Annotated in this window: 57 protein-coding genes, 1 tRNA gene, 1 rRNA gene and 1 riboswitch (1 of these 60 running past the window's edge); of the genes, 14 read left to right on the top strand and 45 right to left on the bottom strand. The window is 37.5% G+C overall.

The genetic code is table 11. The features are described 5' to 3' along the window. The 10 genes from MWJ95_RS23185 to MWJ95_RS23140 form a co-directional block, all read right to left on the bottom strand. Positions 1-203 carry the 5' end (the start) of a DUF58 domain-containing protein gene (locus tag MWJ95_RS23185; protein ID WP_249075902.1) on the bottom strand. The gene continues 979 nt to the left of window position 1, outside the view, so 203 of the gene's 1,182 nt are visible here — the first part of the coding sequence; it begins with the start codon at positions 201-203; its stop codon lies off the left edge, out of view. After that, positions 200-1,144 (bottom strand): AAA family ATPase, encoded by a 945-nt coding sequence (locus MWJ95_RS23180; RefSeq protein WP_249075901.1) that lies wholly within the window; start codon positions 1,142-1,144, stop codon positions 200-202. Before MWJ95_RS23180 ends, MWJ95_RS23185 begins: the two co-directional genes overlap by 4 nt. A gap of 237 nt (positions 1,145-1,381) precedes the next feature. Next, positions 1,382-2,062 (bottom strand): ABC transporter ATP-binding protein, encoded by a 681-nt coding sequence (locus MWJ95_RS23175; protein ID WP_249075900.1) that lies wholly within the window; start codon positions 2,060-2,062, stop codon positions 1,382-1,384. Between the two features lie 62 nt (positions 2,063-2,124). Continuing rightward, complete coding sequence (locus MWJ95_RS23170; protein WP_249075923.1) at positions 2,125-2,937, bottom strand: ABC transporter permease; 813 nt, start codon at positions 2,935-2,937, stop codon at positions 2,125-2,127. Beyond that, positions 2,937-3,389, bottom strand: coding sequence for a nitrous oxide reductase accessory protein NosL (locus MWJ95_RS23165; protein ID WP_249107313.1), 453 nt, complete (start codon positions 3,387-3,389; stop codon positions 2,937-2,939). Before MWJ95_RS23165 ends, MWJ95_RS23170 begins: the two co-directional genes overlap by 1 nt. After that, positions 3,386-4,657 carry a right-handed parallel beta-helix repeat-containing protein gene (locus MWJ95_RS23160; RefSeq protein WP_249075898.1) on the bottom strand — a complete coding sequence of 424 codons (1,272 nt, stop codon included), beginning with the start codon at positions 4,655-4,657 and terminating at the stop codon, positions 3,386-3,388. The genes MWJ95_RS23165 and MWJ95_RS23160 overlap by 4 nt, the downstream gene beginning before the upstream one ends. Positions 4,658-4,717: 60 nt before the next feature. Beyond that, positions 4,718-5,356: a nitrous oxide reductase accessory protein NosL gene (locus MWJ95_RS23155; protein WP_249075897.1), complete on the bottom strand. Its 639-nt coding sequence runs from the start codon at positions 5,354-5,356 to the stop codon at positions 4,718-4,720. 326 nt (positions 5,357-5,682) lie between these two features. Continuing rightward, positions 5,683-6,003: an NAD synthetase gene (locus tag MWJ95_RS23150; RefSeq protein WP_249075896.1), complete on the bottom strand. Its 321-nt coding sequence runs from the start codon at positions 6,001-6,003 to the stop codon at positions 5,683-5,685. A 305-nt stretch (positions 6,004-6,308) separates the two neighbouring features. Continuing rightward, positions 6,309-7,133 (bottom strand): ammonia-dependent NAD(+) synthetase, encoded by an 825-nt coding sequence (gene nadE, locus MWJ95_RS23145; RefSeq protein WP_249075895.1) that lies wholly within the window; start codon positions 7,131-7,133, stop codon positions 6,309-6,311. A 22-nt stretch (positions 7,134-7,155) separates the two neighbouring features. Continuing rightward, positions 7,156-8,616, bottom strand: a complete 1,461-nt coding sequence (locus MWJ95_RS23140) for a nicotinate phosphoribosyltransferase (protein ID WP_249075894.1) — start codon at positions 8,614-8,616, stop codon at positions 7,156-7,158. Between the two features lie 312 nt (positions 8,617-8,928). Between MWJ95_RS23140 and MWJ95_RS23135 the strand changes: the two genes are divergently transcribed. Together MWJ95_RS23135 and MWJ95_RS23130 are read left to right on the top strand one after the other, a co-directional pair. Continuing rightward, complete coding sequence (locus MWJ95_RS23135) at positions 8,929-9,270, top strand: P-II family nitrogen regulator (protein WP_249075893.1); 342 nt, start codon at positions 8,929-8,931, stop codon at positions 9,268-9,270. 11 nt (positions 9,271-9,281) lie between these two features. Then, positions 9,282-10,577: an ammonium transporter gene (locus MWJ95_RS23130; protein ID WP_249107312.1), complete on the top strand. Its 1,296-nt coding sequence runs from the start codon at positions 9,282-9,284 to the stop codon at positions 10,575-10,577. Positions 10,578-10,667: 90 nt separating this feature from the next. Here the strand turns inward: MWJ95_RS23130 and MWJ95_RS23125 are convergent, their stop codons facing one another. Further along, positions 10,668-11,168: a methylated-DNA--[protein]-cysteine S-methyltransferase gene (locus MWJ95_RS23125; protein ID WP_249075891.1), complete on the bottom strand. Its 501-nt coding sequence runs from the start codon at positions 11,166-11,168 to the stop codon at positions 10,668-10,670. Positions 11,169-11,957: 789 nt separating this feature from the next. Between MWJ95_RS23125 and MWJ95_RS23120 the strand changes: the two genes are divergently transcribed. The 3 genes from MWJ95_RS23120 (at position 11,958) to MWJ95_RS23110 (ending at position 14,491) form a co-directional block, all read left to right on the top strand. Further along, on the top strand, positions 11,958-12,689 hold the full coding sequence (locus MWJ95_RS23120) for an ABC transporter ATP-binding protein (RefSeq protein WP_249075890.1): 732 nt from the start codon (positions 11,958-11,960) through the stop codon (positions 12,687-12,689). Further along, positions 12,686-13,438, top strand: coding sequence for an ABC transporter permease (locus MWJ95_RS23115; protein ID WP_249075889.1), 753 nt, complete (start codon positions 12,686-12,688; stop codon positions 13,436-13,438). The genes MWJ95_RS23120 and MWJ95_RS23115 overlap by 4 nt, the downstream gene beginning before the upstream one ends. Before the next feature lie 78 nt (positions 13,439-13,516). Then, positions 13,517-14,491, top strand: a complete 975-nt coding sequence (locus tag MWJ95_RS23110; RefSeq protein WP_249107311.1) for a proline dehydrogenase family protein — start codon at positions 13,517-13,519, stop codon at positions 14,489-14,491. A 486-nt stretch (positions 14,492-14,977) separates the two neighbouring features. Here MWJ95_RS23110 and MWJ95_RS23105 read toward each other — a convergent pair whose 3' ends face one another. From MWJ95_RS23105 to MWJ95_RS23090, 4 genes are all read right to left on the bottom strand, one after another. Next, positions 14,978-15,589 (bottom strand): response regulator transcription factor, encoded by a 612-nt coding sequence (locus MWJ95_RS23105; protein WP_249075887.1) that lies wholly within the window; start codon positions 15,587-15,589, stop codon positions 14,978-14,980. A 16-nt stretch (positions 15,590-15,605) separates the two neighbouring features. After that, on the bottom strand, positions 15,606-16,754 hold the full coding sequence (locus MWJ95_RS23100) for a sensor histidine kinase (RefSeq protein ID WP_481817367.1): 1,149 nt from the start codon (positions 16,752-16,754) through the stop codon (positions 15,606-15,608). A 138-nt stretch (positions 16,755-16,892) separates the two neighbouring features. After that, a complete protein-coding gene (gene desA / locus MWJ95_RS23095; protein ID WP_249107310.1) occupies positions 16,893-17,924 on the bottom strand; it encodes a Delta(5) desaturase DesA in 1,032 nt (343 codons plus the stop codon). Positions 17,925-18,115: 191 nt separating this feature from the next. Further along, positions 18,116-18,319 carry a hypothetical protein gene (locus tag MWJ95_RS23090; protein WP_249107309.1) on the bottom strand — a complete coding sequence of 68 codons (204 nt, stop codon included), beginning with the start codon at positions 18,317-18,319 and terminating at the stop codon, positions 18,116-18,118. Positions 18,320-18,353: 34 nt separating this feature from the next. Between MWJ95_RS23090 and MWJ95_RS23085 the strand changes: the two genes are divergently transcribed. Next, complete coding sequence (locus MWJ95_RS23085; protein ID WP_249107308.1) at positions 18,354-18,647, top strand: hypothetical protein; 294 nt, start codon at positions 18,354-18,356, stop codon at positions 18,645-18,647. Here the strand turns inward: MWJ95_RS23085 and MWJ95_RS23080 are convergent. From MWJ95_RS23080 to MWJ95_RS23050, 7 genes are all read right to left on the bottom strand, one after another. Beyond that, positions 18,627-19,127: a GNAT family N-acetyltransferase gene (locus MWJ95_RS23080; protein WP_249107307.1), complete on the bottom strand. Its 501-nt coding sequence runs from the start codon at positions 19,125-19,127 to the stop codon at positions 18,627-18,629. The genes MWJ95_RS23085 and MWJ95_RS23080 overlap by 21 nt on opposite strands. Positions 19,128-19,186: 59 nt before the next feature. Then, positions 19,187-22,618 (bottom strand): methionine synthase, encoded by a 3,432-nt coding sequence (metH, locus tag MWJ95_RS23075; protein WP_249107306.1) that lies wholly within the window; start codon positions 22,616-22,618, stop codon positions 19,187-19,189. Beyond that, positions 22,611-24,458, bottom strand: a complete 1,848-nt coding sequence (locus MWJ95_RS23070) for a bifunctional homocysteine S-methyltransferase/methylenetetrahydrofolate reductase (protein WP_249075881.1) — start codon at positions 24,456-24,458, stop codon at positions 22,611-22,613. Before MWJ95_RS23070 ends, metH begins: the two co-directional genes overlap by 8 nt. A gap of 88 nt (positions 24,459-24,546) precedes the next feature. Further along, positions 24,547-24,646, bottom strand: a riboswitch (SAM riboswitch). A 116-nt stretch (positions 24,647-24,762) separates the two neighbouring features. Beyond that, positions 24,763-26,151: a protoporphyrinogen oxidase gene (locus MWJ95_RS23065; RefSeq protein ID WP_249107305.1), complete on the bottom strand. Its 1,389-nt coding sequence runs from the start codon at positions 26,149-26,151 to the stop codon at positions 24,763-24,765. 381 nt (positions 26,152-26,532) lie between these two features. After that, positions 26,533-27,822, bottom strand: a complete 1,290-nt coding sequence (locus MWJ95_RS23060; protein ID WP_249107304.1) for a protoglobin domain-containing protein — start codon at positions 27,820-27,822, stop codon at positions 26,533-26,535. Between the two features lie 607 nt (positions 27,823-28,429). Next, positions 28,430-29,716 (bottom strand): SEL1-like repeat protein, encoded by a 1,287-nt coding sequence (locus MWJ95_RS23055; protein WP_249075878.1) that lies wholly within the window; start codon positions 29,714-29,716, stop codon positions 28,430-28,432. A 62-nt stretch (positions 29,717-29,778) separates the two neighbouring features. Then, complete coding sequence (locus MWJ95_RS23050) at positions 29,779-30,792, bottom strand: YdcF family protein (RefSeq protein WP_249075877.1); 1,014 nt, start codon at positions 30,790-30,792, stop codon at positions 29,779-29,781. A 254-nt stretch (positions 30,793-31,046) separates the two neighbouring features. Here MWJ95_RS23050 and MWJ95_RS23045 point away from each other — a divergent pair, with 254 nt between their 5' ends. Further along, positions 31,047-31,523, top strand: coding sequence for a hypothetical protein (locus MWJ95_RS23045; protein WP_249075876.1), 477 nt, complete (start codon positions 31,047-31,049; stop codon positions 31,521-31,523). Continuing rightward, positions 31,511-31,798 carry a DUF2653 family protein gene (locus MWJ95_RS23040; protein WP_249075875.1) on the top strand — a complete coding sequence of 96 codons (288 nt, stop codon included), beginning with the start codon at positions 31,511-31,513 and terminating at the stop codon, positions 31,796-31,798. The genes MWJ95_RS23045 and MWJ95_RS23040 overlap by 13 nt, the downstream gene beginning before the upstream one ends. A 168-nt stretch (positions 31,799-31,966) precedes the next feature. Here MWJ95_RS23040 and MWJ95_RS23035 read toward each other — a convergent pair whose 3' ends face one another. After that, complete coding sequence (locus MWJ95_RS23035) at positions 31,967-33,133, bottom strand: endonuclease Q family protein (protein WP_249075922.1); 1,167 nt, start codon at positions 33,131-33,133, stop codon at positions 31,967-31,969. A gap of 70 nt (positions 33,134-33,203) precedes the next feature. Next, a complete protein-coding gene (locus tag MWJ95_RS23030; protein ID WP_249075874.1) occupies positions 33,204-33,371 on the bottom strand; it encodes a hypothetical protein in 168 nt (55 codons plus the stop codon). A 150-nt stretch (positions 33,372-33,521) separates the two neighbouring features. Between MWJ95_RS23030 and MWJ95_RS23025 the strand changes: the two genes are divergently transcribed. The 4 genes from MWJ95_RS23025 (at position 33,522) to MWJ95_RS23010 (ending at position 35,687) form a co-directional block, all read left to right on the top strand. Then, positions 33,522-34,100 carry a TetR/AcrR family transcriptional regulator gene (locus tag MWJ95_RS23025; RefSeq protein ID WP_249075873.1) on the top strand — a complete coding sequence of 193 codons (579 nt, stop codon included), beginning with the start codon at positions 33,522-33,524 and terminating at the stop codon, positions 34,098-34,100. Between the two features lie 70 nt (positions 34,101-34,170). Next, positions 34,171-34,524 carry a DMT family transporter gene (locus tag MWJ95_RS23020; RefSeq protein WP_249107303.1) on the top strand — a complete coding sequence of 118 codons (354 nt, stop codon included), beginning with the start codon at positions 34,171-34,173 and terminating at the stop codon, positions 34,522-34,524. Then, complete coding sequence (locus tag MWJ95_RS23015; RefSeq protein WP_249075871.1) at positions 34,524-34,838, top strand: DMT family transporter; 315 nt, start codon at positions 34,524-34,526, stop codon at positions 34,836-34,838. Before MWJ95_RS23020 ends, MWJ95_RS23015 begins: the two co-directional genes overlap by 1 nt. Before the next feature lie 252 nt (positions 34,839-35,090). Beyond that, positions 35,091-35,687, top strand: a complete 597-nt coding sequence (locus tag MWJ95_RS23010) for a biotin transporter BioY (RefSeq protein WP_249107302.1) — start codon at positions 35,091-35,093, stop codon at positions 35,685-35,687. 122 nt (positions 35,688-35,809) lie between these two features. On the opposite strand, the gene MWJ95_RS23005 is transcribed toward MWJ95_RS23010, so the two are convergent. The 11 genes from MWJ95_RS23005 to groES all read right to left on the bottom strand — a co-directional run bounded on the left by MWJ95_RS23005 (position 35,810) and on the right by groES (position 47,940). Further along, the gene (locus tag MWJ95_RS23005; protein ID WP_249107301.1) at positions 35,810-36,346 is read right to left on the bottom strand and encodes an NADPH-dependent FMN reductase; all 537 of its coding nucleotides are present in this window, start codon (positions 36,344-36,346) and stop codon (positions 35,810-35,812) included. A 215-nt stretch (positions 36,347-36,561) separates the two neighbouring features. Then, complete coding sequence (locus MWJ95_RS23000; RefSeq protein ID WP_249075868.1) at positions 36,562-37,179, bottom strand: nitroreductase family protein; 618 nt, start codon at positions 37,177-37,179, stop codon at positions 36,562-36,564. A 96-nt stretch (positions 37,180-37,275) separates the two neighbouring features. Then, positions 37,276-38,256 (bottom strand): ring-cleaving dioxygenase, encoded by a 981-nt coding sequence (locus MWJ95_RS22995; RefSeq protein ID WP_249075867.1) that lies wholly within the window; start codon positions 38,254-38,256, stop codon positions 37,276-37,278. A gap of 48 nt (positions 38,257-38,304) precedes the next feature. Beyond that, complete coding sequence (locus MWJ95_RS22990; RefSeq protein ID WP_249075866.1) at positions 38,305-38,739, bottom strand: MarR family winged helix-turn-helix transcriptional regulator; 435 nt, start codon at positions 38,737-38,739, stop codon at positions 38,305-38,307. A 243-nt stretch (positions 38,740-38,982) separates the two neighbouring features. Beyond that, the gene (locus tag MWJ95_RS22985) at positions 38,983-41,208 is read right to left on the bottom strand and encodes a YcdB/YcdC domain-containing protein (protein ID WP_249107300.1); all 2,226 of its coding nucleotides are present in this window, start codon (positions 41,206-41,208) and stop codon (positions 38,983-38,985) included. A 134-nt stretch (positions 41,209-41,342) separates the two neighbouring features. Next, the gene (locus tag MWJ95_RS22980; protein ID WP_481817368.1) at positions 41,343-42,515 is read right to left on the bottom strand and encodes a glycosyl hydrolase family 18 protein; all 1,173 of its coding nucleotides are present in this window, start codon (positions 42,513-42,515) and stop codon (positions 41,343-41,345) included. A 450-nt stretch (positions 42,516-42,965) separates the two neighbouring features. Further along, a complete protein-coding gene (locus tag MWJ95_RS22975; RefSeq protein WP_249107299.1) occupies positions 42,966-43,703 on the bottom strand; it encodes a hypothetical protein in 738 nt (245 codons plus the stop codon). Next, on the bottom strand, positions 43,696-45,033 hold the full coding sequence (locus MWJ95_RS22970) for an AAA family ATPase (protein WP_249107298.1): 1,338 nt from the start codon (positions 45,031-45,033) through the stop codon (positions 43,696-43,698). Before MWJ95_RS22970 ends, MWJ95_RS22975 begins: the two co-directional genes overlap by 8 nt. 228 nt (positions 45,034-45,261) lie before the next feature. Next, positions 45,262-45,612 (bottom strand): hypothetical protein, encoded by a 351-nt coding sequence (locus tag MWJ95_RS22965; protein WP_249107297.1) that lies wholly within the window; start codon positions 45,610-45,612, stop codon positions 45,262-45,264. Between the two features lie 277 nt (positions 45,613-45,889). Further along, on the bottom strand, positions 45,890-47,524 hold the full coding sequence (groL, locus tag MWJ95_RS22960; protein WP_249075861.1) for a chaperonin GroEL: 1,635 nt from the start codon (positions 47,522-47,524) through the stop codon (positions 45,890-45,892). A 131-nt stretch (positions 47,525-47,655) separates the two neighbouring features. After that, complete coding sequence (gene groES / locus MWJ95_RS22955; RefSeq protein ID WP_249075860.1) at positions 47,656-47,940, bottom strand: co-chaperone GroES; 285 nt, start codon at positions 47,938-47,940, stop codon at positions 47,656-47,658. Positions 47,941-48,114: 174 nt separating this feature from the next. Here groES and MWJ95_RS22950 point away from each other — a divergent pair, with 174 nt between their 5' ends. Beyond that, positions 48,115-48,879, top strand: coding sequence for a CPBP family intramembrane glutamic endopeptidase (locus MWJ95_RS22950; protein ID WP_249075859.1), 765 nt, complete (start codon positions 48,115-48,117; stop codon positions 48,877-48,879). 89 nt (positions 48,880-48,968) lie between these two features. On the opposite strand, the gene tatC is transcribed toward MWJ95_RS22950, so the two are convergent. The 3 genes from tatC to MWJ95_RS22935 all read right to left on the bottom strand — a co-directional run bounded on the left by tatC (position 48,969) and on the right by MWJ95_RS22935 (position 50,797). Continuing rightward, the gene (tatC, locus tag MWJ95_RS22945; RefSeq protein ID WP_249075858.1) at positions 48,969-49,793 is read right to left on the bottom strand and encodes a twin-arginine translocase subunit TatC; all 825 of its coding nucleotides are present in this window, start codon (positions 49,791-49,793) and stop codon (positions 48,969-48,971) included. Between the two features lie 20 nt (positions 49,794-49,813). Then, positions 49,814-50,008, bottom strand: coding sequence for a twin-arginine translocase TatA/TatE family subunit (locus MWJ95_RS22940; RefSeq protein WP_249075857.1), 195 nt, complete (start codon positions 50,006-50,008; stop codon positions 49,814-49,816). 153 nt (positions 50,009-50,161) lie between these two features. Beyond that, positions 50,162-50,797, bottom strand: a complete 636-nt coding sequence (locus MWJ95_RS22935; protein ID WP_132364235.1) for a redox-sensing transcriptional repressor Rex — start codon at positions 50,795-50,797, stop codon at positions 50,162-50,164. 217 nt (positions 50,798-51,014) lie between these two features. On the opposite strand from MWJ95_RS22935, the gene MWJ95_RS22930 reads away from it, so the two are divergent. Beyond that, complete coding sequence (locus tag MWJ95_RS22930; protein ID WP_249075920.1) at positions 51,015-52,958, top strand: ABC transporter ATP-binding protein; 1,944 nt, start codon at positions 51,015-51,017, stop codon at positions 52,956-52,958. 460 nt (positions 52,959-53,418) lie between these two features. Here MWJ95_RS22930 and tsaD read toward each other — a convergent pair whose 3' ends face one another. The 7 genes from tsaD to rrf all read right to left on the bottom strand — a co-directional run bounded on the left by tsaD (position 53,419) and on the right by rrf (position 57,663). Then, positions 53,419-54,438, bottom strand: a complete 1,020-nt coding sequence (gene tsaD / locus MWJ95_RS22925; RefSeq protein ID WP_249075856.1) for a tRNA (adenosine(37)-N6)-threonylcarbamoyltransferase complex transferase subunit TsaD — start codon at positions 54,436-54,438, stop codon at positions 53,419-53,421. Next, complete coding sequence (rimI, locus tag MWJ95_RS22920) at positions 54,435-54,887, bottom strand: ribosomal protein S18-alanine N-acetyltransferase (protein ID WP_249075855.1); 453 nt, start codon at positions 54,885-54,887, stop codon at positions 54,435-54,437. The genes tsaD and rimI overlap by 4 nt, the downstream gene beginning before the upstream one ends. Further along, complete coding sequence (tsaB, locus tag MWJ95_RS22915) at positions 54,880-55,587, bottom strand: tRNA (adenosine(37)-N6)-threonylcarbamoyltransferase complex dimerization subunit type 1 TsaB (RefSeq protein WP_249075854.1); 708 nt, start codon at positions 55,585-55,587, stop codon at positions 54,880-54,882. The genes rimI and tsaB overlap by 8 nt, the downstream gene beginning before the upstream one ends. Continuing rightward, positions 55,584-56,033, bottom strand: coding sequence for a tRNA (adenosine(37)-N6)-threonylcarbamoyltransferase complex ATPase subunit type 1 TsaE (gene tsaE, locus MWJ95_RS22910; protein ID WP_249075919.1), 450 nt, complete (start codon positions 56,031-56,033; stop codon positions 55,584-55,586). The genes tsaB and tsaE overlap by 4 nt, the downstream gene beginning before the upstream one ends. Positions 56,034-56,358: 325 nt before the next feature. After that, a complete protein-coding gene (locus MWJ95_RS22905) occupies positions 56,359-56,694 on the bottom strand; it encodes a hypothetical protein (RefSeq protein WP_249075853.1) in 336 nt (111 codons plus the stop codon). Positions 56,695-57,136: 442 nt separating this feature from the next. Then, positions 57,137-57,212: transfer RNA gene (locus MWJ95_RS22900), tRNA-Asp, on the bottom strand. Between the two features lie 335 nt (positions 57,213-57,547). After that, positions 57,548-57,663: ribosomal RNA gene (gene rrf, locus MWJ95_RS22895) — 5S ribosomal RNA — on the bottom strand. Positions 57,664-57,671 lie beyond the last annotated feature (8 nt).

The raw sequence follows: 57,671 nt of genomic DNA, 5'->3' as shown, positions 1-57,671 counted from the left end.
TCAATTTTGCGCTCCACTAGCAAAATTTCTTCTTTCACCAATAAGAAAATAAATGCATATAACAAAAAAGGACTAACCGTAAAAAACACAAACCAGCTGACAAACCCACCTTGGAACATGGCATAACAAAACGTTATGATCATTAACAAAGATACTAATAAGAAATGCTTACTTTTCTCTATTAAAGCTTGCCATTTCTTCATTGCTCTGCAAACCTCTTTGTCGGCACAGGTGTTTTCGCAATAATGCGCTCAATAATTTCCTCTGCTGTTACGTTATCATAACGAGCATCTGGTTTTAATACTAAACGATGGCTAAAAACAAAAGGCACTAAATATTGAACATCATCAGGAGTTACATAACTACGTCCTTTCAAAAATGCATAAGCTTGTGAAGCTTTCATTAACGCAATCGTTGCGCGAGGACTTACACCTAAATATACATAGCTATTTTCCCTTGTTTGAGTCGCTAGTTCGACCATATAGTTTTTAACGGAATCTTCAACATACACACCCTGTACAAGTTCCTGCAATTCATTTAATTGTGCAACCGTTAACACCGCTTCGATTTTTTCAATCGGTTTCCCATGTTCAGCACGACGAAGAATTTCCACTTCTTGGCCTCTCGAAGGATAGCCCATCTTTATTTTCAGTAAGAAACGATCTAGCTGCGCTTCTGGTAACGGATAAGTTCCCTCATGCTCAATAGGATTTTGTGTGGCCATAACGAAAAATGGTTGACTGATGGTTACGGTTTTACCATCAATAGTAACCGATGCTTCCTCCATCCCCTCCAGTAAAGCAGATTGTGTTTTTGGAGAGGTACGGTTAATTTCATCAGCTAAAATTACATCCCCCATGATCGGACCAGGTCGAAACTCAAATTCCAACGTTTTTGGATTATAGATAGATACCCCTACAACATCTGATGGTAATAAATCAGGTGTAAACTGAATCCTTTTAAACTGTGCATCAAAGGATTTTGCAAGCGCTCGCACCATCATTGTTTTACCGACACCAGGTACGTCCTCAAGCAAGACATGCCCTCTTGCCAGCAAGGCGACTATGCTAAGCTCTGCAACCTCTCTTTTGCCTATCATTACTTTTTCTATATTTTCTAACACATCTTGTATTTGTGAATTCATCAATCAAAAACCTCCTATTTCATTTTCATAAATTGTTCGAATTGTATGTTAACTTATTTTTAGAATAACGAAATATGTTTAGTAACACAATTATATGAAACATTCCTTCATCGCTTCATCTCTTTAGTTCGAGCACTTAGTGAGAAAAGTAATAACCTACAGCATGAAAAAGAAGGCTTGCTTGAATACAATTCAAACAAACCTATCTTTAGTATAACGTCATTACCTATCAAAATGTTACAGATTTAATTTTTTTAACCATAAATTCTCTAAGGATGATGAATTTTCTTGTAAAAGCATTTCCTTTATCTCACCCGAAATAAGTATGTTTCCTTCATGTAAAACTAACACGTCGTCCGCTACTTCCTCCGCAAAAGCAAGTAAATGCGTAGAAAATATGACAGTACAGCCCTTTGTTTTTTCCTCAAGCATCATTTTTTTCAGCTCTGCAATCCAATACGGATCAAGACCATTCGTTGGCTCATCTAAAATAAGCAAAGAGCCCTCACCTAGTAAGCTTTGAGCGAGATTAAGCCGCTGACGCATCCCTTTTGAGAAATGCTTCACTTTTTGCTTACGAACATCCCATAAAGCGACACGCCTTAGTACATCTTCCTGCTCTTTTTTATCCACTTTCTTTAGAGAAGCGAGGAGCTGCAAAATTTCTGCAGCGGTTAACATAGAAGGAAAGTCCACATCGTCAGGCATGTACCGAATAGCTTGGGGTTTATGCCATATTATTTCTCCTGATTTTTGCTTTTCCTGCCCAGTTAGTAGGCGAATTAAAGTACTCTTTCCAGCACCATTCCCTCCTACAAGAGCTAAAATACGCCCCGTCTGCAAAGAAAAGGAGGCTTCATGAAGACCTCTATTATTATCATAGATATTCGATAACTTCCTTGCTTCTAATAGCATCATCTTTTATCCCCTTTCTATCCATCATGCCTCGGCATAATTGCGTCCACAATCCACCGGAGGCTTTAACTTCTTTCACTGAAAGAAGTTAAAAGCAATCTAGCGTAAGCTAACGGACATATTATCCACAGCAATGTCACAGCTACGTATACTGCATAACCTAGTGGCGACGAGTAAAACTGCGTAATTTTATAAAATGCAGGTCCAAGTACGCTAGCCTGATCTGTAAAAATAAAGTAGCCAAAGCGCAGCCACTCCACAGGATTAATATGTATCGCTATAATCGTCAGTTTTTGAAGAACATGCCCCGCCACGACAGTGCCAATTGCCATTAAAGCATAAGAAATTAGCAGTAAAAAAATAGACCAAAACACAAGTGATAACGATAGTGCAAATAATCTTGTTTTCGCAAAGGCTCCTACTGCAATGGCCAATGACACAAAAATGAGTATACAAAGCAAAGTTAAAATAATAAAAATAAATGGCAAACGCACGCCACCGAGAAATCCACCAAGCGCTAATATTACGCCAAACGCCACGACAACGACCAATAAAAAAGCAATCACAGAGGCAATATACTTTCCTGCAATATATTGCTTACGTGTCATCGGATATGTTTTTAATAATGAAAACCAGCCTGATTCCACATCACCAGCTACACTCATACTACCGATCGTTAATATAAACAGAGGCAATAAAAACAACAATACGTTTAAAAATGAAGCGGTCTGTCGTGTAAAGCCCTCTACATCGGGTAGTGCCATTTGTTGAATGACAATGATAGCTGTAAAAACGAATGTAAAAAGTACACCTACAAGTTGCATCCAGCGACTTCTGAGCATTTGCTTTAATTCTAGTTTAATAAGCATACTGTACATCACTCATGGATCCCCCATTTAAAATCATGTAAATCCTTATAGGCAAGTAGTTGACCTTCTCCCTCTTTCGTCATCCAGTCTTGTACCGCTTTCTTCGAATCGAATGCAACTACCCCATAGTTCATCGGAGTCCAATAATCCTTGCTGTACACATAAGAGGCATTAAAAACGTCAATCCATTCATTTTTTGTTGCATCTTTAATATAGGCAGCCCCTATCTCATCTTCCCCATTTGCTTCTATATATTCCATTAGGCAACCAATGTCATCGAAAATTTCATAATCACCATTCTTTAACGCGATCTGACCGGCATATTCGTTGTGAACGATACTCATATTGCAAATTTTACAAACATCGGTTTCACTCACTATTTCACGAGGTTCATAAGTTCTTTCACCACAGCCTATCAACACCCCACAACTTAGCATTACAATCATCATCCATTTTTTCATTGTGATATTCCTCTTTTCCATAGCCATAAACTACTTAACGTTAAGAATAATCCTACGAGCATTTGCACCACATTTATCTTGTTCTTTTCGGATACTTGCTTCACTGCCAATTTTGGCGTCTTATCAACAAGTATGTTCTTTTCAGTTTTATTAATTTGCTGATCCAGCGATGTTAGTAACATGACACTTGGAGATGCCACGAAATATTGGTAAACAGGCTGGCGTACCATCCATTGACCAAAACTTGATACGGCCACATATGGCGTATCACCGATACCGTTGTCTTTTAAGTCAATCCCGGAGTAATCGTCATAATAATTATTAACTAGTTGAAAACCTTGGGGATCTGAGCGTGCCGTTAAAATATTTCCTGTAAAGTTATTACTACTAGCCATTGTGTCTTCACTTGCCTTTGACCCTTCAATGGCTGTTTGGTTCATCTGAAAATCATTTGCTTCTATTTGGATCGTTGAACTTTTCTGCATTGCAATACCAGTTCGGTTATTTTTGATTGTGTTATCTTTAATTTTTGCTTGCTGCACATCATACAGCAGCATACCGTAGCCATTAAAATCAAAATGATTAGCTATTGTATTACGCTCAAGGAGTATGTCTGTTGTCATCATTATCATAAGACCCGTCACATTATGAACATATGTATTAAAAAGTGCTTTAGCATCACTTGTATACATAAAATGCGTACCGTAACGACTGTTTGTCACCTTATTATGTTGAACAACAATATGCTTGACCTCCTCTACATAAATTCCGTCCTGTACTTGCTCAATCGTATTGCCTTCAATGGTGATGTCCTCACTCTTAAAGATAGCTACTCCATTACCTTTTTTGGCATAATGACCTTCGCTACCAGTTACATTGATATCATGTATGTGTACATTTTTGGAGCGTTGTATATGGACACCTGTATGCATATCTTTAATTTGTATATTTCGTAGCTCAAGTCCATCTACAGTACTTGCAACAATCGCTTTATTTTTCCCTGATAGCGTTATATTTTCTACAGTGACATTAGCAGTGTTTTCAATTCGTAGTGCTGGGTTATTTTTTACGCCAGCAAGTTTAGTTCCTTCCTCGCCTTGTAGTGTTATTGGTTTTGTCACTATAAAATCGCCTTGGTAACGACCAGCAGGAATATGAACGACATCCCCAGGTTTTGCTACATTGATGGCCTCCTGCACATCGAAATCGGCATACACTGTCTGACTCATGAATAGAAAAAACAATAAGGCAAACCCTATTTTTCTCACCGATTCTTACCTCCCAATCCAGCACGAAAAGACTAGAGGAATTCCCCCTAGTCCATTCGACTAATGACTTTGACCATCATGATTCTTTTCTTCCATATGCATAGAATCAGATTCACCTTTGGCTTCTTTTTCTGCTTTTTCTTTCATTTTCTTATTACGGCGTTCTAATGCATCGTCTTTAATTTTTTGTAATTCCTCTACATGCGCAGTAGGTTTGTCAGCGATATATTTGTCTGCATCAGCTTTATTGGTGAAATAAATATAACCCCAGTTCATTGGTGATTTTAGATCGGTTTTAACAATTGTTACATCTTCAACCTTTACCCAATCTTTTGTGATATGATCACGTACAAATTTTTCGTTCTTTTCATTATTTGCCACCTCTGCATTTACTAAGCAGCCAATGTCATCATAAAAGGCAACTGTTCCATCCTCTTTTATTGCTTGAGTAGAGAATTCCCCCATATCTTCGTCCTTCAAATATACTTTCATATTACACATTTCACACATTGTACCTTCTTTTGGCTCTTGTAAACGTGGATCCACTAATGAAGCGACTTGTTTAGTTTTATCCTTAGCTTCTGTATCACTTGCCGCAACATCTTGCTTCGTTTCTTCTTTCTTAACTTCTGCTTTTTCTGTACCACAAGCCGCGAGTAAAAATGATGCTGCTAGTACAGGTAACCATATTTTTTTCACAATTACTTCCCCCAAATTCTTTTTTCTATTACCAATAACTACTTTACAGGTAAGTTGTGAAATAAGTTAAAAATAGCTGTGAAGTATTGGAAAAATTACCTTGAATATTCATTGAACATCTCGACTTCAAATATTTTGAATGAAAAATATAACTTCCATTTTTTAATCATTTAGATTATAGGTAATGTGATTAGGGTGTCATATTTATCGCCCTTCGGCAAAGCGAAACGACAGCAACAATATTCCATTGACAAAATTTCACTTTTTTCAATTTAATAAAAAAACTCCCTACATCTAGAATGATGTAGAGAGTTCGATTTATGATGTTAGATAGAAGAACGGTAACTATTGAGAAACTTCTTTTGCTTGCTGACTAAACTTAGCTTAACGGCAGTTTCATTTAATTCATTGCGTATTTGTAAATCGTAAGCACCGTCAATATAACTAGCCGTTACTTTATTTGGTTGTTGCTGTTGAATTTGTCGAGTGTTACTTATATGCTTTTTATCTTTATTCTTTTGCAAACTATTTTTAAACTGTCGCTTCGGATTTTGTCCGAAATTATGACTTAAATCTCCGGCATGTAAATACTGTTGTTCGTTACGAAATATACTGCTAGTCGTCGAACTTACTCTAGAAGTCCTCATAAATCATTACCCCTCCTTCACTTTTTATCAACTGTATAGGTATATGTATCGACATTATATGCTTAAACTTAATAATACAGAACCAAATTTCTTAAAAATAAGAGAAAAGAGCTATTTTCAAAAGTGTTCATCACTTTTTCTTATAACTCTTTTCCCAACTATTTAACGGCTCATCACCTAGAATCGGAGATGATATTTATAAAAAACGTATTCCATTGGAGTGAAGACTGGGCGACTCCAATCAACTTATCTATTTAGCATATCTTTAATAACTACCATCATAACTTCTGATAACGCAAATATGATTACTTCCAAAAATCATCGAAAATTGTAATTGGCATATGGCGTTTGTGCTGAGAACGTAAATAATGCCCTTCTAATGTTTTACGAGCTTCTTCAGGGATTTCCTTCCCCTCCAAATAATCATCAATTTGGTCATACGTTAAACCAAGTGCTACTTCATCTGGTAATGAAGGACGATCTTCCTCTAAATCTGCAGTCGGTACCTTTAAATATAAGTGCTCTGGGCAATCAAGCGCAGCTAGCAATTGCTTACCTTGACGCTTGTTAAGACGGAAAATTGGCATTAAATCCGCACCGCCATCCCCATACTTTGTGTAAAAACCTGTAATTGCCTCCGCTGCATGATCCGTCCCTAGTACAACAGCATTATTCATGGCAGCAATAGAATACTGCACCTTCATTCGCTCACGTGCCTTTTCATTCCCTTTGGCAAAATCGCTTAGTTTAATACCCGCATTCGTTAATGCGCTAACACTCGCATCAACCGCATCTTTAATGTTGACCGTATAAGTTTTCGTAGGTTTTATATAGTCAATCGCATCCTGACAGTCCTTTTCATCCGCTTGCACACCGTATGGTAAACGAACAGCCCAAAATGAGTACTTCGCTTCTCCCAGCTCGGCATTTAATTCATCAACCGCAAGCTGCGTGATTTTCCCAGTTAATGTGGAATCCTGACCACCTGATATCCCTAGAACAAATCCCTTTACAAAGCTATAACGACGTGCATATTCCTTTAAAAAATCAATAGATTTGCGAATCTCTTCGTGCGCATCAATAGTAGGTACTACACGTAATTCCTTAATGATTTCTTGTTGTAATGTCATTTTGTTATTCACTCCTTACGCTTTACAATTGATTGACCATTTCACTTACTTCTTCAATATTACGCATTTTATTATTCCAACACTTTTGGCTTAAATCGACTGGGTATTCCTCAGGATTCATGGCACGTTTATATTCATCCCATAGCAACTCTAAGTTTTTAGCTGCATAATCACGCATTTCTTCTAAGGTAGGATTTTGATATTGTAATTCACCATCTTTAATGACATGATGATGTAAATTCTTAGCTTCAAAGTTCGTTACAAATTTTGATACGAATGTATGAACAGGATGGAACATTTTGATTCTTTTCTCTGATTGAGGATTTTCATCTTGCATCGTAATATAATCCCCCTCTGCCTTACCATTCTTTCTATCAATAATTCGATACACATTTTTAAGCCCTGGCGTCGTTACCTTTTCAGCATTCGCCGAAATTTTAATCGTATCTTCTAGTTGTCCATCGTTATTTTCAATAGCGACCATTTTATAAACAGCACCTAAAGCAGGTTGATCATAAGCTGTAATGAGCTTTGTACCAATACCCCACACATCAACTTTTGCACCTTGAGCCTTTAAGTTTAAGATCGTGTATTCATCTAAGTCATTTGATACGATAATTTTAGCGTTCTGGAAACCTGCCTCATCTAACATACGACGTGCTTCTTTTGACAAGAAAGCTATATCCCCACTGTCTAAACGAATCCCTATAAAATTAATTTTGTCACCAAGCTCTTTAGCTACTTTGATTGCTGTTGGCACACCTGATTTTAACGTATTGTAAGTATCTACAAGGAATACACAATCACGATGACGTTTTGCATAGGAATGAAATGCATCATAGTCATTTTTATAGGCCTGTACTAGTGCATGTGCATGTGTACCTGATACAGGTATATTAAAGAGTTTACCTGCTCGCACATTACTAGTTGATGCAAAACCACCAATAAATGCCGCGCGCGTTCCCCAAATGGCCGCGTCCATCTCCTGAGCGCGTCGTGTACCGAACTCCATCGCCACTTCATTTTTTATAATTTGTTTAATACGACTAGCCTTTGTTGCAATTAAGGTTTGGTAATTCACAATGTTAAGTAAAGCGGTTTCAATTAGCTGCGCCTCTACTAAAGGTGCTTCAATGCGGATAATTGGTTCATTAGAGAAAACAGTTTCTCCTTCCACCATAGAATACATATCCCCTGTAAAACGAATATTTTTTAAATACTCGATAAAATCCTCTTTATAACCAACCTCTTCACGCAAATACGCTATGTCCGAATCACTGAAACGAAAATCGCGTAAATACTCAAGAATTCTCTCTAACCCCGCAAAAATTGCATAACCATTGCCAAAAGGTAATTTTCTAAAATATAGTTCGAAAACTGCTTTTCTATTATGTATACCATCAGCCCAATACGATTCTGCCATATTGATTTGGTACAAGTCTGTGTGTAGCGCTAAGCTATCATCTGCATAGTTTGATCTCACAAGAAACCCCTTCTTCCGCTTTGATAATTAGTCCTAGTATACACTATATAGCCAAATTCTTGCGTAATACATTCTCCTACTTTCATGTTAGATTTCCTCACGTTAATAGTCAGAAAATTTAGAACGGTTCACATTTTAGACACAACTTTTAGTACCGCTTTCATTCCCCTTTTAATAATCTTTTCAGCAAACAATTTCGGAAGACGAAATATACTATGTAACAAAACATAACATGAATAGTCAGAAAATTATTGCGGAGTTTTCTATGACGTTTTAACATGTAAATTAAATTTACTCAAGGAGCTGATATTAATGAAAAAAATAGAAGCAATCATCCGTCCCGAAGTTTTCGGCGCGGTCAGGGACGGACTTGCACAGAAAGGTATTGCAGGGCTCAGTGTTACAGAAATTGCTGGTTGTGGCCGTCAATTAGGGCGTACAGGTTTATTTCGCGGTAATACCTACGAAATTGAATTTTTGCCAAAGTTGAAATTAGAAATGATTGTTGATGATGAAAAAGTAGATCCTATTATTGAAGTTTTGTTACGTAAGGCAGCAACAGGCAAGGTTGGTGACGGTAAAATCTTCATTTATCCAGTAGAACAAGCAATTCGTATCCGCACAAAAGAAGTCGGATCAATTGCAGTAGAATAGGAGCGATATATATGGAAGCAATAACATTATCTATAAATTTAGTTTGGGTGATGCTCGGTTCAATTTTAGTCTTCTTTATGCATGCAGGATTTGCGATGGTTGAAGCTGGCTTTACACGCTCAAAAAACGCAGTCAATATTATTATGAAAAACTTCCTAACTATTTCACTTGGCGGTATTGTCTATTTTCTTTGTGGTTACGCTATTATGTTTGGTGATACAGCTGGCGGTCTCTTCGGTTCAAGTGGCTTTGCCTTAAATGGTGTAGATGATCTTTCCTTCTTTATTTTCCAAACAATGTTTGCAGCAACTGGAGCAACAATTTTATCAGGAGCAGTTGCAGAACGTACTAATATTTTTGCTTATATCTGCGTTATTATTCTCATGTCGGCACTTGTCTATCCTGTTGTTGGTCATTGGATTTGGAGTGGTCAAGGTTGGCTAACAAATCTTGGTTTTATCGATTTCGCTGGATCTACCGTTGTTCATTTAACAGGTGCAGTTGCGGCATTTATAGCTGCGGTAATGGTCGGTCCTCGTCTCGGTAAATATGAAAATGGTCGTGTTAACGTTATTACAGGACATAGTATTCCATTAGGGGCTTTAGGCGTATTTTTACTTTGGTTTGGTTGGTTTGGCTTCAATGGCGCTTCCACATTAGTTGCTGACCCTAAACTTGTTCCTAGTGTAATCGCAAATACATTTTTCGCTGCTGCTGCAGGAGTTGTGGTTACTGCCTTTTATACGAAATTTCGATATGGCCATATCGATGGCTCGCTCACATTAAACGGTGCTTTAGCAGGTCTTGTAAGTATTACCGCTGGTGCCGCTAATGTTAGTATTGTCGGTTCAATCAGTATCGGATTAATTGCTGCTCCACTATTGGTCGAGGGCGTCCGCTTCATTGAATGGAAATTAAAAATCGATGATCCTGTTGGCGCAATCGCTGTCCATGGTATCTGTGGTATTTGGGGTACTCTAGCAATTGGTTTGTTTGATATTAATGGTCAAGGATTATTTTACGGAGGAGGTTCGGGATTATTAGGAGTGCAAGCCATAGGGGTTATCGCTACAATTGCCTGGGTTAGCATTTCAGTAACAGCTGGTTTATTTATTATAAAAGCATTTATACCATTACGTGTTTCTGCTGAAGAAGAAGTTACTGGTCTAGATGTCATCGAACATGGTGCTCCAGCTTATGAGTTTCAGGATATCTTCAAAGGCTCCGCCGTACGAGGAGAAACATTTGCCCATCGTTTAACTCATTTCGGTAAAACCAATAACAATGTCCACGAGGAACATGTATAGTGTTCTATAAACTTTGTCTTCTTTAATGCAAAAACAAGAATCTGCAAACTCTTTGGCGAGCTGTTTCACCAAAGGTTTTGCAGATTCTTTTTATGCTCTCTCTAGTTCCAGTAAAAATTCTTTCATTGCTAGTCCACTACGAAAGCCTGTTAGCTTACCATCTTTTCCAATCACACGATGACAAGGAATAATCGCCAATATTGGATTGGCACCGATTGCACTACCTACAGCTCTTACAGCCTTGGGATTGCCGATACGGTTTGCAATATCCGAGTACGTTGTCGTTGTACCATAAGGTAACTCCTTCAACGCGTCCCATACAGCTAATTGAAATGGTGTCCCTTTAACATGAATCGGTAAATCAAACTCAGTAAGTTCTTTATTAAAATAAGCCGTTATTTGCTTAACATATTGCTGTAGCTTTTCTTTATTCTCTTCAAAGCAATAGCCTTTAAATGGCTTTTTTGCCCACACTTCTACCTCTTCAAATGGCGCATTCGGTGTTCCGATATATACAAGACCTTCATCTGAAGCAACAATATACATATTTCCTTGTGCATATGTTAATGTATCTACATATAATACATCCATTCTCTCTCCCCCTTAACTTAATTTAGGATCTTCACCAAAACGTGTGGTTGATTTCCGTTCCGACTGGGCGCTTTGTAGCTGGCGCTTCGCTTTCGCTACAGATAAAACATTGCCGCTGACGCTTCGCTTTCGCGCAGAGCAGAGCTTCCTAGGGGCGTTCGATGAGCTGCACCGATGTTGGTCACGAAGGCGTTATCACAGGATGTGATGGTTTTAGCCTTCGTTCCCTTGACGCTAATCCCCAAGGAGTCGCCCAGTCTTCACTCCAATCAACTTATTTACATAGTAGACGTTTTAACAAAAGTCATCCACAACCTTCGATGACTAACCCTAATTTATGCATTACTAATAAAATGTTAAATAAATTTTGAAACTTTAGCTTCCCTTTGTTTCATGCTACAGTTATTTTATCTTAAGCGTGTTGATTTATTGAATGATACAAGGATTTTTTTGTTGCTATTTTGCTAATGTATTCCCATTTTTACTGATTGTAGCGTAGGGCTACTCGACTCCCGCGGGAAAGCGAGACAGACGAGACCCTGAGGCCAACACGATGTTGGTCACGAAGGCATTGTCACAGGACGTGACGCACTTAGCCTTCGTTCCTTTAGCGGAGGAAGCGGCTCGACGCTCGCCCGCAGGAAGCCTTGCTCTGCGCGAAAGCGAAGCGTCAGCGACAAAGCGAGTAGCCCGTAGCGGAAATCAGAGCCTTCTAATTAATTTGAATGGATAAAAATAGTTAATCAATACACTTAATTTTACCTATTAGTATAAAGGAGTTTTCACTTTATGAATATATCATATGAGCCTGCTATCCATTTTCAACAGGTCACCTTTTCATCGAATGACAAGATGATATTAAAATCAATTACTGGTTCTTTCCCGAAAGGAAAAATCACTACATTAGTCGGCCCTTCAGGTGCTGGTAAAACAACTTTACTTAAATTGTGCAATGGACTATTATCCCCTACAGATGGTCAAATATTAATTGATAATCAAGTCATTTCTGCTTACGAACCCACCGCTTTACGAAGACATGTGGGTATGGCTCTTCAAGCGGCACCTATGATAGAAGGAACTGTATTTGACAACCTTGCATTGCCTCGCACGTTACAAGGAGAAAAGCTTACAGAGCAAGAAGCTATCCAATATTTACAGGATGTCGGACTTGATCAAAGCTTTTTACAACGACCTACGAATAAATTATCAGGTGGACAACGACAAAAAGTCTCTATTGCAAGAACACTTATTAATCAATCCTCCATTTTATTGCTTGATGAAATCACATCTGCATTAGATCGTCAATCAGTGCAAGAAATTGAGACACTTATTGCTACAATCAATAATAAATTTAATGTCACAATCATTTGGATTACTCATAATTTACAGCAAGCGCTGACAATCGGACATTATACTTGGGTCATGATGGACGGAGAACTTATTGAAACAGGAAAAAGCTCCCTCCTTAACGCACCTAAAAATCCACGTGTTGCTGAATTTGTACAGGGGGTGAACGCATGACGTATACTTCGCTTTCCTTAACGTTAATTTTTGTTTTAATCCCTCTTCTACTATCAAAAACCTTAAAGCTAGGACTTGAAAAAGATACACTCATCGCTACTATTCGTTCTATTATTCAACTACTTGCCGTTGGTTATATTTTAAAATTTGTCTTTGATGCTCAAAGCTATATTTATATTTTCCTTATGGTTACGTTAATGATTATAGTAGCAACACTAAATGCTCGTAAAAAAGGGAAAGGTATTAAAGGTATTACATGGAAAATAGCGCTAACCCTTATTGTAGTAGAATTTGTTACGCAAGGAGTATTGCTTGGTTTTGATATTGTACCTGCAACAGCACAGTATATTATTCCAATTAGCGGCATGATGATTGGTAATTCAATGGTATTATCGGTTCTATTTTTAAATCGTTTTACATCGGAAATTGCAAGTCATCAGAATGAAATTGAATTAATTTTATCGCTTGGTGGCACACCTAAACAGGCCATTCATCGACAGCTAATGAATGCGATAAAAGCAAGTATGATTCCTACAATCGAAAGCCAAAAAACAATTGGTCTTGTTCAATTACCCGGTATGATGAGTGGCCAAATAATTGGCGGAGCAGACCCTATTCAAGCGGTGCAATTCCAATTATTAATCATTTTCGCCCTGCTAACAGCTGCGACATTATCGAGCATAATGATAGGTTTTTTAAGCTATCCTGCACTTTTTAACGAACGTTTACAACTATTAGAAACGAAATAATTATTATATTGAAAAGAATATTTATTTTCTAAATTATGTTATAATAAAGAAAAAAGAAATGCAGTGAGGAGAATGACCATGTTATTACGCGATTTTTTCATCCATTTATCTGAAAACCAACTATTGAATAGTGCTGCAAAAAAATACGGACTAAAATTAGGAGCACAAAGTGTAGTAGCTGGTACAAATATTGAAGAAACAATTGCGAGCATCAAAGAGCTTAACGCACATAAAATCTCTTGCACAGTAGATAATTTAGGGGAATTTGTTTCAACTGAAGAAGAAGCAACAAAAGCTAAAGAACAAATCCTCGCTGTTATTGAGGCTATTCACGAAAACGGTGTTGATGCACATATTTCGTTAAAGCCATCTCAATTAGGTTTAGATATTGATGTTGATTTTTGCTACGATAATTTATATGAAATTGTAGAAAAAGCAGCAGCATATGATATATTCGTTAACTTTGATATGGAAGACTACGGTCGTTTACAAACGTCCTTTGATATGGTTGAAGAGCTATCCAAAACGTTTAATAATGTAGGTACTGTTATCCAATCTTACTTTTTCCGCGCTAAGGACGATATCGAAAAATTCCAGGACTATCGACTTCGTATCGTAAAAGGTGCTTATAAGGAGCCTGCAGAGGTTGCTTTCCAAGATAAATTAGATATTGATTTAAATTTCATCGAGTTAATCGAATATCATTTGCTACATGGTAAATTTACGTCTATCGCAACACATGACCATAATGTTATTGCACATGTAAAACGCTTTGTAGCTGAAAATAATATTCCACTTGATAAATTCGAATTCCAAATGCTTTACGGCTTCCGTACAGATTTGCAAAAAGAGCTTGCAAAAGAAGGTTATAACTTCTGTGTATATGTACCATTCGGCGAAGATTGGTACGGCTACTTTATGCGCCGTTTAGCGGAGCGTCCTCAAAATCTTAATCTTGTAACTAAACAAGTATTTACGAAAAAAACGAATACAGTCCTTGCTGTCGCAGCAGGTGCATTCGTTCTTGGACGTTTAACAAAACGCAAAAAATAATCAATTAATAACCTTATCGTCTCTATAGGCGATAAGGTTTTTTGTTGTTGAAAAATTATTATGTCAGAAATTAAGGTGTCATATTAAATAAAGTAAAGCTCTTCGGCAAAACGAGGGTTGATTTCCGTTCCGGCTGGGCGCTTTCCTAGGGGCGTCCGATGAGCCGCTTCGCTTCGCTGCAGGGTCTCGGGCCAACACGAGGTTGGTCACGAAGGCGTTATCACATGATGTGATGGTTTTAGCCTTCGTTCCCCTATCGCTAATCCCTAAGGAGTCGCCCAGCCTCCACTCCAATCAACCACTTCACATAGAGTATATTTTCAGGCTTTCCACTCTAATTTTAGTGATAAAACTAAGCTTCAACAGGATGTGTTTTCGTGAAAAAGCGAAGCAGCCCGACGCTCGCCCATAGGAAAACGAATAACCTGAAACGGTAATCGCCTTCGATTAAATCTGAAAACCGGCATCTTTGACGATAAGATTTTACTACTTATTCCACCCTTTTTCCTTAAAACGTGCGATGGCTTCAATGCGATTCCCAACATTTAATTTTTCTAATATAGTGGAGATATAGTTGCGGACAGTTCCTGCCGATAAAAATAATTCTGCAGCAATTTCTTTTGTCGTCTTGCCCTCTGCAACAAGTGTCAGTACCTGGCTCTCACGGTCAGTTAAAGGATTTTCACTATCATCCTCATAGACAAAATCAACGAGTTCAGGTGCATATATTCTTTTGCCATCCATAATTGTACGAATAGCATTGACCAACTCTTCTATCGGACTATCCTTTAATAAATAGCCACGAACGCTGGCTTTTCTTGCACGCTCAAAATAACCTGGTCTTGCAAATGTCGTTAGTATAATCACTTTACAATCAGAACCTGTACCATGCAGTTCCTCGGCAGCATCCAATCCAGTTTTCACTGGCATTTCAATATCCATAATACAAATATCAGGCTGATGCTCTTCAACAAGCGCCAATGCTTCCTCACCATTTTTTGCTAAACCAACGACCTCCATATCATCCTCCATACTAAGTAATGAACGTAGTGCGCCTAATAGCATACCCTGATCTTCAGCAATTACAATTCGTATCATGTCACAATCCTCTTTTCTATATGTTCTTCAGATTTTCTTTGACTTTCTGATGCGTAATCGCCACTGGAATCGACACTGTTAATGTAGTGCCCTGTTCACTTTCGATTTTAAAAGAACCGTTTATAAACTCTAACCGTTCTCGCATTCCTTTTAGTCCGTTACCCGTTTTCCATGCTTGCTTTTTGGAGATTCCTTGCCCATTATCACGAACAACTAAATATACTTCCTTAAAATTTTGATGGAAAGCAATTTCACATTTTGTAGCTCCACTATGCTTAACGACATTATTAACTGCCTCTTTTAAACACATGGATAATACATTTTCTACAAGTGGTGGAACTTGTAAAGAATCTTTATCACCTTCAAATATAAACTCCATTTCAGCGGCCTTTAATATTTGAGAAATACGCATAAGCTCATCCTCAAATCTAGCTGTTCGCATATCCGATACTAATTCACGCACCTCTTTCAATGCGATACTTGCCGTTTGACGAATATCCTTTATCTCTGTTAGAGCCTGCTGTGGATCACGTTCAATTAATCTTGAAGCTAAGTCACTTTTTAAGCCTATCATCGATAACTTTTGGCCAAGCGTATCATGTAAATCCCGAGCAATACGTTGGCGTTCCTCAAAAACAATTAATTCAGCTATTCGCTCATTAGCAGTCTCAAGCTGACCCTCTAAATTTTCGCGTTTATTTTTTGAATAAATCGTTAGTGGGAGAAGTACAACCGCTAGAATCGTTAACACAACAAATGGGAGTTGTGATAAAAATAAGTGTAGTTCAACGAAGAAGCCAGCACCTGTAGAAATAACCGTAAAGCCAATATGTAGTCCATACATAATATAGAAACCAACAGGTTTACGAATATTTCCAATAAAGAAAGCTGTGAAAATTGATAAATATACATAGCCATATAATATGGTCATAACGATATTAATGACCATTTCAAAACTAATCCACATATAAACAAGCCCGTTTTTCGAATTCATTGAAAACCGATAGAAAATAAAATATAGCATTAAAAATGTAATACCTATTGATATTTCAATATACGACGATTTTCTAAAAATGAAGAAAAACGGTAGGAAACAGAAAATAATCCATAAATATATACTGAGCATTGGACTATTCGGAATAATACTATGCCATTTCCTCAACATAATCTCACGCTCTTTCCTACTTTTCCCTTATTATAACAAGAAAATTAATTTTATGCCTGTACATGGTGTTTACTGAGCTTATTGTACAATGTTTACGTAAAACAGCCATCCCTTAGAAGAGATGGCTGAAAAATTCAACTAAGCAGCTAAACTGCTTCTTGCTTTTCGTTTAATTATTTCATTAACTTCTTTAAAGGTTACAAACTTGCCTTGATCTTCATCATATAACTTATAGCGTAATGACTCTAAGCTTGTACGTAACGTAATAGTCGTAGCCGTGTGTAATGGCGGTATGTCATTATGCGCCTTTTCAAGATTGTAGTTCGGTACACGTGGGGCTAAATGATGTACATGGTGGAAGCCAATATTGCCTGTAACCCATTGTAATAGCTTTGGTAATTTATAATACGAGCTACCTTCGACAGCAGCCTTTACATAATCCCACTCCGAGTCATGCTCAAAATAAGAATCTTCATACGTATGTTGGATAAAAAATAACCAAATGCCAAGAGAAGCTGCAACAAACAATGTTACTACATGCACTAATAAAAATGCTTGCCACCCCATAAAGTAGATTAAGGCAACACAGATTCCCGCGATGACTACATTTGTTAGATAAGTGTTAAGACGTTCTTTCTGTTTAGCGTCATTTCGATTACGACGGTTTAAAATTAACACCATAAACAGCGGACCTAATCCAAACATTACGAATGGGTTACGGTAAAAACGATACCATAGACGTTGCCCTTTAGATGCTTGTATAAATTCTTCCACTGTCATCATATCAATATCACCGATACCACGCTTATCTAAGTTCGAGCTAGTTGCGTGGTGAATTGTATGCTCACGTTTCCATTTTTCATATGGGAATGATGTTAACACCCCAGTTACAAAACCAACCCAGTCGTTTGCTTTTTTACTTTTGAAAAATGAACCGTGTGTACAATCATGGAAAATAATAAAAGTTCGTACGACAAATCCAGCAGAAATTACACTTAACCCAGCTGTTAACCATGGTGAAACATCCACTAACATATAGCCAGCTACCCATAGGGCGATTAAAGGTATAATCGTATTCACCATTTGAAAAATACTTTTAGCTGTGTCAGACTTCGCAAATGGTGCTACATCCTGGCGCAGTTTTTTTGTTTTTTCTTTATCTGTTGCCATCGTTTTTACTCCCTCGTTTCTTTTTTTCTTATGACCTCATCATAAAACAAGAGTATAATCATGCAACAGAAGCAAACATCATAAAAAGGATATGACATTTGTCATATCCTTTTATAATGTGTACAAAGGAATAAAAAATAAATTAATTTGGCTCATCACAAGTGAAGTTGATTTCCGTTCCGGCTGGTTTGTTACTGTCGCTTTGCTTTCGCTACAGAAAACATTGCTGCTGTCGCTTCGCTTTCGCGCAGATAAAACATTTGTTGCTGTCGCTTCGCTTTCGCTACAGAAAACATTTGTTGCTGCCGCTTCGCTTTCGCTACAGAAAACATTTGCTGCTGTCGCTTCGCTTTCGCGCAGATAAAACATTTGTTGCTGTCGCTTTGCTTTCGCACAGAGCAGAGCTTCCTGGAGCCGTCGGGGCAACAGATGTTTTTTGCGCGAAAGCGTAGTGTTAACGCAGCGGCAGCAGAGAGTTTTGTTTGTGCGAAAGCGCAGCGACAGCAACAGTACGATGTTGGTCACGAAGGCGTTATCACAGGACGTGATGGTTTTAGCCTTCGTTCCTCTATCGCTGATCCCCGAGGAGTCGCCCAGCCTACACTCCAATCAACCTATTATACAACGCATATTCCATCCCCAACTAAATGTAGCATTAGTATGGGTAAGCAAGCTGAAAAGATATGTCATGTCGAATACTTTCTATACTTTTGGTCCAGTTAACTGTAGCTGATAAAATACAAGATCTAGCCATTGTCCGAATTTATAGCCTGCATTTTTAATAGTACCCGCATATTCGAAACCTAGTTTTTCATGTACTTTAATGCTCCCGATGTTTTCACCATCAATACCCGCTACGAGTGTTTTCACCTCTTGCTCTTTAGCAATTCGAATAAGCTCATGCATTAGTTGGGTAGCTATCCCCTTTTGATAATGGTCCTTATGCACATATACAGAGTGCTCCATTGTATGCTTATAGCCTGGATACGGACGGAACTGACTATATGTTGCAAAGCCGGCTACTATGCCATCTTCATCAAAGACTAACAGTGGATTACCGAGAGTTTGCTGGTCCTTGAACCATTGTCTCTTTTCATCTAATGATTGTGTCTCATATCGATAAACGGCTTTGCTCGTTAAAATAATATTGTTGTAGATGTCTAAAACCCAGGGTAAATCTTTCTCTTCCATTAATCGAATCATCTGCACACACATCCCAACTATTTCCACTCTTCACATAAAGATACACTTTTTCTCTAGCATTACACATTAAAATATCGAGCATCTGGATGGGCAAAGACAATTGCTGAAACGGACGCTTCTGGCTCCATCATAAAGCCTTCCGTTAAATGTACGCCAATGTCCTCTGGCTGTAATAAACCAAACAATTTCTCTTGATCCTCTAAGTTCGGACATGCAGGATAGCCGAATGAGAAGCGCTGTCCTTGATATTTCGCCGCGAAACGATCACGCATTGTAAAATCAGTTGCATCTGGGAAGCCCCACTGGTCACGAATTTCTTGGTGCATACGTTCCGCAAAGCCTTCCGCAAGCTCAAGAGCTGTAGATTGTAATGCATGACTTTCAAGGAACTTCCCTTCCTCTTTCAGCTGACGGGCCTTCGCCATAACCCCTTGTCCCGCTGTTACCACCATTAAGGCAATATAGTCCATTTCACCACTTTCAACTGTTTTTAGGAAATCCGCAAGACATAAAAACGGTTCCACTTGCTGACGCGGGAAGATAAATCGTTCTATTTCTGTTTTGCTATCTGCCGGATCATAAACGACTACATCGTCCCCATCGGCTTGGGCAGGGAAAAACTGATAAACGCCCGATGGCTTCAATAGGTCACTTTGTAAATACTCATCGACCAAATCTTTCAATTCTGTTGCCCTTTCATCACCAGCCTCAAGCAATTGCTGTACTTGACCCTTTAAACCTAGGTGATGTCCAAGTAATGTCCGCATATTAACATATGGATATAAATGAGAAACAGCATATTCTCTCTTTACATGGCGTCGCAAATCTGCTGGAAGAAAAACAGACGCTTCCTTTATTGTGCGTACAGGCTTTATAGTTACTTCTTTTGCAGGACGAGCAGCTCTTTTTTCGTCCGCCTCTAAGCGTTTTTTGCGAGATTCCTCGATTTCAACTAAGAAATCTGCACGTGTATCTGTCCCCATTAATCGATTTACCTGCTCTAACCCTTGCATCGCATCCTTTGAATAAATGACCGGTCCATTATATTCGCTAGCGATTTTTGTTTCGGTAAAGCGACGAGACAACGCCGCTCCTCCTACTAAAATAGGTACGTCAATACCCGCTTCCTTGAAATCCTGAGCTGTAATAACCATTTGCTGTGCTGATTTCACTAATAACCCTGAAAGTCCGATGAAGTCTGGCTTTTCCTTACGAATCGCTTCTATTAATTGAGCAGGTGTTACTTTAATGCCGAGATCGACCACCTTATAACCATTATTACTTAAAATGATATCGACAAGGTTTTTCCCAATATCATGCACATCGCCTTTCACAGTAGCAAGTACCATCTTTCCCTTACCGGCACTCTCTTCATTTTTCTCCATAAATTGCTCTAAATGTGCCACAGCTGCCTTCATAACCCCTGCGGATTGTAATACCTCTGCTACGATCAGCTGATTATCGTTAAATAAACGACCAACCTCTGCCATTCCGTCCATTAATGGTCCATTAATAATATCAAGCGGTGCTTCAAAGATTTCACGAGCAGCATCTAAATCCTCAATAAGCCCTTCCTTTGTCCCCTCTAAAATATAGTAAGCAAGGCGACCTTCTACTGTTTTCGGAATATCTGCCTCTGTTTTTTCCTTCTTTTTATCACGATAGAAATCTGTAAAGACAGCTAATGTTTCATCGTTTGTATGAAAGAGTAAATCATTTGCTAGCTTAATCTCTGCCTCAGGAATAGATGCATAACGTTCTAGCTTCTCCGTATTAACAATTGCATAATCTAAACCAGCCTGTGTACAGTGATATAAATACACGGCATTCAATACTTCACGACCTACTGGTGGTAATCCGAATGAAATATTACTTACACCAAGTACCGTTAATGTACGCGGCATTTTTTCTTTAATCAAGCGAATTCCTTCTACCGTTTCAAGTGCCGAGCCAATATACTGCTCATCTCCCGTTCCTACTGGGAACATTAGTGGGTCAAAGATAATATCTTCAGGAGCAATACCCCACTTTTCTGTTAACAATTTATAGGAACGTTCAGCAATCTCTAGCTTGCGATGTCGATCAATTGCCATGCCTTGCTCATCAATCGTACCTACAACTAAAGAGGCACCATATTTTTTCACTAGTGGTAAAACTGCGTCAAAGCGCTCCTCACCATCCTCTAAGTTAATCGAATTAATGATGGCCTTCCCTTGAGAAAACTTAAGTGCTTCCTCAATTACTTTTTCATCTGTAGAGTCAATAACGAGAGGTACTTTTACTTTTTTTACAACCTCCTGCATAAAGCCGCGCATATCCTCTAGTTCATCACGGTCAGGATTTGCTAAACAAATATCGATAACATGTGCTCCATTTTTCACTTGAGCACGTGCAATTTCTGCTGCTTCCTCAAACTTCCCATCAATAATTAAATTTTTAAACTTACGAGAGCCAATAACATTTGTCCGTTCTCCAATAAATAACGGACGCATAGAATCGTCATACACCAATGGCTCGATACCAGATACTACATGACCATGTGTTGCATCTGGTAATTGTCGAGGCTTTTCGTCCTTTAATACCTCTCGAATGGCAGCAATATGTGCTGGTGTTGTCCCACAGCAGCCTCCGACAATGTTTAGCCAGCCCTTTTCTGCAAAGCCTTTTAGCTTTTGTGACAATGATTCAGGCGACTCATGATAGCAACCTTCCTCGTCCGGTAAGCCTGCATTCGGATAACAGCTAATATAGCCTGTTGAAAGCTCTGCTAATGAACGTATATGATCTGTCATAAACTCTGGTCCAGTTGCACAGTTTAAACCAACTGATAATGGTTTAATATGCTCGATCGAAATGTAAAAAGCATCAATGGTTTGTCCGGCAAGTGTCGTTCCCATCGGTTCAATTGTTCCAGATATCATCACAGGAAGCTCTCTTCCAGTTGCCTTAAAAGCACGAGATACCCCCAATGTTCCTGCTTTAACATTTAGCATATCCTGACTAGTTTCTAGCAACAGAACGTCCGCTCCGGCTTCGATTAATGCCTTTGCTTGAACATAGAAATTTTCCTCTAGCTCATCAAATGTAATTCCACCTGTAACCGATAAGGTTTTTGTAGTTGGCCCCATTGCTCCCGCCACAAAACGTGGCCAATCGGATGTTGAAAACGCATCTACTACTTTACGTGCAATTTCTACTGCACGTTTATTGATTTCTTCTGCCTTCGCTCCAAGATCATATTCATTTAATACAAGTGGTGTACCTCCAAATGTATTTGTACAAATAATATCTGCTCCAGCCTCTAAATATTTTCTATGAACTTTTTCAAGCACATCTGGTCTAGTTAGCACAAGATTTTCATTACAGCCATCATATTCCTCGCCGCCAAAATCCTCTGCCGATAAATTTTCATTTTGTAGCATTGTACCCATTGCGCCATCAAGAATTAATATTCGTTGCTCTAGTTGCTCTTCAATCATGTGCTTAGCCATTTATACTTACCCCTTTTTTCTGTTCATCCAATTGCTCAATAAATTTCATTAATTCTAGCGTCATATCATAGCGCAAAAATGGTGTGATCAGGTAAATACCATTGAAATATTCCGCTGCTACTTCTACTAATTCCTTAGCAATTGCAATTCCTTCTAGTGTTGCGCGTTCCTTATTATCGCCACAAGCTTTCATACGTGCTAACGCATCGTCAGATAGTTTAATGCCTGGTACTTCATGATGTAAGAACTCCGCACTTTTATAGCTCGTTACTGGCATAATGCCTATATAAATTGGTGTTTCTAAATGCTTTGTCGCCTCATAAATTTCCACAATTTTTTCCTTTGTATAAACAGGCTGTGAAATAAAATAGTCTGCCCCGTGTTCAATTTTCTTTTCTAATCGAGAGACAGCCCGATCTAGTACCCGTACATTAGGATTAAAGGCAGCCGCTACAGAGAAATTCGCCTTTTTACGAAGTGGTTTCCCTGAGAACGATACTCCTTCATTTAACTGTTTTATTAATTGGATAAGCTCCATTGAAGAGACATCATAAACGCTAGCTGCCCCTGGGAAATCGCCTACCTTTGTTGGATCTCCGGTAACTGCTAAAATATCATGGATCCCTAATGCATTTAATCCCATCAAATGTGATTGAAGACCAATTAAATTGCGATCTCGACATGTTATATGCGTTAACGGGCGTACTCCGTGGGTCTCTTTCAGCAAGGCTCCCATTGCGATATTACTAATCCTTGGAGAAGCAAGTGAATTATCTGCCATCATGACGACATCTGCGCCCGCCTCATATAATTTTTTCGCACCTGCAATAAAGCCTTCGATCTCTAAATGTCTTGGAGTATCTAACTCTACTATAACTGAGCGTTCACGTTTTACTTTTACATGTAATGGCTCATAATTTGCTGGTTCTGCATCGCGTACAACCGCTACTTTTTCTGGCTTTGCATACTTTTCCTCGATCGGGGATAGTTCCTCTATGTACTTTTTCGCTGCCGCAATATGCTTTGGTGTCGTACCACAACAGCCACCAATTAAACGTACCCCTTGATCACGAAGCTCTACAGCTGCTCGGCCAAAATAATCTGCCTCTGACTCATATACGACACGACCATCTTCTAAATCAAGAAGAGAGGCGTTCGGATATGCTGACAAAAATGCCTTCTTAGGAAGCTCTACACCTTCAAATGCTTGTATAGTATGGTGAGGACCTAAGCGACAGTTAACACCTACGATATCAGCACCTAGCGCTTCAAGTTCATGTAAGGCGTTATTTAACCTCATTCCATTTTGTAAAATTCCTGGTTCGTGCATTGAAACTTGAGCAATAATCGGTAATTTTGTTTTAGCTCGTAGCATTGTTAAAGTCGCTGTTAGCTCTTCAAAATCATAATAGGTTTCAAGTAGAAGGCCGTCTGGATTTCCTGCAAGTAAGATAGAGGCCTGCTCATCAACAGTTGCTAAAATTTCCTCTAACGTTGCATCACTCTTTCGAATACCTCGGATTCCCCCAATAGTACCTAAAACAAATTGTCCTCCATCTGCTGCTGCTCGTTTAGCAATCGTTATAGCAGCTTCATTAAATTGCTGTACACGAGATTCAAGTCCATAACGGGCTAATTTTATGGCGTTAGCTCCGTAAGTGTTCGTTTGAATAATATCGGCACCAGCTGCTATATACTCTCTATGGATCTTTTCAATTAATTCCGGTCTCTGTACATTCATTTCCTCATGGCAGTACTCCAAGCCATAGCCGTATAAAACTGTACCAATTGCACCATCTGCTGTAAGAACATGCGTTTTCAACCTTTCAAGCAATCCCATAAAACCAGCCTCTCTTCCCTTATCTTTAAAATAAAAAAAGCCTTCTTTCACAAAAAAAGAAGGCTTTAACGTTTCGTAATTGTTTTCCTTCTCATCTTCGACACAGCTGTCTTCTGGATTTAGCACCTGACAATAAGTTGGTTGCTGAAGCTTCATAGGGCCAGTCCCTCTGCTTCTCTTGATAAGAATGTAGTATGAATTTTTTAAATAATTAAAAGAATCATATCGTTTACGAACGAACGAGTCAAGACTATTTCACTTAACAAAGGATAATTTTTACGAAAAATCATATATTTTTAAACAATTACAATAGTTTTTCAGCAAGTTCCTCACCAATTTTTTTACCATTTTGAATACATGCACCTATGCCTACACCAAAATAAGAGCATCCCGCTATTGATAAATTTGGATAGTTTTTCTCAAGCTCTTGTACGAGACCTTGCAATGCTTCACGGTGCGCCAAATCATACTTTGGCATCTGGTCGATCCATTTTGTCACGTCAACCACAGTTGGTTTTTCCTCAATCCCTAGACTCTTTCTTACATCCTCTAGAGCAACTGCTGCTAACTCTTCATCTGTCATCATACGCAATCTATCATACTCAGGGTTAATGCTCTTATAAAAAAGTCGTACAAGTAATTTCCCTTCTGCTGAAGTGTGTTTCCACTTGCGACTTGTCCACGTTGCTGCATTACAAATAACATCCGAATTATGTGACACAATATAGCCTGTTCCATCTGCTGGTAATCTATTATCAGGCACATCAAATCCTAAATAAATCGTAATTGCGGATGCAGTATTAAATTGTTCAAAATAACTGTTCAAAGAGGCATCCTGCAATAAACTTTGTACCGATTCATTTGGAAGGGCCAAAACAACATGATTTGCTTCAATCGTTTTACCGTTTGCTAAAGTAACAGCGTATTGATTCTCCTGCTTTTTAACACTAGTAGTGGCAATTCCTTTTATAATTTCTACATCCGTTAATGTTTCTTCAAGTCGATCAATTAGTGATGATAAACCATTTTTAAACGAAATAAATTTCTTATTGGCAGATTTGATAAATTGTTCCCTGTTTGCATTGAAACCTTTAATAATACTGCCGTAATCATTTTTGTAATCAATTAAATACGGTAAAGTGGAAGCAATTGAAAGTTGATTTAAATCTCCAGAATATACACCTGCCAGTACAGGTGCTATTTGGTTTTGAACAAGCTCCTCCCCTAAGTAATACGTTAAAAATTCCCCAATAGAACTTTCCTTGGTAAATCCTTCATTTGGCATTGTTAAATCCTTCAATGCTTCTTTTTTACCTTCCTCTGATACAAGCGTGCTTTCCTCAAGAGATTGTAAGCTCATAGGAATACCGAATGTTGAGTCTGCTGGGATAGGATGTAACTCATTATTTGTGTAAATATACGAAATACCCGTTTCGTTGTACACAAGATTTTGTTCAAAATTTAGTTCCTCTACTAACTCCATGACACCTTTATGACGCGCTACAATAGAATCTGCTCCTGTTTCCATGATGAATCCTTGTTTATATGCAGAGTGTAGCTTGCCACCAAGGTATGTATTTTTTTCAACAAGCACAAGCTTTACATCTAAGTTTTTCTCCTGAGCTTGGCGTTGTAAATAATGCATCGTACATAATCCCGTAACTCCGCCACCTAATACAACAACTGTTTTCATATTAACCGCCCCTATTTTTAGTTCTATATTCAGTATAAACTTTTTTTACCGAAAATTACGCTAAAGCCTTTACAAATTTAGCAAAAATAGAGGCTGGGACAAAAAGAAAAAATGTTAGACCGAGATACAAACGGCCTAACATTTTTTTAATTTAGGAAGGAAAATTAAACTCAGTGAAGTGAAAAAGTTATTACCCATTTTCGCTATTTTTCAAAATAATCGAGTTCTGTCCCAGCCTCTACTTTTTTCTATGTTCATGTACTTATATTGAACTTACAATCACATACTCGCTAGAGTTTTTTATCACCTAACGGATAGTATATATTAACAGTTGCTATAGTGTATTTAAAGAGTGTAAGCGCCTTTGTTCTTTTCTCATCATCAATTTAAATTCTGTGCAAAGCTAGCTAATTTTCCAGCTGAATTTTTCACTTCGTTAAAGGCGATCCCTAATTCACTTAGTACTTCTGCTATTGCTTGCACTTCTTTTTCCATCCGACCATTTTGATCTTTAGCTTCAGTCATAGCTTCCAGTATGTTAGTAAATTGTCCTTCGGTTTGAACCATATTTTCCTCACCAGAGGCTACCTCTTCTTGAATATTACTAAGCGAATGAACAAGTTTATCTGTCCGTTCATTCGTTTTATGTAGTAACGTCGCTACCGATGTGACAGACTCCTTTGTTTGAATCGATAGTTTTCGTACTTCATCTGCAACAACACTAAAGCCTTTACCCGCTTCTCCAGCACGAGCCGCTTCTATTGCCGCATTTAAAGCTAACAAATTCGTTTGATTAGCAATATTTGTTACAACATTCATAATCGATTCCATTTCCTTTGACATATCTGTCAACTGTGTAATATTCTCCGTTATATCATTAAGCGAATAAATAATATTACTCATGTTTTGTGATTGACTCTTTAACCGTTCACGACCTTCTAATGCCTGACTCTCAGCCATAGTCGACACTTGAAGTGATTTTTTCGCTAATTGTTTAATTTCGTCTGATCTTCCACTTAAGCGATGAAATGAATTGTTCGTTTCCTGAGATATTGCGGCAAGACCTTCCGATGACTCTACAATTTCTTTCTCTATCGCTTCTTTTCTACGTTCCATCTTTTCATGAAGTTGCTCAATTGTCTGCTCAAACGCCTCTAAAACCAACTGTTGCTCAAAATTAGAAATTTTTGAGATGGCTCGAATTGTATTGAGCTGATCCATTGGATGATTAACATGTTCTTCAACTAAGTCAATAAATGATGCTGCTAAATCTTGAAAGGCGCAAATATACCATTGTGTTTTAAGCCCGATATGAACATGCACTTTAGCAATTTTAACTCGTCTTTCATAAAATTCATCATCAATCGTCCCATTAAACATTTCAATAATATGACGTCGTAATGTAATTTTCAGCTTCTCCACAGAACTATGTTGATTAATAATATCTACTAAACTACGTTCAGTTCCAATCATTTCATAAAATCGATTAACAATATTATCAATATCTCCTTCTACATAAGGTTGAAAGGCTTTTAAATATTGTAAATCCTGCTTTGTCAATTTAAGCAAATCGATTTGTTTTTTTATTGAATGGTAATTCGTTATATCCATTTTAACAACGTATTGCTTTAAATCTAACGCCGTTGTCTTTCTCTGTTTTTGAAAAATCACACTTTTACCCTCTTTCATGCCGTGTACTTTTGAAAAGCTGAGAAAAATCTAATTCTGTCCACCAAAAATAAAAAAAGCATCACCATAACGTGGAGTTAAGTTCCGTTCCGGCTATAAAATATATGTTTTAATAAATGTCGTCCCTAACGTTTAGGGATTAGCCTTCGGGAGATTCCTATTCCATTACTTATGATGCTAATTTCTGTTACGGGCTACAATCTGCTAAAAATGATTACCTTTTTATTAGCTATCACTACTACCTACTCTTTCAAAATCACTCATATACATTATACATTTTATAAATAGCTGTCAATTTTCAAGCATACATTTTTTACCATAAAATGTATAAAAAGTCCCTGTTATCCTACTTATTAATTAAAGCACTAAAAAAGCTACCACAATATCTTTGGGTAGCTTTTTTACATCATCTCTGCTTATTTTTCCTGGTTTTTGTTTACAGTTATACTACTTTATTATATTTATATTATACAATCAGTTTTTATACAGGAATATAAACCTATTATATTTACCAAAACAGAATCCTAAGACCTACACAAGAGAGTTGACAAAAGAATCTAAATACCTAAAATTTTATAATAAAAAACACTTAAATTCCTTTCAATTCTTGTAGTAAAATTGCAGCCTCCTCACTTCCCGCATCTGCTGCAAGTCCATACCATTTTATAGCCTCTTTCATATTTCTAGCTATACCTTCCCCATTATTGTATATGTGCCCTAATTGTAATTTAGCTTCCGTATCTCCTTGAAGAGCAGCCTGTTTAAACCAATGAATACCCTTTTCAATATTTCGTATACCTGTTAACCCCTGGCTCCAAATAAAGCCCAAATCATAAAAGGCATCAACATGATATTGCTCCGCAGCTCTTTCATACCATAATAACCCACGGTTCACATCTTTAGGTTCACCTAACCGTCCCTCTAAATAGATTCCCCCAAGCCTGTATTGTGCTTCAACATAGCCAGCTTCAGCAGATTTTCTATAGTAGCTGCATGCTTGTTCCTCATCTTTGTCGATTCCTAATCCCTGCTCGAAAATAATTCCGAGTGTAAACATAGCCTCTGCTACACCTTTTTGTGCGGCGAAGTCGAACCACTTCTTCGCAAGTACCAAATTTTCTAGTACTCCCTCGCCGTTAAAATACATATCTGCTAAATTATTTGCAGCATCTGGATGCCCTTGCTTTGCTGCAGCCTCATACAATGAAAAAGCCCTATTATAGCTTTCTTGAACACCTATTCCTTCAAAATAAAAATTACCAAGTGCATATTGAGCATCGGCATTACCTTGTGATGCTGCTAATTCAAACCACTTTACTGACTTTTCTGGTTGAAAATATGTTCCATCTACTGCACCATAATATTCTCCAAGCTGAAATTGTGCATCTGCATCCTGTTCCTCGATGGCATCTTTGTATAAATCAATGATTACCTCATGATCTAAATCTTCTTCGTCAAACACCTCAACCTGATCATTTTGATAAATAAAATACCATTCCAATATATCAAGTACATCATCAACGACTTCAACGCAATTAGCTAACTTCTCCAGTGAAGAAATTTGCCAAATGAAAGTATAGATAGGGAGTGGAATTGCTTCACGCAGTAAATCATCATATTCAGCTAAAAGCGTTAGCACATTCTCCTGTACCGACTGTGTCTGTTCTGGATGTATAATTTGTAAATGTCGTTGTTGTTTTTTTTTCAAAAGTCCTCGCACAACTTGATATAATATTTTGTGCAAGGCTGCTAATTGTACTTCTTTGACTGTTATCAAATCAATGTTTTGCGCAAACCATGTATCTTGTGTTTGCGTGAGCTTTTGTAGAGATCCAATTCGCTCTTTATTTTTCTTTGCTAAAAATTGCCCATACATACGTTTCCCCCCTTGCACACTACTACCTTTCCACTATTATATGGAAGACAGTTCTAAATTGGTTACACATATGCTCTCAAGATTAATCCTATAAACAATGTAATGAACAAAAATACAGTGACATGAATCCATTTATACATTTCTAATAGACCGATAAATTCACGCGTAAATGCATTAGGTACATAATAAAAGGCCGTCTTCGAACCAACACCTTGTGCATCAAGCTTCGCCTTTTTGGCATAAATACTTGCACGAAAAACATGAAAATTATTCGTTACAAATAAAGATCGATATTTTTTTCCATGAGCATGCGTATCCATTATTTTTTTAGAAAATGCCATATTTTGTTCAGTATTTGTCGATTGATCTTCCATTAATACTTTTTGAGCTGGTATTTGATGTTCGTCAACTATATATTTTTTCATGGCATATGCTTCTGATACTTTTTCATCATGCCCCTGTCCACCTGAAACAATAATATAAGGTCGTTCATCATATTTTTGAAATTGCTTTACTGCCTCGTCCAAACGGCTAGCTAAAAGTGGTGGCACCTTATCTCCAAGTAGTCCTGACCCTAGCACAATAATGTAATTAGGCTCATAAAAAATCGGTGTAAAATGATATAGAGTGGCATAGGCCATTATGCTTGTGTATAAAAACATTGTATAGCCAAAAACCAAAAACGCATAGAAGAAAAGAATATGCCAAATTGGATGTTCAATATTTGTAAAAATTATAAATACATAGCCAATCATCATCATAAAAAAGCCCAAGCCAAAAACAGCCGTCAATAGATTACGAACTTTACGCCCTTCTTTTTCAAGTAAAACTTTACTATTAAAAAACGTAGCAATCGATAAAATAAACATTATACTCGGGAAACTCCCTAGTATAATGACTATCCCCATTTTCGACACTATCCCTTGCTCGTTTGGGAGAAATATAGGATGACTAAATATCGTACTTAAAATAAACAACCCTATAAGACCAAGAACTACTACATTGAAAAAACGTCTTTTTTCCGTTATATATAACAATAAAAAAATTGAAACTAATAGTAATAATGTTGAAATCATCGTTTCACTCCTTTCTTTTCTATACCATGGGATTGATATCGGTTTATACTGCCGTTTTCCTATGGCATTCGACTGCCACTACAACGTAACCCACACCCTACTTTTTTATGAGTATTGTCACTACTTGTTCACATTTATTGATCTACCTAAATTGATGGCAGCGTTTATTTTATTTTTCGAGATGGTTCATGTAAAATTACTATTAAGAACTAGTTTATAACAAAACTAAAAATTATATTGGAGGAATTTAAGTAATGAAAAAAATTCTTGCTGCTATTTTTGCAGCGACACTTATGTTTGCGTCTGTTGGTGCAACATTGTTCATCTCTGATACACCAACTGCAGAAGCTAAATCCTATAAGTCCGGTAAAAGAGGTTTCTCAAACAACAATAATCATAACAATAACTCAAATTTCCAAAAATCTCAGGATAAAACGAAAGACCAAAATAATGCAACAACAAATAAAAACAATACAACTTCTACAAACAAGAAGGATTCAACAGCTAAAAAAGGTGGCTTCTTCTCAGGCGGCCTAATGAAAGGCTTAATGCTTGGAGGCTTAGCTGGCTTATTATTCGGAAGCCTTTTCAGCGGTATGGGTATGCTTGGGAATATTTTAGGCTTATTAATTAACGTTGCAGCTATCATGGTGATCGTGATGCTAGTTGTAAAAATTGTTAATATGTTTAAAGATAAAAAACGTAAAGAGGAAGCACAATGGCACAAATAATTAATGAGCAAGATATTATTAATGCAATTTGTTTATCACAGGCCTACTATAAAAACATTCGCCCTGAGGATGTACTAGTAGAACTAACATACGATGATGACACAGGCTTCGGTGCAGAAGTTGAAGTGAATGGTCAAATCGAGATGTTCGATACAGCCGCAATGATTGGTGCATTACGTGTATGGATTAAAGATGTCCTACATGGTGATCCTTTTTCAACAGGCATAGAACTTGTCCTAGACGATGAGGAAGGCATTATTGCTAAACTATCGTAAATAAGTAAAGAATAGCAGTTCAGTAAATCTTAAAGATTTACTGAACTGCTATGTTATTTTTCAAGATGTTTTTTTACTTATCTATGAGGTCCTTCGCTTTCGCTCAGATGAAAACCTGTTTTGGCCGTCAAAACGGAAATCCACTACAGGCTATGGTGAGGAGCCTTTTTATTCTAAATGAATCTTCCCATATACGCCGCCACCGCCAACTTCGATTGCTAATTGACCCGTTCTTGCTAAATCGATCATCTTCGCAATTTTGTGCGGCACGACTTGTTCGAGTTGTGCTAGCGTTACTCGATGCAAGATGTTCATCTCTGTCCCAAATGCTTGTACTAATCGTTCCATCATTTTTGGTCCTAATCCTGGAATAAAGTCTAGTGGTACTTGGTGAATATAGGGTGGCCGTGCACGTTTATCTGTAACTTGCTCTGAAAGCTCATTTATACGTGTTGCAACACCTTTTATAATTTTCGTGCTCTCACAGTTCGTACAAATGGTTGCCGTATTGCCAAGCTGCTCACCACATTTTGCACAAACAGTCTTATGATACTTACCAAGCAAAGGATTTAGCCCATAATTAGCTGTTACAGCACGACCCTGCTGTTCATAAAGCGCCATCTTTAATTCTGTAAAATTTGCATGAGATAGTCTTAATTTTTGATACTCACGTGCAATTTTTCCAAGTGAATGAGCATCAGAGTTGCTGACAAATGTATATGCTTGCAGCTCTTTAATGTTACTTACCATATCGGTATCAGAGCTCAAACCAAGCTCTATCGCATCTATTAGCTGTGGGTCAAATACTTCTGTTAAGCTACGATATACGCCTTTACCAAATAAGCTTTTAAATGGTGTAAAAACATGCGCAGGAATAAAAAGGCCGCCTAATTCATGAACCTTTTGCTGTAATGTCCGAGCATCACAATATATTCGCTGAGAGCTTAAATGGATATTTGTCATATGATTTGACATCCAATTTGAGAATTCCCTCATAAGCAACAGTGTTGGAAAATAAACAAGCACATGGATTGGCCCAAGGCAATGTTGATCATAGATTTCAATTTCAGACCCAGGAATAAGGGTGGTTTCTTGAAAGCGTAGTCCTCCCTGCTCCAACTCTTTCAGTTCGCCCTGTTCTATCATTTTTGCCATTTCATCCATTACTTCGGGTGAATGACAATCAATAATCCCGATAATATCCAGACCCTTTCTTGCACTTGACGTCTCTAAAATTCTTGCTAACGTTAGCGTTTTACTGCCTGTAATTTTAACAGCACGTCCACTTAAAGTGCGTCCAATATGAATATGTAAATCGGCATAGAAATCCTGCATCATTGTGTAACCCCCCATTTTTAAATGAAATAAAAAAACCTCACATTGCTGTAAGGCATTTTATACTTAATTATGATGGATGATTTTGAGTACTATTATCTGACTCAAAGGCACCCGAGCCCTGTGATGTCATTGTCGAGGAATCATATGCCACTAATGTCACACCAATGTTCTTTTCTAGTTCATTAATTTTCTCAAGTTGTTGCTGATCTAGTTGCGCAATCTTTGTCTCTTTCATTTTCATCAAATCCTTTCACGAATAAAGTTCCCCAATTAAGAAATATATATACACGAAAAGAAAAATGACTGATTGTCAGTCATTTTCCTTTGACTTTATTTCAATTATTATATAACATATGAAGTAAGCAGGCCAAAAGCGAGGGATTTCATGTCAAAGGAAGAGAAAATTATTCAAGCAGCAATTGACGTTTTTCGTGAAAAAGGAATTGAAAAGACAAAGGTTTCAGATATCGTAAAAGCTGCAGGTATCGCCCAAGGGACATTTTATCTTTATTTCCCATCACGACTCTCAGTTATGCCAGCCATTGCAAAAGTGATGGTTGAAAAAATTATTGCAGCTATTAACGATGGTATTTCAAAACAGGAGCCTTTTGCAAAGCAGCTAGAAAAAGTAGTAGAGATTGTTTTCTCACTAACAGCGGAATATAGAGATGTATTTGCACTGATTTATGCAGGTATTTCACAAACTGAGCATATGAAAGAATGGGAAAATATATATGCACCTTATTACGAATGGATGACTAATTTCTTAGTTGAAGCGCAACAACAAGGAACGATACGCGCTTCTCTAAATACTACACGTTCTTCAAAGCTTGTAATCGGTCTAGTAGAATCTGCCGCTGAACAGATTTATTTGTATGATAACAGTGAAGAAGAAACAATTAAACTTCAAAAGCTTGAGCTACTCGACTTTTTACATCATGCACTCGATTTACGTCACACCTAAGTGACGTTCTCTTTTTACACTAAAAATGACTGAATGTCAGTCATAATGATTGATAGAAAGGAATTTAACTATGCAAAAAGATTGGATTTATGTTGCATTAACTAGTTTGTTTGAATTATTTTGGATTTTTGGTTTTAATGTTGCTGACTCTTGGTGGCATTGGGTTATTATCGTGCCCTTAATCGCGGTTGATTTTCACTTCTTATCGAAGGCTTGTGAAAACTTGCCTACTGGAACGGTTTACGCGACTTTTGCTGGGGTCGGTACAATTGGTACTACATTAATGGACATTTTTATTTTTGACGGTGAGTTTAATGCTATTAAAGGAATTTTCATGCTTATTTTAGTACTGGGTGTTGTTGGTCTTAATTTAGCTGATAACCCTTCAAAAGATCATGTTGAAGAGAAAGGAGCTAATGTATAATGGGTTGGTTACTTGTTTTATCAGCTGCTATTTCGGAAATTGTCGGTGTTGTAGGTTTACGCTTTTATAGTCAGAAAAAAGCTATACGTAATTTATTACTATATATAGGCGGCTTCGGAATGTCCTTTGCTCTATTATATGCTTCCTTTAACTATTTACAGTTAAGTATCGCCTATGTAGTTTGGGTTGGTATTGGTACAGTTGGTGCCGTTCTCGTGAATATTATATTCTTCGGTGAATCTAAAAACCTGACTCGAATGATTAGCATCATCGCCATTATCATTGGTGTGGCAGGCTTAAAAGCAGTATCTTAATTTTTTATGATTAGAGCGCTTTGGCACAGCGTGGTTTGATCTCTGTTACTGCGCAAAAGCATGCAGTTGCGGACAGCGTTGAATTGCACTGCCCTCTATCATAAATTTTAATCATTAGTCTATAACTAACAAATATTTTTAATGAAGCGGGATAAACTTTTTGAGTTAACTATTCGTATCTGAGTAGTTGACACAAAAAGTTTATTTTTTTACACTATTATTACTAATATTATTTTTTTCAGGGGTGAAATAATGACAACAGTTGCGCAACACACACATCACAAATTAAGAACAGTCGATCTTGCATACATTGGATTATTTTCAACATTGATGATGATAGGAGCTAATATCACGTCCATAGTACCTTTCATGATGGTTGGCGGAGTACCAATCACTTTGCAAACATTTTTTGCTATTTTAGCTGGACTTGTTCTTGGTAGTAGAAAAGGGGCACTCGCTTGTACTGTTTATATGAGTATCGGTTTAGCAGGTGCACCTGTATTTGCAAAATTCAGCGGAGGTTTTGGGCAAATATTAAGCCCTACATTTGGTTTTATTGTTTCTTATATATTAATTGCATTTGTCGCGGGGCTTATTATAGAACGCAGTGGAACGAAAAAAAGCTATGTAATTGCTGCATTAGTTGCAACAGCTATTAATTATTTACTAGGAACAAATTGGATGTACTTTGCCTACAAGCTATGGGCTAGTGCTCCTGATGCTTTCACGTATAAGTTAGCATGGCTTTGGATGATGCCGCCTTTGCCAAAAGATATTATTTTAGCTATTTTTGCAGGTATTTTTGCATACCGTCTTCAGAAAGTGTTAAAAATAATTCCAATTAAATAAGTTAATCCCCTAACTTAGGGGTGCTTTCCTAGTTCAGGTTCCTATGAGCCGATTTGCTGCTCTCCATTAAAAATGTCCCATAAGTATATTGTTATACTTATGGGACGTTTTTATTTTTAATCTTATTTTTTCATCCAGTTTAGGAAGTTATCGATCACTGTATCAAGGAATTTGATTGTGCCTTCATCTGTTAAATTGCCTTCAGTATCAAATTTAGTGTGCACTGCTCCAATATAAACGTCATTACCACTAAGTAATGGTGAATTTACTCCAGGTGAGAATAAAATATCTCGTAAATGTAATTGTGCTTTAACAGTACCTAAGTTACCCATTGATGCCCCCATCATGAATGATGGCTTGCCAATCATCACTTTATCAACGCGGGATAACCAATCGATGGCGTTAACCATAACACCTGGCACTGTGCCATTATATTCTGGTGTCAGCCAAAGAACTGCATCTGCCGCTTTTACTTTAGCTTTAAAATCAAGTACGGGTTGTGGTGCTTCATTTTCGATATCTTGATTATACATTGGTAAATCTTTCAAGCTTGCTATTTCAAGATCAAATTTCTCTGTATAACGTTTTTGAATAAATTTTGCTAATTGCATATTATAAGATTCTTTACGGATACTTCCTACGATTGCTACTACTTTCATAATTTCTTCCCCCTACTTGAACATTACTTTATTATTTGGATCATCACCAAACCGTGTGGTCGATTTCCGTTCCAGCTGGCCGCTTTTTTTGCTACCAAAGGAGTCACCCAACCTCCACTCCAATCAACCTATTTACAAAGTATACGTTTTAACAAAAGTAACCGCTTTTGGCTTCAAACCTATCATTTGTAAAATCACTTATTTTATACCAATTTTTAATAGAAAATTGCAAATTCTTCAACTGGTTTACGATAACCACGCAAGCGGCGACTACTTTCTTTTTCCTTCCCTATTGTAATCAATAGTGCAATTTCATGTGTTTCTGGCACATGAAAAAGTTCTCTCATTTGTTGCTGATCAAAACCGATCATTGGACAAGTATCCCATCCACGGTTTTTGGCTGCCAGCATAAATAACATAGCTGAAAGTGAAGCGTTACGAATAGCTTCCTCCTTCATAAATTCCTCGCCACGTTCTTCATAAAATTTAGTCGTTTCATCCACCATATTTTCTAACTCATGAGCATTAATAATACCTAAGTCTACCATCCCTTGATTAAGATTAGCCGTATTTTTATAGGCTTCTTTATCTCCTAAAACAAGTACCACCGCTGAAGCTGAGTGTATTTTATATTGCCCGTATGCCGCTTCTCTTACTTTTTCTTTTTTTTCTTCATCTAACACAACGATGTAACTGGTATGTTGTAAGTTAAATGCGGACGGTGCGAGCTTAACATCTTCCAAAATGGGACGTATATCTTCTTCGCCCATCTTGATGCCCTCTATAAAATTATTCACAGAACGACGCTTATCTAGTACTTTTGCAAATTCCATCTTATTGACCTCCAATCATTTTTTAGAAATCTAAGAGTATGTAATCCATTCAGCAAAAGCTAAATGTTTAACTACTGAATGGAAAAAATGATCTTATTAATATTCTTTATCGAACGTAATCGTACTTCTTACAGTATCAATAGGACGAACTAGCATTTCAATTTGTGCACGTTTTGGCTCTAAAAATGGAGGTAACGACAATTTCTCACCTAAAGTTTCGTAAGGCTCATCCCCCATAAATCCTGGGCCATCAGTAGCTAGCTCAAATAAAATTTGTGGTGCTACTCGTGCATAAAGTGATTCAAAGAAATGACGATTTACATAACCAGAAGTATGGAAGCCAAAGCTTTCAAAACGTTCAGTCCATTCATCTAATACAGCTCGATCCTCTACACGGAATGCAGCATGGTGTACTGTACCGAAGCCTTGACGGGCTACCGGTAAAACTGTATTTAGTTCTACAACGATTTGTGCACCGTTTCCGCCTTCCCCTACCTCGAATAGGTGGAAGTCTCCTTCTTCTGCAACTTCTGTAAAGAGCATCACTTTTTCTAGTACTTCTTTGAAATATTTAAAATTAGCCACTCTTACAAAAATTGGACCAAGGCCTGTAATTGCATATTCAAGGGGAATCGGTCCATCTTGCCATGGCGTACCTGATGCAACACCTGTGTTGTTTTCATCAGAAATAAGTTGATATTGCTGATCATCAAAATCAACAAATGATAAAACTTTCTTGCCAAATTGTTCTTGAATACCTGTATGTTTGACATTTAATCGATCAAAACGTTTTAACCAGTAGTCCAATGCTGCATCTGTTGGCACGCGGAAAGAAGTTTTTGAAATTTCATTTGTTCCATGTACACCTTTTGGAATGTTTGGAAAATCAAAAAATGTCATATCCGTGCCGGCGCTACCTTTATCATCTGCAAAGAATAAATGATATGTTTGGATATCATCTTGATTAACCGTTTTTTTCACTAATCGCATTCCTAACACATACGTAAAAAATTTATAATTCTCTTCCGCACTACTTGTAATAGCAGTAACATGGTGAATCCCTTTTAAATGATTCATTTTTATTCCCCCTATTATCTCGATTTCGAGATATTTACGTAAAATTTTTTATTTTTCAACTGCATTCAAACCAACTTTTTTCAGAGACAGAATCATTGTGTCCATCTCCTGTTGATCTAATACTTCAAAAATCTCATTAATTTTTTGTTCATGCTTTGGAAATATTTCTTCCATTAACGTTTGTCCTTTAGATGTTAATAAAACATATGTGACACGACGATCCTTCGGACAAGCACGTCGATATACAAAATCTTTTTGTTCGAGCTTATCAATAACGTACGTAATACTACTGCTTGCGATTAATATTTTCTTTCCAATCACTTGAATTGGTTGCTCACCATGGTGATATAAAAACTCAAGTACCGAAAATTCGGTCTGATTTAAATCGTATTGAAGTAAATCTCTTTTTGTTGCATCTTGAATCGTTTGATAAGCCCTGAACAATACCGTAAAAGCTTTTAAATTACGATTATCTTCCTTCATACGACTTCCTCTTTTCACATACTTCGAATTAATTTATCTTTAATTCGAGATAATAATAACATATAAACTTCTAAACAGCAATCCTTTAGTTTACTGTAGTCAGCAATTTTGCCTCTGCGTAATTGCGTCCAGAATTAGCTTATAGATTGGAGACTTCTGTACCTGTCGCTACTAAAACACTTACTGAAAGAAGTTAAAAAGGACATCTCTCTAAAAATTAGGAGATGCCCTTTCATTTATAAATTAATAGTAATGTCGGCCGCCGTTTTCTTCATTAACAGCCTTTGCTAGACGCACTGTAGATATTGCTAAATCAGCATACGTCACTTTTTCAGTAGCATTGAATTTATTTTGCTGTCCATCCATTAATCCCATTGCACTTGCTAAAGCAATGTAACCTGCGTACGCTGGGTCAATTGAGCTTGCATCAGCAAAGTTTAATTTGTAAATGTCACTATGCTTAGCAGCATTCTCTAAATGTAATACACGTACTAGCCATTCTGCTAGCTCTTGACGAGTCAATGCTGTATCTACTGCAAATTGATCTGCCGGTTTTAAAATACCCATTCTTACTGCTTGTTCAACGACTCCGTATAATGGATGATTTTTATCAATGTTATTAAAGGATTGCTGATCGTCATCTCTTCCGTACGGACCAATATTATCATATCGGTATGATAATGATCTAACTAAAATTTTCAAAGCTTCTCCCTTGTTTACAGCTGTATCAGCATTAAAGTTTGCTGGATCTTTAATCTCTAATACATTTTGGCGTAGTAAATAAGTTAATTCACCGCCAGCTGTTGGATGTGAAATAGCTGGTTTTTCTTTGGAATCATCCACTTTTTGAAGCCATTCACCAGTTGTTGCATCAATACCATTGAACAAGCTTCCATTATAAACTGGAGAGTATACTAAATCATAATGGTGATTATTTTTATCATCCTGTTTTGCATACTGTAGCTTCAACTTTACTCCCTCATTGAACGTTGCTTTTGCTTTATCAGCAGGGATAACTTTGTTTACAGACGGCCAATTATCAATTTTCCGATGATTAACATGTAAAGAACTCAATTTCCCATCTGCACTTATACCAACAGAAATTTCATCCCCTACTACGGCAATGCCATTGACAATACGTGGGAAGGAGAAATAATACTGTTTGCTGTTTTTGTTATATACTGTATCATCTATTGGCTTTGAATAGTTATGAATATATGACGGAGCCCACTCTTTTAAGTAGTCTATCGCCTTTCCTAACGCAGCATCTTTTGAAATTGGTTCTACCTTATCATCGGTCTCTACAAATTCGCTACGTATATCCTCGTAGTGGACTATTTCACCTGTTGCCTTGTTCACTTCAATTGACATGCCATAGCCACGATTTCCAGATTCATACATATAATCTACTGTATAAATCGTCTCGCCATTTTCGTTTTCTCTTTCTCTAACCGAATCAATTTGTAGCTTAACTTTGTCAGAATCAACTTTTAAGAAAGACTTCGCTAACTCTTCAACTTCTGCTAATGTAAGATTTTTCTTTCTTGGTTCTAGTGGTTTAGATGTTAGTTTTTCTACACCTTTTACCTTTGGTACTTCAGAAGTGAAACCATCCATTGTTTGCCACTTCCCGTTTATTGCATGTACACCATTGAAGCTTGTTGGCGGCATATACACAAGCTTAGCAATAGCTTCTTCCGTTTGGTAGTTATAGTCAACCATATAACGTAAATCAACTGACAAGTTTTTACGAATCTGTGCAAGTATATCTGACTCATTCTTTTTCTGTTCTAAGCTATCAAATGTTGCCTTACTAGTAGAATCAGTATTACGATACATACCTGTTACTTCACCATTTGCTAGAACGTCAATATTAATATACTGATTACTCAATTCCACACCATTGTGTGTAGGCGAATAAGCGAATGAATACGTAATTGGTTCAGATAGAGGTCTACTAAAACCAAAATCATCATAAATATTGTCTTCAAGAAGCTTGTAATTCGCAGTATTCGGCAGTTTCTTTAGGAAGTCTTGGGCAATTTTTTTTGCCTCACTCTCTGAATACTTCACAGGGTACAATGCATCCGCTATATTGATAGGCTGATAGTGGAAATTCTCTAATTCTAAATTTTCACCTTTAAAAGTAAAATCACCATATACGTCTTTGCCATTGATTGTCTTATAGAAGCTTAAATCATAGCGGATTGTTTTGTCATCATTAAAGTAATGAGCTTCCCCCATTGAAAAATCTTTCTCTGTTACGAAATTGAACTTGTCTGGGAATAGTGTATTCAATTGCTTAATAAGCATACTTTTTGTTATTTTTGTTTCTGTTGAAGCCACTTGAATGGCAACTCTCTCTTGCGGTTCTTTTACGTTTGCTGAAGCTTGTGCCATTGGCGAAAGTACACCGACAGAAAATGCAGTTGATGTTAGTATGATACCTAACTTTTTAAATTTACCCAATATATACCTCCTAAAACATCGTTTTCCATCATTATAATATATATTTCCATAAATGGGAATATAATTTCAGATTATTCATTCTTGAAAGAAAATAGAACTGTGATATAAAGCTATTTTCTTGTTCTTTAAGATTCTCATTTCTTTACTACATCAAAGTTTGACCCTATTAATAACCAATTTTGCGGGAATGGTAGACCCAACTTCCAATAACCAACTCCTCGGAGTTTGTACTGTTTGATTAAATTAAACTTTGCTTGAATTGATCTTGCGTCCTCGAACCACACCACATGTGCTCTACCTTGCTCATCATAGTATTCAAAGAACGGAGCTTGAGACCTCAAATCAAACTGAATAGCAGCATTGTATTTCTTAGCAATTTCGATTGCTCTTTGTGGACTAACTGCTTCTGCATTAGGTCCTCCCTGTACAAAAGGCAGTGTCCAGTTATACCCATATAAATTCTGTCCAAGTATGATCTTGTTCCGAGGTATCTCACTTACTGCATATTTAACAACCGCTTCAACTTCTGGAAGCGGCGACACTGCCATAGGTGGTCCTGCGGAATACCCCCATTCATAAGTCATTAACATAACAAAATCGACTATTTCTCCATGTGCTTTATAATCGTGCGCCTCTGTCCATGGGCCTCGCTCACTAGCACTTGTTTTGGGAGCTAGCGCTGTCGATACGGTATACCCTTGGGGATGGAATCGACTTACAGCTCTCCTTAAAAAACTGTTATACGCCTCACGTTGATCGCCTGGCAAATTTTCGAAATCAAAATGAATATCTTTAACGGTTCCTAAACGCTTTGCCTCTTCAAGAATATTATTGAAGAGTAAATCCTGTACGGCTGTACTTTGAAAAATATCTTTCGCTAAATCACCACTAAAACTAAAATTCTCCAAGTTTGAGACAACCATTGCTAGAGATGCACCTGTATCATTTGCAATTTGTGCCACACCTTGGCTTGGAGGTCTCTTAAGCGTTCCATCTCGCCTTGCCTCATAGCTAAATAGAGCAAGATAAGTTAAAAATGGACCCGCTTCTCTTGCTTGATTCAGTAATGCCTCACTAACAAATGTCCCTCTCGGTTCTAAATATGCTAATGTTTCAGCTCTTGTTTTGGGTTGAGGTGGAATATAAAGTCGCATACCAATCGATAAAGGTTGACTCGGATTTATATTATTTACCTGAGCAAGGTTTAAATAATTGATGCCAAAGCGTTGACCGATTGAATATAGACTATCTCCTGACTGCACATAATAGAAATTTCCGACAATCGGTATCACAAGAGCTTGCCCGATAACTAATCGATTTGGTTCAGGAATTTGATTGGCATCTACAATACTTTGAACTGTTGTCCCGTACGACTGTGCAATACCCCATAAGGACTGTCCTGCCCGTACAACATGTATTTGAATGTCAGTGCCTCCTTCTAGCTTGATAAAATCACACCTATAAAGCTTATGAATTAAGAAAGGAAAAAATGTCATTGTCTATTAAGAACAGATTTCCTGAAATAAAAAAAGATCATTCGCTTGTTACAACGAATGAACCTTATTTCTCAAAATATTCATGACATGTTCAACAAAGGTTAAAAGGCGATGAACGTTAGCTCTTCTGCAAAATGAGGGGGTGATTCTTGTTCCGATTAAGCGCTTTTCCTCGGGACATCAGAGCTACTGCGAAAGCGAAGATAAATACCCTCCAACAATTAATTGAGGACATGAACATTAACTGCCTAAGACTAATAATCATTGAGGTTGTACATCTGATTTAATCATTTCAAATAATAACGGTACATTCGTTCCGCGCTGTAACGAATTACAACCCTCCATTAAAAATGACCAGCTCATTTTCACTTTTTCTTTATACGGAAGCTCAGCGTTAACAGGAAGAAATTCTTTTAAAAATTCTTCTATGGAACCCGATAAACCTTCGATAAATTCATCAGCCTTTGGAACCTTTTCCGTTGCTACTTCATTGCGCTCATCCCATAATACATGCTCCAAATTTGTAGAAAAATAAAATAGTTGATACGGTATTTTTAATCGATGAATGCTAAAATGATCATTCGCCACAAGGATTTTGGCATTATTCGCCTTCATTTCATTTCGTTGTTCAATTTGCGCCTTACGTTTTTCAGATTTCACCAATATTGCATCTTCTGTATAGTATAAATTTTGCTCAATATCTTCCTTCACCTTGACAAATTCGGGGGCAATAAAACAACCGTCTGCATCAGTAATATGAACGACAGCAGTTAAATCCTTCGCTAAAAACTTATACTTCTCCAAATAGTTCTGAATCACCCGTGCAACACTATTTTTAATATTAGGTATTCGTTTATTAGCATCCCACTTCGTTAAAATATCCTCCCGTTGTACATCAAAGCGAATGGTTGCATTGGCAAAATGTTCATCTAGAAAATCCTCTAACACAATTTGCTCCGTCTGCCCCTCTACAATAATTAACAGAACCTTTTTAGTCACGCTGGACACCAGCTTTTCTAAAGGCACGCTTTATTTTAAATGTCTTCGTTTCCTTATAAACCTCTTCATCCTGTCCGCCCAACTGTATTGCACGTAAATAAACATCTCGAGCATTATTTACTTCTTTAATGCCCTTTAGCTGTATATAACGGCGATCTTCATTCGTTGTCGTAAACCATAAGTTTTTAATAGCTAACACCTCTAACACACGTAAATTATGAGACGTAAAAATAAGCTGGCCTTTTCCGCCCTCATCAATCACTGTTAACAACTCGCCTAACAAATATTCAAAAACCCCAGAATCTAATTCATCAATCACTACACAAGCATTTGGGTTATTGTAAACTGCAATAAGTACACTAAGCACAGAAATAATTTTTAAAATTCCTTCTGACTCTGTCCGTAATGGTAATTCGCGCTCCCCTCGCTGCGATAAAAATTCAAAACGGATTCCTTTTTCTCCATTATCCATTGTTTGTTTTGTCAGTACATGAATCTTTATAGACAGACCTGGAATAATTGCTGATAATACTTGATTACTTTGCTCTATTACTTCGCATAACACATAAAACGTGTCCTCTGGCAATAACGCTGGCCCCTTCAAATTGTAAGGGATAGAACCACGAGTTTTTTCAAGATGAATACTAAATGGCATACTGCGCTCTTCAAATAATGGTGCGATATTTTGATTATTAACGACATGTAAATCCTGATTAAAATCTATTGCTACATTATGAAGCAATTGCATTTCTAACGCTGATAACTTGTCCTGTAATAATGGCTTTAAATCTTTGTGGAAGACAAAGGACATATATTGTTTTTTAGATAATTGATGAGTGACTAGTAATTGGATACGTGTTTTTTCATTCATATCAGAAAGACTTGCTTTACGTAGTTGTATGTCTTCCTCTGTAACATTAATTAGAATCTTTGACCGCTTCCCTTTCTCATTTTCTCTGTAAGCTAAACGTTCAACTGTTGTGTACAGTCTATTTTCATCTGCTTGTAGCTCTACATAATAATTGAGAAAGAATGTGCCAAATTGATTTTCTACTAGAAAATCGAATTCAATACTTGCCGTATCCTCCCCTGCCATGATTAATTTCTTTTCCTGAGATGGTAATTTAATTTCAGCAATCCAGCCGGAAATAAGTGCTTTTAACAAGCCAAATGCATCAACAATAGTGGTTTTCCCTGAACCATTTTGTCCGTATAAGCCTACAACATTAGCCTTCAAAAACGTCTCGAAATCTACCGTTAACACCATTTCACCATGTCGTACATTTCGTAAATTTTGTACCTTTATTTTCTTGATTTTTATAATGGTCATTTCATTAACATCCTTTAATGATATTTCCTTCTATTATAATTAAATTTGATATATTTTATAACATTTTCCTTTTTAACATATTATATTTATCCATCAATACTAGTTTAATGCCTATGACATCCATAATAGTGGACATATGTTAGAAAAGAAAAAGCGAAGAAAGGTGTGTTTCATTGGTCAACCCTAGATTAAATCCCGAAGATCTTGATGTTAACATTCCGTTTCACCCTACAATGCCATCTGGTAGCCCTTATCCATCTTTAAACCCATTACCGTATCCACCACGCCCTTCGCAACCATATCCACCACGTCCGCCACATCCATATCCACCGCGCCCTCCGCAGCCTTATCCACCACACCCTCCACATCCATATCCACCACGTCCACCGCATCCATATCCACCACGTCCGCCGCATCCATATCCACCACGTCCGCCGCATCCATATCCACCACGTCCACCACAACCATATCCGCCACGTCCGCCGCATCCATATCCACCACGTCCGATGCCATTTCCAGGCGGATATCCAGGCTTCCCTGGATTAAACCTACCAGGAATGTAGATTTGTCACCTAACATAATTGGGAGTTCATGATAACGACTATAGCAAAAAGGCTACCCAGAAGTTCTAAACGAACTATGGATAGCCTTTTTATAGTTTATATTACAGGTTTGCTCTTCTTTATCAGCAGCTGTTGAAGGTTTATCAGCGATTGCCGGAGATTTATCAGCGATTTCGCTAGGTTTATCAGCGATTGTCCATATTTTATCAGCGATTCACTGGAAAATATTCACTAATGCATAAAAAAATCACTTCACAAATTTGAGAAGTGATTTTTTGGGCTGGAGCCGTAGATTACATCATTCCTGGCATGCCGCCCATACCAGACATATCTGGCATTGCTGCGCCAGCTGGTTCTGGAATGTCTGCCACAACTGCTTCTGTTGTTAAGAATAGAGCTGCTACAGATGCTGCGTTTTGTAGAGCTGAGCGAGTTACTTTCGCTGGGTCTACTACACCCGCTTCAATCATGTTTACCCATTCGCCTGTTGCAGCGTTGAAGCCTACACCGATTTCTTCGCGTTTTAGGCGATCGACGATAATTGAGCCTTCTAGACCAGCATTGTTTGCGATTTGACGAACTGGCTCTTCTAAAGCACGTAGAACAATTTTCACACCAGTTGCTACATCGCCTTCTTCTGCATCTGCAACTTTTTCAACTGCTGCGTATACGTTAAGAAGTGCAGTACCACCACCTGATACGATGCCTTCTTCAACTGCTGCACGAGTAGAGTTAAGAGCATCTTCAATGCGAAGTTTGCGTTCTTTTAGTTCTGTTTCTGTTGCAGCACCAACTTTGATGACTGCTACACCACCTGCTAATTTTGCAAGGCGTTCTTGTAATTTTTCTTTATCGAATTCTGAAGTTGTTTCAGCAAGTTGAGCACGGATTTGACCAATACGGCCTTCGATTGCATCTGCACCGCCAACACCTTCTACGATTGTTGTATTGTCTTTTGTTACAACAACTTTTGCAGCGCGACCAAGTGATGTAACATCAGCTGTTTTAAGATCTAAGCCTAATTCTTCTGTAATAACTTGACCACCTGTTAAAATAGCGATATCTTCAAGCATTGCTTTACGACGGTCACCAAATCCTGGAGCTTTAACCGCTACAGCATTGAAAGTACCACGTAGTTTGTTCACTACAAGTGTTGCAAGAGCTTCACCTTCAACATCTTCAGCGATGATTAATAATGGACGACCTTGTTGCACCACTTGTTCTAATAATGGTAATACTTCTTGGATGTTTGTAATTTTTTTATCAGTGATTAAAATGTATGGGTTGTCTAATACCGCTTCCATTTTATCTGTATCTGTTACCATGTAGTGTGATGCATAACCACGGTCGAATTGCATACCTTCCACTACATCAAGCTCAGTTGTGAAGCCTTTAGATTCTTCAATTGTAATAACACCATCGTTACCCACACGTTCCATTGCTTCAGCGATTAAGTGTCCTACTTCATCATCAGCAGCAGAGATAGCCGCAACTTGTGCGATTTCTTCTTTGTTGCTTACTGGGCGAGAAATAGCGTGTAATTCAGTTAGAGCTGCTGCAACTGCTTTGTCGATCCCTTTACGAATGCCCACAGGATTTGCACCAGCTGTTACGTTTTTCAAGCCTTCACGAATAATTGCTTGTGCTAATACTGTCGCAGTTGTTGTTCCGTCACCAGCGATTTCGTTTGTTTTAGAAGCAACTTCTGCTACTAATTTTGCACCCATATTTTCGTATGGATTTTCTAGCTCAATTTCTTTTGCAATTGTTACACCATCATTTGTAATAAGTGGTGAACCGAATTTTTTTTCTAAAACTACGTTACGACCTTTAGGCCCTAGAGTAATTTTTACTGCGTTTGCTAATTTATCTACACCTTGTAGCATTAATGAACGAGCGTCTTCTGAGAATTTAATATCTTTTGCCATTTGAATTTACCCTCCTGAAATGGAATATTCGTTAAGCTTCATCAATATATTTATAGAAATTTCGCCATACTGTCATTGTCACCAATACATTTGTTTATCTGTGACAATCACTAACTTACAAAACTATTAACTTATTCAATAATTGCAAGAATATCGCTTTCGCGTAAAATTAGGTATTCATTACCTTCAAATTTAACTTCTGTACCAGAGTATTTAGAGAAAATAATGCGGTCGTCAACTTTAACGTCAAGCTCTACACGTTGCCCGTTCTCTAATATACGACCCGTCCCAACTGCTACAACTTTACCTTCTTGTGGTTTTTCTTTTGCAGAGTCTGGCAGCACAATACCGAATGCAGATTTTTCTTCTACCTCGATTAGTTCGATTACAATACGATCTCCTAGTGGTCTTAACAAGTGAAACAACCTCCTATTAGTGAAATATATGTTTTATGTTTATTAGCACTCTATCTAGTTGAGTGCTAACACAATTATTATGATAATCAATCACACTTTTTTTTGCAAGTCAGAACTTCGAAAAATTTTGTTTTCTTTCCATATTCCTCTACAATAGAAAGGTAGCATAATGAAATGGAAAGGATTTTGACTGTGACCAATTCTCAAAAAATAATTAAACATAAAAAAACAGCCCTGTATGTTTTACTGATCTATATCCTCATGCAATTATCAGGTACATGGCTGGTAAAACCGTTTCACAAGCTTGTTATGAGTACAACCGGTTTACCTAGTGAGCAAGCTGCTCTAATAACGCCAGGCTGGTATATCGCACTTAGCTTTGCCATTGCGTTAATTGTAAGCTTAATCATAACATCTCGCGATAAAACATTTTGGGATATTTATCAAGGAAAGAAAGAAACGATACCACTGTCAATTATGTGGGGAATTATTGGTTTCTTCTTAGTTTTCTTTGGCCAAATGATTGGCGCAGCAATCGAAATGGCTATATTCGGTATCCAAGGCGGGTCGCAAAACACAGCTGATATTGTCAATATTGCAAAAGGTGCTCCTATTGCGATATTCGCGATTGTCGTATTTGGACCAATATTAGAAGAGTTCGTCTTCCGCCGTGTGATTTTTGGATCGCTTGTCCAAACAACTAATTTCTGGGTAGCCGCTATCGTAAGCGCCATTTTCTTTGCACTTATTCATAACGACTTTACACATATTTTGCTTTATACAATTTGTGGATTGATTTTTGCCTTCTTATATCACAAAACGAAACGCATTTGGACGTCCATTATCGCCCACGTCATGCTGAACGGTTTTGTGACACTTGTACAAGTGTATGCAGAACCAATCCAAAAGTTTCTTCAAGAACTAGAAAAAATGCAATAAAAATCAGTGGGAGTTTTTCTTCCCACTGATTTTTAGTTAAAGTAAGCTGACGAAAAAGCCCGATGCCACTAATTAGCATCGAGCTTCTGCTATTGTTGATTTAATTCTTCGATTTGACGTCTCTGCTGTTCAAGTGCCTCTTCAACTTGGCGTTTTTGCTCAGCTTCTCGTTCTTCTTTTAAACGTAACTCTTCTGATTTTAAATATTTACGATAGCCTATCTTAGCAACCCAAATACTAAACTCATAGAGCATAAACATCGGCACCGTTACGATTAAATGACTCATTAAATCAGGCGGTGTTATCATAGCCGCGATTACAAAAAGTGCAAAATAGGCGTACTTTCTGTTTTTTGCCATTATTTGTGGATTTAAAATTCCAAGACGAGCAAAAAATAAAAGTATAATCGGTAATTGGAATATAAATCCAAAAGGCAAAGTTATTTGAAATAAAAACGAAAAGTATTCATTTATTCCAATTGTTAACTTCACTCCGAGGCGAGCAGATAACTCAATCATAAAGTTTAATACATATGGAAATAAAATAAAGTAAGAAAAAACAATTCCAGATAAAAATAATATAAAAGTGAATGGTATATAACTTAATGTGACTTTACGTTCTTTTTCATATAGTCCTGGTGAAATAAATGCCCATAGCTGATATAAAATAATGGGAGAGGTCAACAAAAAAGCAATATAAAAAATCATTTGAAAATAAATTTTTATAGAATCTGTGATTCTGAAAGCGTTTAATGAGAAGCTTTGTGCTGTTTCACTGCTTTGTAAAAAATGAATAAGCGGCTCCGCTAAAAAAAACGCCCCGACAATCGCAATAACAAAGAAAACGACTGCGAAGTAAAGTCGTTTCCTTAATTCTTCTATATGCTCAATGACAGTTTGATCGTTTGCATTCATATTAGAAAGACATCCTTCAGTTACTTATCATCGTGTTCGATGACTTTCTTTTTATCTTTATCATTATCTTCATCTTCTACTAACCCTTTGGTAGCATTTTTAAACTCACGAAGTGTAGACCCCATAGCTTTCCCTAACTCTGGTAACTTTTTAGGACCAAAAATTAAGATAGCTACAATTCCGATAATGACCAAGCTCATAGGACCGATACCCATTTCAGCCACCTCCTCTTATATATGATACATTTTAACTCAAGTATGAGTATTTGGCTAACTAAATATATGTGAAATTTTTAAGACTAATTTTTTAAATATACAAATATAATAGTTCAAACTGTTTACTAAGTTTTCAATGCACTATGTAATTATTCACTCTTCCTGATTACGAATTAAATAAATAAGTGCCTGCAATTCTACCGACAAATCAATTGTTAAAAGTTGCATTTTATCTGGTACAGTAATACGCTCTGGCGTAAAGTTCAAAATTCCTTTTGCGTTCATGACCGCTAATCTATCAGCCATTTTCTGTGCAGAGCGTGGTGAAACTGTTAAAATTGCAAGCTCCGCCCCATATTCTGCATACTTTTCTTCCAATAAATCAGGATGAAAAACAGGAATATTGCTAATCATCTTCCCTTCCTTTGGGGCCTTTGAGTCAAATGCCACAACGATATGAGTATTATGATTTTTTTGAAAATTATATTTTAGTAAAGCACTGCCTAGATTCCCTACACCGATTAACGCTACCTTTGTCGCTTCATGTTGATCGAGCGTTTGACTAAAAAATTTTAAGAGATGCTGCACATCATAGCCGTATCCCTTTTTCCCAAGAGCACCAAAATAAGAAAAATCGCGGCGAATAGTTGCAGAGTCAATTTTCATTGCTTCACTCAGTTCCTTCGACGAAATGCGTTCCATGCCTTCTTGTGCAAAGTTTTGGATAAATCGATAGTAAAGAGGAAGTCTTTTCGTAGTGGCTTGTGGAATTTTTAATTCTTGTTTCAAACTTTTTCCTCCTTATAATGTATCTACTTATGATACATGCTTAATTTCTAAGTTTATACTATTCACTGGAGTATTTCCCTTTAGTTAATGGCGCTTTTACGCCACTAACTAAAGGGAAATCGTTTCAATCTTACATGACAGCTTGGAATAAGTAAAGCATCGACATTGCAAGGCAATCGCACATCTATTACACTAAGGAAGAATTGAGGTGTCAAGAATGATTGTTTTACAGGTCAATCAACTATATAAATCCTTCCTTGCAGATGAAATTTTAAGTGGCGTAAAATTAGAGGTTCAACATCGTGACCGTGTTGCATTAGTAGGTCGTAACGGTGCTGGTAAGTCTACTTTACTTAAAATAATTGCTGGCCAACTGTCCTATGACTCTGGCGATATTATTATCCCTAAAGGTATACAAATTGGGTACTTAGAGCAGCATGCTGGATTAAACTCAACATTGTCAATTTGGGATGAAATGATGACAATTTTTGAGCCACTTATTGCCCAAGAACAAACAATACGATCATTAGAACAACAAATGGCCGACCCAGCTGTTTATGAAAATCCAACTTTATATGCAAAAATAATGTCTGAATACGATCATTTACAGCATAATTTTAAAGATGCAGGTGGCTATCAGTATGAATCTGATACGCGTTCTGTGCTTCATGGCATGCAGTTCTATCCTAATGATTACGAAAAGCCAATTAGCTCACTATCAGGGGGGCAAAGGACTCGATTAGCACTTGCTAAGCTTCTTTTAAGTAAACCTGACCTATTAATACTCGATGAACCTACTAACCATTTAGATATTGAAACCCTCTCTTGGTTGGAATCATATTTAAAAGGCTATGAAGGAGCTATCCTAATTGTTTCCCATGACCGCTACTTCTTAGACCAGGTTGTTTCCATTGTCTACGAAGTCTCTCGTCATCGCGTCACAAAATATACAGGCAATTATAGTGCCTATTTAGATGAAAAAGCGAAAAATTATGAACGTGATTTAAAGCTTTATGAACGTCAGCAAGATGAAAAGGCAAAACTTGAAGAATTTATTCAAAAAAACATCGCTCGTGCTTCTACGACTAAAATGGCACAAAGCCGTCGTAAAATGCTTGAACGAACGGAATGGATGGACTCCCCTGATGGTGATGAAAAATCAGCAAGCTTCGGTTTTACAATTGAACGTCAAAGTGGTAACGATGTATTATCTGTCGATGACTTAGCTATTGGTTACGGTGATAAGAAAATATCAGACGGCATCACATTACGTACTTTCCGGGAAGATCGTATTGCACTTGTTGGACCAAATGGCGTTGGTAAATCTACTTTGTTAAAAACTATCGTCAAAGACTTGCTACCACTCTCTGGAGAGATTCGCTATGGTACAAATGTTCAAATTGGTTATTATGATCAAGAACAGGCCAAGCTATCAAGCAACAAAAGTGTTCTAAAAGAGCTATGGGATGAATGGCCTTTAATGAATGAAAAAGATATTCGCACAGTGCTAGGCCGTTTCTTATTCAGTGGAGAAGATGTAGATAAAATCGTGTCATCTTTATCTGGTGGAGAAAAGGCTAGACTTGCATTAGCTAAGTTGATGATGCAAAAGGCAAATTTCTTAATTCTCGATGAGCCTACCAATCACTTAGACTTAGACAGTAAAGAAATACTAGAAAATGCACTGATTGATTATCCTGGAACGCTCTTATTTGTATCACATGACCGATATTTCATCAATCGAATTACTACTAAAGTAATCGAACTATCCGGTGATGGTTCCTTTGAGTACTTAGGTGACTATGATTATTATCTTGAAAAGAAACAAGAGCTCCTAGAAATTGCTCAAATGAAGGCTGCCTCTCAACCGCAAGTACAAGCTGATGTTCCTGAGAAACTCTCTACCTCTAAAATTGATAAAGAGGCTAAAAAAAGGGAACGCCAAATTAGACGCGCACTTGAGGAACTAGAGGGGGAAATGCAGCATGTCAATACTGAAATAGCCCGCTTAGAAGAAGCTCTTTGCGATCCTGAGATTTTTACAGATCACGAAAAAATTACTCAGCTTCAAGAGGAATTATCAACTGCTAAGGAACAGTATGAGTTGTTCGAAATGGAATGGCTTGAGCTAAGTGAGGAACTTGAAAATATAATTTTATAATATCCTTCCCTATGAGGAGGAATATTAATTGTAAAGCCATGCGCCTTGTCGCATGGCTTTTTACTTTACTCGTGTTGTTTTTTCATATATATTGGTCAAGTGCTATTTTTCGACAAAAAATGCCCACAACTTTATACACACTATAAATCTAGTAATACCAACATATCAACAGACTTTTCCACATTGTCCACAATTCAAAAATATTTTATTCACATTATTCTGTGCAAAATAGCCTACTATATATTGAATAATCACAAGTTATACACAAGTTATCAACATTTTGTGCATAAGTACGAATGTTCGCTCTTTTATTTCTGCTTTGCCTGTGGATAATTTTCTGAAAAATTTGTCAACTGAACCAAACTCAAATTTTCTTATGTAAAATGTTTTCTCTACATTTTTTTCGCAAAAACCAAAAGAGGTATTTTAGAATCAAATCTAAAATACCCCTTTTTCTATCTTACACCCAGGATTTTAACTCCATTCCAGGGCGACCATTCATTGATAAATTCCCACGAATACCTGCTTCAAACATAGGTGTTGCTGCTGCCCCTATCATAGCGGCATTATCTGTACACAGTTTTAATGGCGGTACATACAACGGAATACCTTCTTCCACAAATACAGACTCAAGCGATGTACGTAAGCCTTTATTTGCCGCTACACCTCCAGCTGCAATAACTTGTTTCACTTTATATTCACGTGCTGCCCGTAATGTTTTCGCTGTTAGCACTTCAACTACGCTATCTTGAAATCCTTTTGCAACAGCAGTCGGAGAAATCTCTTCTCCACGCTGATCCATGTTATGCTTATAATTGATAACCGCTGATTTCAAACCGCTAAAGCTAAAATCATATGAATCTTCTTCTAACCACACTCTTGGGAAGGATACAGCCTCTTCTCCCTCATGTGCTAATTTATCGATTCGCGGACCACCTGGATATGGTAAATTTAAAACACGAGCTACCTTATCATAAGCCTCCCCTGCTGCATCATCTCTTGTCTCACCGATGACTTCAAAAGAGCCATGTTCTTTCATATAAACTAGCTCTGTATGGCCACCTGATACAACAAGCGCTAACAATGGGAATTCCATTGGCTGCACAAGTGCATTAGCATATATATGTCCAGCTATATGATGTACACCTATAATCGGTAAATTATTGGCAAATGCAAAGGCCTTTGCGGCATTAATCCCAATTAACAATGCACCCACAAGACCAGGTCCCTCAGTAACTGCCACAGCATCTAAATCCTCTGGCGCCATATTTGCCTGTACTAACGCTTCTTCTATGACCAATGTAATTTGCTCAACATGATGACGAGATGCAATTTCAGGTACAACGCCACCAAACCGTTTATGACTTTCTATTTGAGATGCAACTACATTTGAAACAATTTCAGAGCCATTTCGAATAATTGCTGCTGCTGTTTCATCACAGCTTGATTCTATTGCTAATATAATTCGATCTTCCATCATAAATTCACCCACATGACAAGGGCATCCTCCCCGTTATCTGTATAATAGCCTTTACGTATGCCGCCGTCCTGGAAATCAAGCTTTCGATAAAGATTTTGAGCAACTGTATTTGTTACTCGTACCTCTAAACTCATAACTTCCATAGTATGCTCTCTAGCAATACGCATTGCCTCACGCATTAAACCTTCACCAATTCCCCGACCCCGAGCAGCCTCAATAACGGCAACGTTTGTAATTTGCGCTGCGTCTATAACCATCCACATTCCACAAAAACCTATAATGTTATTATATTCATCTATAGCAAGCACATAATGCGCATACTGATTTTCATGCACTTCATAATAAAAAGAATCTAACGTCCATGGTGCAGGAAATGTAGCAAGCTCAATTTCATACACTACTGGGACATCTTCAGATACCATTTTACGATATGTTACATTACTACTCATGTGCCTTCTCCTTTTGTTCCTTCAGCCAATTAGCCTCCGCCTCTGCAATACGTTTGTATTGCGGGACAAAATGATGAACTTCATCCACACTCGGTAGCTCCATTTTCGACGCTAATCGAACGGTTTCACTTGCTCGTGGTAAGTCATTACTAAAAGGTATACGTTGCGCATAATCACCTAGAACCTCTACGATTTTATGCCAAAAAATATCTACATCTACCCCAATAAATAAAATTGGTGCCTCTAAAGCCTGTAAACGCTCTAACAAGCCCTCAATATGATCGTGATAATCATCTATGACTGTTTCAAGCTCACGTCCTTTATAAACGGCCGTATAGACATTGCCTCTTCGTGCATCAAAAATAGGACAAATAAATCCATCATATATTGCTGCATTTGCAGCCAATGACTTTAAGCTAGATATTCCAACTAAAGGCTTTTTCAATGTCCAAGCTAATGTTTTAGCAAGCGTTACACCTATTCGTACACCTGTATAAGAACCAGGTCCCTGTGATACAGCAATCGCATCCAACTCGCTTGGCTTTATACCGGCCTTTGCTAGCACTTCTTCAATGGCCGGCATAGCACCTGCTGAATGTGTTAATTTTATATTTTGTACAATCTCCGCGATCACTTTCCCATCCCTTATTACCGCAATAGAAAGTGGTGCATTCGCTGTTTCAATCCCTAACCAAATCATTTCATTAGCTCCTCACATAATGCCTCATATCGCTTTCCACGAGGTGTTAATACAAATCGTCGTTGATTTTCTCCGATTCGGTAAATTTCTATTCCAAGACGCTCCTGTGGTAAATCCTGCTCAATCAAATGAGCCCACTCGACAACTGATACCGCATCACTATAAAATAGTTCGTCCCAGCCAAGATCTTCATCGCTTTCTGCTAAACGATAAACATCTAAATGATTAAATGGTAAACGCCCTTCATATTGCTTTACAATCGTAAATGTTGGGCTATTGACCGTTCTCGTCACGCCAAGTCCCTTCGCTAATGCTTTCGTAAATGTCGTCTTACCAGCGCCCAAATCACCCTCTAATGTAATTGTATCCTGGGCTTCTAATAAGCTTGCTAGCTTCAACGCAAAATTCTCCGTATCATCAAGTGAATTCATTATTTTTTCATACATCATCTCTTTTTCCTCTCCTAGCTCCATTACCTCTAGTTTACCGAAACTAGCGTAAATGTTCAAAACATCCAATGGGTTTCAAAAAAAACAATTACACCTTGGCGTAATTGTTCAGCTTGTCGACAAATATAAATTACTGTGTATCTAACAAAAAGATAATGGCATAGGTTTTTATACAAGACCAAACCTTGCCATATAAGATCGTTTCGACGCCACTTGCATAAAGCTTATGCAATTCATCATTAGCCTGAAACAGTAAGTCTTGGCTAACCAAACTTCGTTGACGATACTGAATAAAGATAAAACATGCTTATAAAAAGCGCGCTTATTTTTTATGCCCCTTGACCTCACTAACCTTTTTATCTACCAATTTATCATCTTTAAATCGCACTATATATGTTTTGGTCATAAGTATTTCATCATTCCAGCGGTATTGACCATCTTTTACTAATTCCCCTGCTCCCCCTGCAATTTTTACTACTTCCATATATGTCATACCTTCTTTTAATTTTTCAAATTCGGCTTGATTCATATTTTTCTGCCAGTGGTACGCATTGGACTCCTCTATATCTAAAATAGGATCTCCACAGCCTGCTAGTATTACAATAGCACCTATAAACAAAGTTATATTAAGACGTTTTATGTAAAAATATTTTCGCATACTAACACCTCCAAATTCTTCATACGAGAGGAATCGATATAAATAGTCACCCTTATTAACGGGCTGTTATTTTTCTGTACCGTTAGCGAAGCGTTAGGTACAAAACTCACCTCAAAATTCAGCGAAAGCAAAGAAGGTTTAATTAGGGGGTTAACCGGCCGTAAAACCTGATTATGAGTCTTATTGTTTAATGCTCTATTTTTCTTCAAGCGATCTGGTAACTGACTGCACGCCTTCATAGCGTGTTTACATAAACAGCCTAGAATCTTTGCTAACGAGATATTTTGGTTTAAGTGTTGGGACATTAACTTTGATCTACAAATCCATGCCCCTAAAAAAATATAATACTAAATTTATCGATATCCACTAATTTCCTTATATTAACAATAAAAAAAGTTCTTATGATTGAAAAGCATCATAAGAACTATATTATCGTTTATAATGGCGGTCCCGACCGGGATCGAACCGGCGATCTCCTGCGTGACAGGCAGGCATGTTAACCGCTACACCACGGGACCTCTCTAAGACATTTATAAATATATCATAGAAAAATAATACCTGCAATATTTTTTTATTGTTTTTTTATATTTTTTTCATTTTTATAGTCTCTATTTTTGTTAGGCACCACCTTTGATTAAGTAGATTCCACAAATCTTTGGAGTTTTGGATTTATTAATTTTTGATTCATAAGAAGCAGCATTATAAGCTTAATTTTTAGAATACAGTCGAAAAAGAGCAACTACGATAACTAGTATTTGTAGTTGCCGCTTACATTGTTTCACGCTTTAACTTTGTGTCCGTACTAACATTTAAATATAAAAAAAAAGCCAGCATACAGCTGACTGTCTAAATTGCCTAGCGACGTCCTACTCTCACAGGGGGAAGCCCCCAACTACCATTGGCGCTAAAGAGCTTAACTTCCGTGTTCGGTATGGGAACGGGTGTGACCTCTTTGCCATCATCACTAGACTATTGTC

This window comes from Lysinibacillus sp. Bpr_S20 (genome assembly GCF_023337835.1).
Taxonomy (GTDB): domain Bacteria; phylum Bacillota; class Bacilli; order Bacillales_A; family Planococcaceae; genus Lysinibacillus.
The sequence above is the reverse complement of the archived record's forward strand: the minus strand, read 5'-3'. Positions and strand labels throughout refer to the sequence as shown.

What these genes read in the sequence shown, in the direction of transcription:
- MWJ95_RS23180 (WP_249075901.1), bottom strand. Translation starts at nt 1,144, where the DNA reads ATGAATTCACAAATACAAGATGTGTTAGAAAATATAGAAAAAGTAATG.
- MWJ95_RS23175 (WP_249075900.1), bottom strand. Translation starts at nt 2,062, where the DNA reads ATGATGCTATTAGAAGCAAGGAAGTTATCGAATATCTATGATAATAAT.
- MWJ95_RS23170 (WP_249075923.1), bottom strand. Translation starts at nt 2,937, where the DNA reads ATGTACAGTATGCTTATTAAACTAGAATTAAAGCAAATGCTCAGAAGT.
- MWJ95_RS23165 (WP_249107313.1), bottom strand. Translation starts at nt 3,389, where the DNA reads ATGAAAAAATGGATGATGATTGTAATGCTAAGTTGTGGGGTGTTGATA.
- MWJ95_RS23150 (WP_249075896.1), bottom strand. Translation starts at nt 6,003, where the DNA reads ATGAGGACTTCTAGAGTAAGTTCGACGACTAGCAGTATATTTCGTAAC.
- nadE (WP_249075895.1), bottom strand. Translation starts at nt 7,133, where the DNA reads ATGACATTACAACAAGAAATCATTAAGGAATTACGTGTAGTACCTACT.
- MWJ95_RS23135 (WP_249075893.1), top strand. Translation starts at nt 8,929, where the DNA reads ATGAAAAAAATAGAAGCAATCATCCGTCCCGAAGTTTTCGGCGCGGTC.
- MWJ95_RS23130 (WP_249107312.1), top strand. Translation starts at nt 9,282, where the DNA reads ATGGAAGCAATAACATTATCTATAAATTTAGTTTGGGTGATGCTCGGT.
- MWJ95_RS23125 (WP_249075891.1), bottom strand. Translation starts at nt 11,168, where the DNA reads ATGGATGTATTATATGTAGATACATTAACATATGCACAAGGAAATATG.
- MWJ95_RS23120 (WP_249075890.1), top strand. Translation starts at nt 11,958, where the DNA reads ATGAATATATCATATGAGCCTGCTATCCATTTTCAACAGGTCACCTTT.
- MWJ95_RS23115 (WP_249075889.1), top strand. Translation starts at nt 12,686, where the DNA reads ATGACGTATACTTCGCTTTCCTTAACGTTAATTTTTGTTTTAATCCCT.
- MWJ95_RS23110 (WP_249107311.1), top strand. Translation starts at nt 13,517, where the DNA reads ATGTTATTACGCGATTTTTTCATCCATTTATCTGAAAACCAACTATTG.
- MWJ95_RS23105 (WP_249075887.1), bottom strand. Translation starts at nt 15,589, where the DNA reads ATGATACGAATTGTAATTGCTGAAGATCAGGGTATGCTATTAGGCGCA.
- MWJ95_RS23100 (WP_481817367.1), bottom strand. Translation starts at nt 16,754, where the DNA reads ATGTTGAGGAAATGGCATAGTATTATTCCGAATAGTCCAATGCTCAGT.
- desA (WP_249107310.1), bottom strand. Translation starts at nt 17,924, where the DNA reads ATGGCAACAGATAAAGAAAAAACAAAAAAACTGCGCCAGGATGTAGCA.
- MWJ95_RS23085 (WP_249107308.1), top strand. Translation starts at nt 18,354, where the DNA reads ATGTTTTTTGCGCGAAAGCGTAGTGTTAACGCAGCGGCAGCAGAGAGT.
- MWJ95_RS23080 (WP_249107307.1), bottom strand. Translation starts at nt 19,127, where the DNA reads ATGATTCGATTAATGGAAGAGAAAGATTTACCCTGGGTTTTAGACATC.
- metH (WP_249107306.1), bottom strand. Translation starts at nt 22,618, where the DNA reads ATGGCTAAGCACATGATTGAAGAGCAACTAGAGCAACGAATATTAATT.
- MWJ95_RS23070 (WP_249075881.1), bottom strand. Translation starts at nt 24,458, where the DNA reads ATGGGATTGCTTGAAAGGTTGAAAACGCATGTTCTTACAGCAGATGGT.
- MWJ95_RS23065 (WP_249107305.1), bottom strand. Translation starts at nt 26,151, where the DNA reads ATGAAAACAGTTGTTGTATTAGGTGGCGGAGTTACGGGATTATGTACG.
- MWJ95_RS23055 (WP_249075878.1), bottom strand. Translation starts at nt 29,716, where the DNA reads ATGTATGGGCAATTTTTAGCAAAGAAAAATAAAGAGCGAATTGGATCT.
- MWJ95_RS23050 (WP_249075877.1), bottom strand. Translation starts at nt 30,792, where the DNA reads ATGATTTCAACATTATTACTATTAGTTTCAATTTTTTTATTGTTATAT.
- MWJ95_RS23045 (WP_249075876.1), top strand. Translation starts at nt 31,047, where the DNA reads ATGAAAAAAATTCTTGCTGCTATTTTTGCAGCGACACTTATGTTTGCG.
- MWJ95_RS23040 (WP_249075875.1), top strand. Translation starts at nt 31,511, where the DNA reads ATGGCACAAATAATTAATGAGCAAGATATTATTAATGCAATTTGTTTA.
- MWJ95_RS23035 (WP_249075922.1), bottom strand. Translation starts at nt 33,133, where the DNA reads ATGCAGGATTTCTATGCCGATTTACATATTCATATTGGACGCACTTTA.
- MWJ95_RS23030 (WP_249075874.1), bottom strand. Translation starts at nt 33,371, where the DNA reads ATGAAAGAGACAAAGATTGCGCAACTAGATCAGCAACAACTTGAGAAA.
- MWJ95_RS23025 (WP_249075873.1), top strand. Translation starts at nt 33,522, where the DNA reads ATGTCAAAGGAAGAGAAAATTATTCAAGCAGCAATTGACGTTTTTCGT.
- MWJ95_RS23020 (WP_249107303.1), top strand. Translation starts at nt 34,171, where the DNA reads ATGCAAAAAGATTGGATTTATGTTGCATTAACTAGTTTGTTTGAATTA.
- MWJ95_RS23015 (WP_249075871.1), top strand. Translation starts at nt 34,524, where the DNA reads ATGGGTTGGTTACTTGTTTTATCAGCTGCTATTTCGGAAATTGTCGGT.
- MWJ95_RS23010 (WP_249107302.1), top strand. Translation starts at nt 35,091, where the DNA reads ATGACAACAGTTGCGCAACACACACATCACAAATTAAGAACAGTCGAT.
- MWJ95_RS23005 (WP_249107301.1), bottom strand. Translation starts at nt 36,346, where the DNA reads ATGAAAGTAGTAGCAATCGTAGGAAGTATCCGTAAAGAATCTTATAAT.
- MWJ95_RS23000 (WP_249075868.1), bottom strand. Translation starts at nt 37,179, where the DNA reads ATGGAATTTGCAAAAGTACTAGATAAGCGTCGTTCTGTGAATAATTTT.
- MWJ95_RS22995 (WP_249075867.1), bottom strand. Translation starts at nt 38,256, where the DNA reads ATGAATCATTTAAAAGGGATTCACCATGTTACTGCTATTACAAGTAGT.
- MWJ95_RS22990 (WP_249075866.1), bottom strand. Translation starts at nt 38,739, where the DNA reads ATGAAGGAAGATAATCGTAATTTAAAAGCTTTTACGGTATTGTTCAGG.
- MWJ95_RS22970 (WP_249107298.1), bottom strand. Translation starts at nt 45,033, where the DNA reads ATGACCATTATAAAAATCAAGAAAATAAAGGTACAAAATTTACGAAAT.
- MWJ95_RS22965 (WP_249107297.1), bottom strand. Translation starts at nt 45,612, where the DNA reads ATGTTAGGTGACAAATCTACATTCCTGGTAGGTTTAATCCAGGGAAGC.
- groL (WP_249075861.1), bottom strand. Translation starts at nt 47,524, where the DNA reads ATGGCAAAAGATATTAAATTCTCAGAAGACGCTCGTTCATTAATGCTA.
- MWJ95_RS22950 (WP_249075859.1), top strand. Translation starts at nt 48,115, where the DNA reads ATGGAAAGGATTTTGACTGTGACCAATTCTCAAAAAATAATTAAACAT.
- tatC (WP_249075858.1), bottom strand. Translation starts at nt 49,793, where the DNA reads ATGAATGCAAACGATCAAACTGTCATTGAGCATATAGAAGAATTAAGG.
- MWJ95_RS22940 (WP_249075857.1), bottom strand. Translation starts at nt 50,008, where the DNA reads ATGGGTATCGGTCCTATGAGCTTGGTCATTATCGGAATTGTAGCTATC.
- MWJ95_RS22930 (WP_249075920.1), top strand. Translation starts at nt 51,015, where the DNA reads ATGATTGTTTTACAGGTCAATCAACTATATAAATCCTTCCTTGCAGAT.
- tsaD (WP_249075856.1), bottom strand. Translation starts at nt 54,438, where the DNA reads ATGATGGAAGATCGAATTATATTAGCAATAGAATCAAGCTGTGATGAA.
- rimI (WP_249075855.1), bottom strand. Translation starts at nt 54,887, where the DNA reads ATGAGTAGTAATGTAACATATCGTAAAATGGTATCTGAAGATGTCCCA.
- tsaB (WP_249075854.1), bottom strand. Translation starts at nt 55,587, where the DNA reads ATGATTTGGTTAGGGATTGAAACAGCGAATGCACCACTTTCTATTGCG.
- tsaE (WP_249075919.1), bottom strand. Translation starts at nt 56,033, where the DNA reads ATGTATGAAAAAATAATGAATTCACTTGATGATACGGAGAATTTTGCG.
- MWJ95_RS22905 (WP_249075853.1), bottom strand. Translation starts at nt 56,694, where the DNA reads ATGCGAAAATATTTTTACATAAAACGTCTTAATATAACTTTGTTTATA.